We start from the raw sequence: 57,671 nt of genomic DNA, 5'->3' as shown, positions 1-57,671 counted from the left end.
AAGAGAATTGGTTTCAAGCGAACTCTTTGGATATATAGAAGGGGCCTTTACAGGAGCTAAAAGAGGAGGGCATCCTGGAAAGTTTGAACTTGCGGATGGAGGAACCATATTCTTAGATGAGATAGGAGACATGCCTCTTGATGCTCAGGTGAGTCTTTTAAGAGTTCTTGAAGATAAAAAGATAGTTAGAGTAGGAGGACATGATGTCATACCTATAGATGTTAGGGTAATTGCAGCCACTAATAAGGACTTAAAGAAAGAAGTAGAACTTGGAAATTTTAGAAGAGATTTGTTTTACAGAATAAATGTTATGCCTATATATATACCTCCTTTAAGAGAAAGAAGGGAGGATATAAAAATACTTATAGATTACTTCAAAGATAAGTTTTGCAATTTGACAGGAAAAAGCATTAAAGGCATAGGAGAAAGTTTTTATAAAGGCATGATTGCTTACAATTGGCCTGGTAATGTTAGAGAACTTCAAAATGTTATGCAGAGAGTTATAAATATGGCAGAGGATAATTCTACATTGACCAGTAAGGATTTGCCTTCATATATTAATTCCGTAGAAATATCAGAAGGCATAGGAGAAAAAGGAGAATTGCTTACTTTAGATGAAATAGAAAAAAAATATATAACTAAGGCTATACAAAACTGTAGAGGAAATATTGCTGCAGCAGCTAAAATTTTAGGAATAGGAAGAACTACTATGTATAGGAAGATGAAAAAGTATGGTATAAAAGAGATATAAATTAGCTTATGTGTTTCGTTTTAAAACATATGTTTCAAAACGAAACAAAAAAATTGCAAAAAAAAATACATTATGTTCCGAAATGAAACAAGTTAAGGGAGGTCGTATGTTTTCGTAGCTTCCCTTAACTTTTTTTATATTGAAAACGGTATCGGTAAAGCTAATAAAATCAAGGATTATAAAAAATTTAATTTTAACTTATGAAATTGGCACGAAAATTGCTTTATAAGTTTAATATAACTGGTAAAGGAGGTAATTAAAATGACTTATAAGGTTATTCTATTATATATATTATATTGGATAATACTATCAGAGAGTAAAGACTTACAAACTATCATCATAGGAATTTTGCTTTGTGCCAGCACAGCATATATAAGTGCCAGATTTTCCGGAGAATACAGAAGTAAACAAAAGGTTTTTATGGAGAAGGTTAAGTATGCCATTATATATGTGCTTATTTTATTGAAAGAAATAGTGATTGCTAATTTTCAGGTTGCTAAGAAGGTTCTAAGCCCTAGTATGGACATATCTCCTACAGTTGTATCTATTAAAACAAAATTAGAATCAGATTTTTATAAAACAATACTTGCAAATTCTATTACCTTAACTCCAGGAACTATAACAGTTTCTATGGAAAATGATACTTTAACTATCCATTGCTTAGAGAAACATTATATAGAAGGCTTAGTAAATTCAAAATTTGAAGAAATTCTATTGAAAGCAGAGGGATGTAAATGAACAAAATGTTGATATTCTCTAGTTTGTTTTTATCAATAACCATATTTATGTGTATATTTAGGGCTGTTAAAGGATCTACTGCTGCAGATAGATTGGTTGCTATAAATGTCATTGGAACAAAAACTATTATATTAATTCTAATAGTATCTTTCATATTAAAAGAAACTTATTTTGTGGATGTGGCACTGGTATATGCTCTAATAAGCTTTGTTGCCTCTATAGTTATATCTAAGTTTATAGGAAGATGGGGAGGTAAAAAAGTATGAGAATAGTTTTATCTGGTATTTTCCTATTTGGAGGTCTCTTCTTCTTTATGGTAGGAACCATTGGACTTTTAAGGTTTCCTGATATGCTTACAAGAGCACATGCAGCAGCTAAATGCGATACCTTAGGAGCTATGCTATCTTTACTTGGTTTAATAGTATTTAGCGGATTTAATACAATAAGCTTAAAGTTAATGCTTATTTTGCTCTTTATATGGATTACTAATCCTACAGGTACACATTTGATTGCCAAAGCTAGATATGATGAAGAGGTGAATAATTATGAAGATATTTAGCATGATTATGCTTGCATTTTTAATAATTTCTGCTGTATCCGTATCAGTGATTAAAAACTTGTTAGGTGCCATAATTGTTTTTACGGTTTACAGCTTAATCATGGCTATTTTATGGCAGCAGCTTAATGCACCAGATGTAGCCATTACAGAAGCTGCTGTAGGGGCAGGAATCACAACACTTTTGTTTGTACTTACACTAAAAAGAATTAAAGGAGCAAAGAGATGAAAAAGATATTTGCTTTTATAATTACAGTAACATTAAGTTTCATTTTGCTTTTAGGAGTTATGGATTTGCCTACATTTGGAGAAGCAAAAAATCCTGCAAACAATGAGGTGTACGAATATTATGTAGAAAACTCTGTTAAAGATACTGGAGCTACTAACATTGTTTCAGGAATTATATTAGATTATCGTGCTTTTGATACTTTTGTAGAATCCAGTGTTTTATTTACTTCAGCTGTAATTGTAATAATTCTTTTAAAGGAAAAATAGGAGGAACACCATGAAAGATACAATTTTAAGGGAAATAAGTAAGGTAGTTATCCCTTTTATACAGATTTTTGGATGTTATGTTATATTTCATGGACATCTAAGTCCAGGAGGAGGATTTGCTGGAGGTACAATTATTGGAGTTAGCTTTATTCTACTTAGAATTGTCCATGGGAGAGAACAGACTAAAGAAAAATTAAGTTATAAGCTTTTAATGAAAATTCTTTGTTTATCTGTAATTTTATATGGTGTCTTAAAGGGATACAGCTTTATATCTGGAGGAAGCGAACTAAATTTTCCACAGCCACCCTTAGGAACTCCAGGAAAGATATTAAGTGGAGGATTTATATTGCCTCTTAATATATTAGTAGGTGCTATCGTTTCTATAACAATATACTTTTTTTACAGTTTATTTGATGAGGGAGAAATATAGATGGAAGTGTTAATAAAAAATTATTATGAATCAGGTGCCGTTATTCTATTTTGTATAGGTTTTGCCACACTTTTGCTTCATAATAACTTAATTAAAAAGATTATAGGAATGAATATTATGGATACAGCAGTTTTCTTATTCTTCATAGCAAAAGGATATATAGATGGAAGGGAAGCCCCTATAATAATTGGAAAGTTTAAAGGAGTACAGGGGTATATTAATCCTATTCCTACATCTCTAATGCTTACAGGTATTGTAGTAGCTGTTAGCACAACAGCATTTGCATTAGCTCTTACTATAAAGCTAAATGAAAAGTATGGAACTATAGAGTTAGACGAAATTATGAAAATGGAGGAGGAGTAAATATTGATTATTAAAAGTTTTCCGCTTTTAGTTGTCCTGATTTTGTTTGTTACTTCTTTTATCATGCCTATTATAAAGAAGAATAATGTTGTGAAAGCTATAAGTATTATGTCTATGGGACTATGTTTTCTTTTTTCGGCGTCAGTATTAATATATGTTATTGAAAAAGGAAAGTTTTTCTATAAAGTAGGACATTTTAATGCACCTATAGGAATTGAGTTTTATATAGGAAATGTAGAAATAATTATGGGAGTTTTATTTACTTTTATATCTCTAATGGTTATATGGTATTCCATCTACAGCATAGACAAGGAAATTAAAGAAAGCAGAATACCTTTATACTATATGCTTATCAATATTTTAATTGGTTCGTTACTTGGAGTTGTATACACTAATGATTTATTTAACAGTTTTGTATTTGTAGAAGTGGCGACTTTAGCTTCTTGTGGAATTATTGTGATAAAGGACAAAAAAGAAAATATAAAAGCTACTCTAAAATATTTAATTACAAGCTGTCTTGGTTCGGGCCTTGTACTCATGGGGATTGCCTTTCTATATTCCATAACAGGGCACTTAAATATTTCTTATATTCATGAAGTGCTAATAAACAATTATAAAGATTATCCAAACTTAATATTAATAAGTCTTGGGCTTTTTACTGTAGGTCTTGGTGTAAAAAGTTCTATGTTTCCTCTTCATACGTGGCTTCCGGATGCACACTCAAGTGCTCCAACTTCATCTAGTGCTATATTATCATCTTTAGTTTTAAAGGCTTTTGTACTTCTTTTAATCAAGATATTGTATAGAGCTTTTGGAATAGAGATAATAAGCAATTTTCTAATATTGAGCATAATATTAATTCTTGGAAGTATGGGAATGATAATGGGTTCTGTGTTTGCTATATTTCAAAAGAACATAAAAAGAATGATTGCTTACTCTAGTGTAGCTCAAATGGGATATATATTTTTGGGGATAGGACTTGGTACGGAATTTGGAGTTGCAATAGCAATATTTCACATAATAGCCCATGCAGTAACAAAATCAGCTTTGTTTTTAACTGTTGGAGCTATGATTGAAAAAACTGGGCATAAGGAATTAGAACATTTAAAAGGAATAGGAAAAGAAATGCCTGTTACTCTATCATTATTCTTAATAGGGGCATTATCAATGATAGGAATACCTATTCTTCCTGGTTTTATTAGCAAGTGGTATTTAGCTTTAGCAAGTATAAGAGTAGATAAATTACTATTGTTAGGAGTTATATTAGCAAGCAGTCTTCTAAACGCTGTATATTATCTTCCTATTGTAATAAATGGATTTTTCGGAGAAGAAAATTTAAAAGGTAAAGTTTATAAGTCTAAAAGAAAGCCTGTAAAAGAGATACTTCCAGTCATAGTTTTAGTAATGGTAATGGTATATACAGGAATTGTTTCAGGAAGAATTATAGATTTAATTCAACTCGGTATAGTATAGGGGGATACTTATGAACAGCTTAATCTTACTTCCAGTTTTCTTTCCTGCGCTGCTTGCTGTTATCCTGCCCATAGCTAAGTTTAAGGAAAGAGCAAGAAATGTTTATGTGGCCTTAGGAGTTATTCTTAATTTTATATTTACTTTGTGTGCATTTCATTTTGTGGGATACGGCAATATACACATACTAAAATTAAATGAATTTGTAAATGTATATTTTAAAATTGACAAGCTAGGTGTATTGTTTTCTATTCTAGTATCAACATTATGGATATTTACAACATTTTACTCTATGGAATATATGAAACATGAAGGAAAGGAAACTAGATTTTTTTCATTCTTCATTTTAACACTTGGAATTACCCTTGGAATAGGATTTTCAGGTAATCTTTTTACCCTTTATATATTTTATGAGCTTCTTACCTTAGCTACTTTTCCGTTAGTCATTCATAATGGTACCAAAGAAGCTATTGATAGTGGGAAAAAATATCTTATATATTCTTTTGGAGGAGCAACTTTAGTTCTTCTAGGGATGATGATATTGTTTAGTATATCTAAAACCTTAGATTTTAATCCAGGAGGAATTGTAACTGGAATTTATGATACAAAAGTAATGTTAGGGATTTATATTAGTATGTTTATCGGATTTGGAGTGAAGGCTGCTTTAGTTCCATTTCACTCATGGCTTCCTTCAGCTATGGTAGCACCAACACCAGTAAGTTCTCTCTTACATGCAGTAGCTGTGGTAAAGTCAGGTGTCTTTTCACTTATTAGAATGAGCTATTTCATATTTGGAGTGGAAGTTATAAGAAAAACTAAGGCAAGTGTATACATGAGTATACCAATTGTTATAACAATACTTTTAGGATCATTCTTAGCTCTTCACCAAGAAAATTTAAAAAAGAGACTAGCTTACTCTACCATAAGTCAGCTGGGATATATTCTTCTTGGAATTATACTCTTAAATAAGGATGCTTTTGTAGGAGGAATTCTTCATCTTATAAATCATGCAGTTATAAAAATTGTTTTATTCTTTTCAGTAGGAGCAATCATGTATACTACAGGAAAGACTAAGATTAGTGAAATAAAAGGCATAGGCAAAAGAATGCCGGTTACCATGTGGTGCTTTGGAATCTCATCAATATCCCTTATTGGAATTCCTCCAAGTAACGGATTTGTAAGCAAGTGGTTCTTAGCACAAGGGGGGCTTATGGCAGGGAAAATACTATTTCCAGCTATACTCCTTATAAGTGCAGTATTAACAGCATTATATCTTCTTCCTGTAGTTACAGCTGCCTTTTTTAAAAAGGAAGATGATAAAGAGATTATAGTAAAAGAATCTCCTAAAAAGATGCTAATTCCTATTGTTATTATAACTACAATAGTAATAATTTTAGGTTTATTTCCAAATCCGGTGATTTCTTTTATACAGGAAATTGCTGAGGAAGTAATGTAAAGGAGTGTGAGATAATGAATGGAAAATGCCTTTTATGGTTTATTATAATATTTCCTCTTATAGGTTGTTTTATTGGATATATTTTAGGAAGAAGAAATGAAAAATATAGAGATACTTTTAACATTATAATGACAGGAATAACATTTATTGCAGTTATGCTTTTATATAGATATGTGAAAATAGGTGTAGTAGAAGTATCAGTTCCTAATGTTATGGGAACTGGACTTCACTTAAAAATAGATGTTTTTAGATATATTTTTGTATGGCTTGCATCTATGGTATGGTTTTTGACCACAATTTATTCTACACAATATCTTATAAGCTATAAAAACAGAAATAGATATTATCTGTTTTTCATGCTTACTTTATGGAGCACTATTGGAATATTTATATCAGAAAATATTCTAAATCTGTTTACTTTTTTCGAAATTATGTCCCTTACATCTTATGCATTGGTTATTCATGATGAGGACGATTACTCACATGAGGCGGGAGACACTTATATAGTAATGGCGGTTAGTGGAGGGTTAATCCTTCTTATGGGACTCTTCCTATTGTATGATTATACAAAAACTTTGAGTATAACAGAACTTCAAGTTGCATGCCAAAGTTTAGGAAATATAAAATACCTTATATCCACACTTATTATTATAGGTTTTGGAGTTAAGGCTGGTATGGTACCGCTCCATGTCTGGCTTCCAAAGGCTCATCCTGCAGCACCAGCTCCAGCTAGTGCCATATTATCAGGCATACTCCTAAAGACAGGTATATTTGGGATAATAATTACCATGGAAATAATGGGTGGAGATTTTATTATAGCTCTTGTAATACTGGTTTTAGGATTTATAAATATGTTTTTAGGTGGACTTTTAGCTATGTTCCAAAGAAATATAAAGAGAATTCTTGCATACAGCAGTATGAGTCAAATAGGATATATTCTCATAGGAATAGGACTTATGGGAATATTAAAGGAGCATAGAGCAATAGCTGTATATGGAACTTTATATCATATTATAAATCATGCTATATTTAAGGTTTTATTATTTATGTTAGCAGGGACTATTTATATGGTTCTTCATGAACTTAGTATAAATGAAATAGGTGGTTTTGGAAAAAATAAAAAGGTTTTAAAAATACTATTTTTTATAGGTTTATGCGCAATTATAGGAATGCCAGGATTTAATGGATTTGCAAGCAAAAATCTTCTTCATGAGGCTTTATCTGAAGCACATCATATTTATGGAGGAAATATATTTATTTTAGCAGAGGTTATATTCACTTTAAGCAGTGCTTTTACTACTGCATATCTTTTAAAGATTTTTATAGCCGTATTTGTTGAAGAAAGTATAAATGATTTTAGGACTGTTAAAGGAAGAATAACTACTAAGGCAATTATACCTATGATGATTCTTGCAGGGATGGTTTTATATATAGGACTTAAGCCTGATAAGATTATTAATGTAATTTCTGGAACTATGGGAACATTTAATGTTAAGGATGTGCCTAAAGTGCATTTTTATTCCTTCCATAATATAAAGACATCAATTTTGACCATATTCTATGGAGTAATAGTATATATAGGTTTTGTAAGAGGATGTTTAAGGAAAGGCATGGGAAAGGATTGGTTCTACGAAAACATAGCTCTTGGCTGGTTTAACCTTGAAAGAGATTTATATAGACCAGTAATGAGGCAAGTGTTTAATGCAGCTTCAGTAATCTTAAGAATAATAGATGAAAGCATTATAAAGTCTGCGGCATTTATAGGAAATGGATTTAAGGCTTTGGGTAAAGTTGAAGTTGCATATGATAATGCTGTTTTAAAAGTAAAAAATATAAGCAAAGAAAGGTTTGTGACAGATAAAAAAGGAACAGCTCCAATGGATGAATCTTTATTCAATATAAAAGATATGGTTAACATCATTGGAAACATATTTAATAGTATAACCTATTCTATCTTCATTTTTGGAGCTGTACTGGTTGTATCTTTAGTTATCTTAATAAAATAAATATTACTCTAGTATAAAAGGAATACTACTATTAAAAACAAAGGAGGACTGAATATGAATAAATCTGAGATATATGAAGAATTCGAAGAACATTTAATGAAAGATAAAAGGCCTTCTGAATATTTTAATAGTATAGTACAAAAAGAAGTATTTAATGAATATCCTTTTAAAATGCTAAAGGATTTGATAAAAATAGATCAATCTCCAAAGTATCATCCAGAAGGAAGCGTGTGGAATCATACTATGCTTGTAGTGGATAATGCTGCTGAGAGAAAGGAGTTAAGCGAAAATTCAAGAGCGTTTATGTGGGCGGCTCTTTTACATGATATTGGGAAAGGACCTACAACTAAGGTTAGAAAAGGAAGAATAACATCTTATGATCACGATAGAGTTGGTGCAAAAATGACAAGTGAATTTTTGCACCAATTCACTAATGATGAAAATTTTATAAAAAAAGTTACTTCTCTTGTAAGATGGCATATGCAAGCGTTATTTGTTGTTAAAGATTTACCCTTTGGGGATATAGGGAAAATGATATCAGAGGTATCCATAGATGAAATGGCTTTATTATGTTTATGTGATAGGCTTGGAAGAGGAGACATGACAGAGGAGAAAATAGAAGAGGAGAAAAGAAACATAAGCATATTTGTGGAAAAATGTAAAAAATATAATGAAAAGAGGAAATTAATAAAATTATGATATAGATATGCAATATATAAATAATAAAAAGTATAAAGAAAAATTTTTTATTATGGTATAATTAGGATAAGTCGTAGGAAAAATGAGGTGTAATATGAATACAAAGCATAAGATTTTTAAATTAAGTATAAGAAAAAAGCTGGTTATATTAGCTGTAATCCTACTGCTTATTCCTAATTTGTTTTTTAGCATGACAAGCTCTACATATATCTTATTTATGTTTAATTTACTAGGATTATTGATTATGATTATATTTTCTAATAAAATAAGAAAGCCTATTATAATCCTAGCAAGTTATATAAAAGAGATAGAAAAAGGTAATTATATAAGCATTCCTGAAGAAGTGTTAAATAGACAAGATGAGATCGGATTATTAGCAAGTTCTATAGAGAACATGAAGAATCAATTAATTAAAAATTTAAAAAAAATCTATTTGCAAAACAAAGCTTTAGAAGAGGAAATTAGAGAAAGAAAAAGGGATCAGGAAAATATAAACTATTTAAAAAGATATGATGCTCTCACTGGACTTCTTCAGAAGTCAGCATTTATAGAAATTTTAGAAGATGATATAACTAGAGCTAAGAAAGATAACAGCTTTATAGGAGTAATGACTTTAGGATTAGATGACTTTAGATTTATAAATGAAGCAATGGGACATATGGCTGGAGATGAAATTCTTGTTCAAGTATCTAAAAGATTAAAAAAGCAAATAAAAAATCTAAATGCTTTATCTAGAATAACTGGTGACGAATTTGCTATTATAGTAGATAACATATTAAATATAGATCAACTTGTATACATAGCTAATGAGCTTTTGGAGATTTTTTCTGAGCCTTTTATAATACAAGGAAAAGAAATTTTTATGACTGCCAGCATAGGTATAACAGTATATCCTTTAGATGGAATGAATGCAGAAATGTTGATTAAGAATGCCGTATCAGCTCAGAATCATGTTAAAGAAAATGGGAAAAATAACTATCAGATTTATTCTAAAAAAATGAATGAAAATGCATATGAAATGTTGGAGATGATAACATATCTTAAATATGCTATAGAAAATGAGGAGTTCGTACTCTACTATCAGCCTCAGGTTAATATAAAAACAGGGAATATTACAGGGGTGGAAGCTTTAATAAGATGGGAGCATCCTAAATTAGGATTGATATATCCAGACAAATTTATTCCTTTAGCAGAAAAAACGGGTATTATTTTACCTATTAGTGAATGGACCATTAAAAAAGCCTGTGAGCAAAATAAAAAGTGGCATGATGAAGGGTATAAAGATTTAATGGTATCTGTAAATCTATCTGCTGTAGAGTTTAATAAGAAGAATTTATCAAAGACAATAAAGAAAATATTAAAGTCTACAGGGCTTTCACCAAATTATCTAGAAGTTGAGATAACAGAGAGAATGCTTATGGAAAACATAGAGCAAGCTGTTCAAATACTTACGGAGTTAAAGGAAATAGGAGTACAAGTGGCTATAGACGACTTTGGTACAGGCTATTCCTCTTTAGCATATTTAAGGGAGTTCCCTATAGATAGATTAAAAATCGATAGAAGCTTTATAATGGGTATACCATCTGAGGATAATGGTTCTATCGCAAATATAATTATAGAATTGGCCAAGACTTTGAATTTAAAAGTAATTGCAGAAGGTGTAGAGACCGAAAACCATATAAATTTTCTAAGGGAGAAAAATTGTGATGAGGTGCAAGGATATTATTTTAGCAAACCAGTACCTCCAGGAAAGGTTAGCCAATTATTAGCTAAGGAAAGGAAATAGATTAAAAAATAAATAAATGGAGAAATTAAAAGTATTGATTAATTTTCCGTAAAAAGGTGGTTAGACTTATGAATAATCAATACAAAACTCCATTATTTGATGCAATAAAAGATTATCATAGAAAACAAGTAATCCCTTTCGACGTGCCGGGGCATAAACATGGAAGAGGAATACCAGAGCTTGCAGAATTCTTTGGAAATAGGGTTTTGGAAGTAGATGTAAACTCTATGGAGATGTTAGACAACATTGGAAGTCCCAGCGGTGTAATTAAAGAAGCAGAGAAGCTTATGGCAGATGCATATCGCTCAGATCATGCTTTTCTTTTGGTCAATGGAACATCATCTGGTGTTCAAGCTATGGTAATGAGTGTGTGCAATCCTGGAGAAAAAATAATTATGCCAAGAAATGCTCATAAATCTGCAATAAATTCACTTATATTAAGTGGTGCAGTGCCTGTTTATGTGCAGCCGGAGACTGACGAAAAATTAGGAATAGCCATGGGAGTATCAGTGGAAAGTGTAGAGAAGGCAATAGCTAAAAATCCAGATGCAAAGGCAGTTTTTTTGATTAATCCAACATATTATGGAGTTACATCAAATCTTAAAGATATAATAAAAGTAGCTCATAAAAATGGAATGGCTGTTGTGGTAGATGAAGCACATGGAGCACATCTAGGTTTTCATAAAGAACTTCCCTGTGGAGCTATGGAACTTGGAGCAGATATGGCAGCAGTAAGCCTTCATAAGACAGGAGGATCCCTAACTCAAAGCTCTGTTCTACTTTTAAATGAAGGCTTTGTGGATAAAAACCATGTGAGAGCCATGCTAAATTTAACTCAGACCACAAGTGCCTCGTATTTATTAATGACTAGTCTTGATATAGCAAGAAAGATATTAGCTACTAGAGGAGAAGAAATATTTACTAGAATACTAAAGCTTACAAGAATGGCAAGAGAAGAGATAAATAAGATTGAAGGATTATATGCTTTTGGTAAAGAGCTTATAGGAAACGAAGGGGTCTTTGATTTTGATGAAACTAAACTTGGAATCAACGTATCTGGTCTTGGAATGACAGGTTTTAAGGCTTATGATATATTAAGAGATGAATACAATATACAAGTGGAACTTGGAGATGTATTTAATGTACTGGCTATAGTAAGTGTGGGGGATGATGAGGAATCTATTAGAGCTCTTATAGAAGCATTAAAGAGCATGAGTAAAAAGTATAGAGGCTGTAAGATGGAGTTTGCAAATGTGAACTTAGAAAATCCTGAGGTAATAGTATCACCAAGAGATGCCTTTTATGCAAGCAAAAAACTTATAAAACTTGAAGATGCAGAAGGTGAGATAAGCGGAGAATCTATAATGGCATATCCTCCAGGAATACCTATAGTTACTCCTGGTGAAAGAATAAGCAAAGATATGATAGAATATATAAGGTACATAAAATCTCAACACAGTATGCTCACGGATACAGAAGACCCACAGGTAGAGTATATCAAGGTTTTAGGAATATAATAACTTTAATATTAACTTAAACGTATAAACAAAGCTTTACATGGATTATATTAATAATCTATAGACATAAATTAATTATTTCGAATTAGGAGGTTTTTGGTTATGGAATTATGGTACACAGAAGAACTTGTAGAGAATGTTAGATTTTCAGCTAAGGTAAAAGAGCATTTATATTCAGGAAAAAGTCCTTTTCAGAAAATAGACGTTCTTGATACAGAAGAGTTTGGTAAAATGCTTATAATAGACGGCATTGTAATGATAACTGAAAAGGATGAATTTATATATCATGAGATGATCACTCATATTCCTATGGCAGTTAATCCAGAAATTAAAAAGGTTCTTGTTATTGGAGCTGGAGATGGAGGAACTGTAAGAGAGTTAACTAGATATAATACTATAGAAAGAATAGATATGGTTGAAATAGATGAAATGGTTGTTAATGTTTCAAAAGAGTATTTACCATTTACAGCATGTAAATTAGACGATCCAAGAGTAAATTTATATTTTGAAGATGGAATTAAGTTTGTAGAAGGAAAAGAAAATGAATATGATTTAATAATAGTAGACTCAACAGACCCAATTGGACCAGGAGAAGGATTGTTTACAAGAGCATTTTATAAAAACTGTTATAATGCTCTTACTGAAAATGGAATATTAATAAATCAAAATGAGAGTCCATATTATGCAAGTGTTGCAAGGGAAATGAAAAGAGCTCACAGCAAGATTAGAGATATTTTCCCTATAGCTAAGGCTTATCAGTATATTATTCCTACATATCCTGGAGCTCATTATATATTTGGATTTGCTTCAAAGAAGTTAGATCCTATAAAGGACTTTAATGCTGAAAAGTGGAATAGTTTAGGGCTTAAAACAAAATACTATAATACGGAACTGCATGTAGGAGCTTTTGCACTTCCAAACTATGTTAAGGAGATGTTAGAGGAGAATGCAGAGGAATAAGCACGTATCCACTTTTTTAGGCTTTGATAATGAATATGAGGAATCAAAGATAGTTGTTTTTGGAGCACCCTTTGATGGTACAACATCCTTTAGACCAGGTACCAGATTTGCACCAGACGTTATGAGAAGTGAATCCTATGGACTTGAAACATACAGTCCCTACCTTGATAGAGATTTAACAGAAATCAAGGTGTTTGATGCTGGAGATTTACAGTTTGGCTTTGGAAATACAGAAAAAGTGCTAAAGGCTATAAAGGAGTTTACTCAGGATATAGTTGCTGATGGAAAAATTCCTTTTATGATAGGTGGAGAACACCTAGTTTCATACCCAGCAGTAGAAGCAGTATTTGAAAAATACAAAGATTTGCGCATAATTCATTTTGATGCTCATACAGATCTTAGAGATGAGTTTAAAGGTGAAAGATTATCTCATGCTACTGTGCTAAAGAGAATATGGGACTTTATAGGGGATGGAAAGATGTATCACTTTGGAATAAGATCTGGTGACGGAGATGAATTTAGATGGGCTAAAGAACATGTAAAGTTAACTAAATTCAATACAGACGGATTGGATGATGCAATTAGAGAAATAGGCGATAATCCAGTTTATATAACAATCGATTTAGATGTTTTGGATCCTTCTGTATTTCCAGGTACAGGAACTCCAGAAGCTGGCGGTATAAGTTTCCATGAAATGATGGATGCTATACTTAAAATGAAAAACTTAAATGTTGTAGGACTTGATGTAGTAGAGCTTTCACCTCACTACGATCCTTCGGGTGTTTCAAATGCTGTTGCGTGCAAAATAGTAAGAGAATTAGCTTTAGCAGTTTATAAATAGCTGCTAGTAAGCAATAAGATCATTAGATATTAGATGAAAAATAAGAGATAGACTTTTAAGGATATAGATTATTTTCTATCCTTAGAAGTCTATTTTTATAACATAAGAGTTTATTCAGCTGCTTCTGCATCCGCTTTAGTTATATGGACTGTGCCATGTGGATGATGTGGTGGTGCATAAATAGAATATAATTTAAGAGGTTTATTGCCTGTATTGATTACATTGTGCCACATACCAGCAGGTACTAATATTACAGAGTCGTCAGAAACTCTTCTTTCGTAATTTAAGTTATTTTGGGTTTTACCCATTTTAACTATGCCTTCACCTTCTTCAACTCGTAAGAATTGATCAGTGTCAGGATGTATTTCCAAACCTATATCTTCTCCAACATTTATGCTCATTAAGGTAAGCTGTAAGTATTTTCCTGTCCATAAAGCAGTACGGAAAGTAGTGTTTTGTTTTGTAACCTCTTCGATATTAACTACAAATGGTTCTGGTCCATAATCTCTTAGTGAAATATTGTTGGGGTTAGGGTTGGGATTAGGGTTAGACCTGTAATAGTTATACATTGGTACATTGCCATAGTATGGGTAAAACCCATAAGGATTGTACATTGTGTCTAGACTATAATCTCCTCTATTCATAAAATAAGGACATGAATACATTTCATAAGGGTTATACATTTAGATGCTCATTCCTTTCATAGTATTATAATATAATCTATATTTATAAAATACAACAATTAGCATATACTTATTGTTTTTGAAGGAAAAGCCCCGCACCAATAATGGCATTATGCCATGAGCTTTAAAAATGAATTGTATTACTATAGCAGGGCTTAATTTAGATTTTAATAATATCTTTTCTTTCCGGATATTTCATAAACGTCCTGTAGGGCTTCTCCAAAACGTTGATAATGAACAATTTCTCTTGCCCATAGGAACTTAAGTGCCTCTTTAAGACCAGGGTCATCAGTTAAGGCTATAAGATGTTCATAAGTCGCTTTAGCCTTTTGTTCTGCTGCCATATCTTCATGCAAATCTGTTATAGGATCTCCAAGTGCTTGGAAGTAAGCAGAAGTGAAAGGCACTCCGTTAGCATCTACAGGGAATAAAGCGTTATCATGTTGAGCATAGTGTCCGCCTAGGCCTGCTTCCTTTAATTCCTGAGGCGTTGCACCTTTCATTAATTGATAAATCATGGAGGCTATCATTTCTACATGAGCTAATTCCTCGGTTCCTATATCATTAAGTAGCCCCTTAGTTTTTCCTGTTGGCATAGTATAACGCTGATTTAAGTATCTTAATGCGGCTGATAGCTCTGAATCAGGGCCGCCATACTGAGCCATTAGGATTTTAGCCATTCTAAGGTCTTTGCTCGTTACTTTTACAGGGTATTGTAACTTCTTTTCATAAATCCACATGCATATGCTCTCCTTTCTGAGTTATTCTCCTCTTTCCCAAGGCCAAGGATCATCTACCCAAGACCAGGAAGAATCTGCTTTAGAATTTCCGAAGTTTGCAAACATTCTAAATTTATTTTCATATTCTTTCTTTAATTTCATATATTTTTCTTGAATGTCATTGAAATCCTCTATAGCTTTTTTATCTGTTGGGTGATTATCTAAATATAAATTTAAATCTACGAGAGCAAATTCAAACTGTTGAATTTGCCTTAGAAGTTCCGTACGAGAAGAAACATTATCTTTAAATTTTCCATCCATACTAAGTCCTCCTATTAATTATCTTTTATGTGGGAAAGGTACCACAAGGTTAGGGAAGACAGTTCCCTTAGCCAATGCTTCATTTAATGGTAATAATCCTATATAAGGTTGGTCAGGTACATATGCACGAGCCAACATTAAATCTCCCATTTCTGGCATTGGCATTCTAGAAAAAGGCATATACACTGGATCTGGACATGGCATAAAATTTTGATACACGTTATTCACCTCTCTAAGTCTAGCTACATTATCATTATATTATTGAGGAGAAAATGTGTGTAAATTAAATGGTATAAATTTATGTCGTTATATAGAAAATATTAGAATAAAGTAAGGTATGCATTAACTAGGATGGTTGTATATAATATGATATAATATAGTATATAAAAACTTATGTTATGGAGGAATTTACTTGGATAAGATTTTGAATAAAAGGGACGCCATACATTTAGGGAGAAAAGGGCATTTAAAAGTACTGAGTTTTTTACCTATATGCATGAGCATATTGGCATTTATATTAGATACACCTACAAATATTATTCGTGGACTGTATAACATAATTATAGCTCCAGATATACTTTTAACAGATTATATAGCTGTTGGAGGGGTTGGAGCTGCATTTGTAAATTCTGCTATTTTGGCTTTTGTGAATATATACATTTTATACAAATTAAAGTTAAAAGTTAATGGAACTTTAATAGCTACAACATTGACTATTATGGGGTTTTCATTTATAGGTAAAAACGTATTTAATATAATGCCTATATATCTAGGGGGATATTTATATTGTAAATATCAAGAAATAGAGTTTAAGAATGTGGTCTTAGTGGTGATGTTTGGTAGTACTTTAGCACCTTTAGTTAGTGAGATTGCATTTGGGTTACATGTACCAGTTGAAATAGGAATCCCATTAGGAATAATATTTGGGATAATTGCAGGATTTGTTATAACGCCGCTATCTTCACATATGGTTAAGGTACATGACGGATATAATCTATACAATACAGGATTTACAGCAGGGCTTTTAGGATCTGTTATAACATCAATATTAAGAGGATTTGGATTAATCATAGAACCTCAGCAAGTGCTCTCCAGTGATGTTGATGTGCTTTTAAAAGTAATTTTTATTACCACATTTATTCTATTAATAATATTAGGCTATATCATAAACGGAAGGAGTTTTAAAGGATATAAAGAAATATTAACTTATTCAGGTAGATTAGTTACAGATTTTACACAGCTAACGAGTTATGGTATAACATATATTAATATGGGAATAATGGGATTAATATCAGTCACATATGTAATAATATCTGGAGGAATCATGAATGGCCCAGTGGCAGCGGCAATATTAACTGTAGTTGGATTTTCTGCTTTTGGAAAACATCCTAAAAATGCTATACCAATTTTAATTGGGGTTTTTATAGCAGGTTTAACAAAGATATGGCATATAGATTCTACTATGGTAATAATAGCAGGGCTTTTTGGAACAACTTTAGCACCTATAGCAGGCGCATATGGATGGATAGTTGGAATTATTACAGGGTTCATTCACTTATCAGTGGTAATGAATGTAGGAGTACTGCACGGAGGAATTAATTTGTATAATAATGGTTTTTCAGGAGGAATAGTAGCTGCCTTAATTGTGCCTTTAATTGATGCCTTTAAGAAAGGGGACTAAGGGAAATGAAACATGAAATAAAAAAGGTTTCTAAGATAGTAGATGAATTAATTGAGTTTTGTTTTTTACATGCTGTAAATAAAGTGAATATAAGTGTAGAAGATAAAAATGACAGATTTGAAATAGTAGCTCATTCGGATAATATAAATTGTTCTGAAGGAAATGTAGAAAGACTTAAAGAGCTGTTAAGTGTTCAAAGACAAAATGAAATAGAAGAATATTATTGGCAGTTAGCTGGAGAAGATGAGCATAATGGAGAATTTAGCTTAGTGGGAATGATGGTAGATGATGCGGAAGTCAAGTTTAACTGTCCTTCTATAACAATAAGGTTAGTCAGATATAAAAAATAATTAATATATAGTTTAGGCAATAAATAGGTATTGTAAAGCGAATATTTATAAACTATCATAAATAAAAACCATGCATATAAGGGAATGTATTTTCCTATTTATGCATGGTTTTTATTTTTATACAGAGCTTTTAGTGCGAAAGTATATAGGTTTGATGTGAGTTTCTAATAATTTATACGTTGAAATATGTGAGAAAAATTTATAATAAAAAAGGACAAACTGTAACCAAAATAAGGACAAGGCATATTATGATACTAGGACAGCTAGTCCAATAAAAATAAATTAACTTATGAAGATTAGTTGCTAAGTTATTAAAAGCAATATCTTATAGAATATATACAGAAAAGTTTTACTAGCGGGAGGAGGGACAAGGTATGGATGGAACAAACTTTGTATCTCATTTATCAGATTATATAGGGGAAACCGTTACTATATTTACAACTAGCGGAGGAGAATCAGGACAAGGTTTTACAGGTGTTCTTTTATCTGTAAACAATTGCTTTGTAAGATTATTAACTCAAATTGGACCAGCACCAGGATGCCCACTAGGTAATTGCTGCAGTAAACCAAGAAGGTATTACAGCGAAGGTCAGGTAGATCAAACTGGTAGATTTAGTTGTGGATTTAGGAATGTTGGATCGGTAACAGATATTCCTATTAGCAGAATCGCATCTTTTGTTCATAATGCTGTATAAAAGTTAGATTAAAAATTTATAAACTTAAAGGTTTAGAAGTTGGTAAGCTTAGTTCAGAAAAGGTATAAAAGTGAAAAGAAAAAGACAATGGATAATTAACAGCTTAGTGAATAGTTGTTAATTATCCATTTGAAATAAAAATGGTTACTAGCTATTGAAAACTAATATGAGTATATGAGGAGAATACTGTATGGTAATATAGCTAGTCTATAAAATATTATATATTTTTAGGGGGATAGCAATATGGATGGAACAAATTTTGTATCTCATTTATCAAATTATATAGGGGAAACCGTTACTATATTTACAACTAGTGGAGGAGAATCAGGAGAAGGCTTTACAGGTGTTCTTTTAAGTGTAAATAATAATTTTGTACGACTTATAACTCAAATTGGAATTGCACCAGGATGTGCACTAGGAAGCTGCTGTAATGATAAAAAAGATAGATATAGATATGATAATGTGGCAGGAGTAGAAGGAGATAATTTTGATAATGACTTTAATAGGCAATGTCTTGGAGGAGAGGATTTAGAAGACACTGGAAGATTTACCTGCAGAGGAACTACAGTTGGCTCAGTAACAGATATTCCTATAGATAGAATAGCAGCATTTGTTCATAACGCAGTATAAGAAAAATTGCGGCAATTTTAATATTGAATCATTTGTTCAATGCTTTCTATAATGCAAATCCTATGCGTGATGTTCAAATATCTAATCAATGTATCGTAAACTTTAAAGAACGATGACGATATTTATATAAGGTACTATTAAAAAAGGGATATTTATAAAATATCATAAATAAAAACCATGCATATAGTGGAATATATTTCCTCATTTATGCATGGCTTTTGATTTTATACATAACTTTTATTGATTTTCACTCTTAAGCTCTCCATTTGTGATGTTTTTTTACTCAGTGGCTCGTCAGTGGAATATTAGGCTAGTTTAAAACATATATAAATATAGTACTGTATATTAAATTATAATATAAGAGGAGATGAATTTTGTGCTCCGAAACAATGAGAATATATTGGAACATAGAACTATAAAGAAAGTTCTAGCAGAAGATGAATTATGTATTGCACAAGATAATCAGGTTATTATAGATTCAAATTTTGTAATACACTTATCTAGATATATAGGAGAAACCGTAACTATTTTTGTAACAACTGGAGGGAAAGCTGGATTAGGTTTTACAGGAGTAATTTTAAGTGTAAACAACTCATATGTACGTTTGGTTACAAGGATTGGTCCTCCACCTGCTTGTCCTTTAGGAAATTCATGCATATCTGCAAGCGATAAGAAGAATGATATACAGGAGAGGCAATATGGTGATGATAAAGATGATAATTGGAAGATAGTTAATGATACATTAGGCTCTATAACAGACATTCCAATTGACAAAATAGTAGCCTTTACGCACAATACAGTATAAAATCACCTATAGGATTTGCATTTAAGAAAGCTTCACTGCGCAAAGAAGCTTACAATGCAAATCCTATAGGTGATTTTTAAATATCTAATCAATTCACTCTCATAAAATTTTTAAAATATTTTTGTATACACTGTATTAAAAGTGCATATCTACATTTTGGAGGGGATAGGTATGAGAGATTTTAAAATGATACAAAATGAAGTGTTAGACCTAAATTTAAGTGGACAAGCCTTTAAACTATACTGTATTCTAAAGAGCTATTGTTTTGATGATAAAACCAGTTATTTTTCATCACAAAAGACTTAGCATATAGGTTTAATAAAAATTAAATCCTTTGATTGAAAAATATTATTATAATAATAAATCCAGTTATAAAAATAGTATTAATGGTAATAAGAAGAGTTTAAAAAGTACATATGGTAATTGGAAAAATAAAAAGATAGCTCTAATAATTATAGGATTTTTCTTAAACCATGCTATATTTGATTGCAAGTTGTAAACAATAAATATATAATGGTTAAGTTGAGATAATGAAAAACTAAGATTTGGAAGGAAGTTAATATGGGAAAAATTAAGTTTGAAGATTTACAGATATCGGAGCAATTAAAAAAAGCAATTGCAGAAATGGGATTTGAGGAACCATCACCTATACAAGAAAAAGCAATACCTTTTATATTAAATGGAAGAGATATAATAGGGCAAGCTCAAACTGGAACAGGTAAGACAGCAGCTTTTGGTATACCAGCTATAGAGATGGTAAATCCAAAGGACAAGGGTTTGCAGGTTATGGTATTGTGCCCTACAAGAGAATTAGCTATTCAAGCAGCACAAGAATTAAACAATCTTGCTAAATATAAAGAAAGCATAAATGTACTTGCTATATATGGTGGGCAGCCTATAGATCGCCAAATTAAGGCTTTGAAAAGAGGAGTTCAGATAATTATAGGTACTCCAGGGCGTGTAATGGACCATATGAGAAGAAAGACATTAAAGACAGAAAATGTTAAGATGATAGTTTTAGATGAAGCAGACGAAATGCTAGATATGGGCTTTAGAGATGACATAGAAACCATAATACAAGAAATACCTCAAGAAAAGCAAACTGTATTATTTTCAGCTACAATGCCTAAGCCTATACTGGAATTAAGCAAGAGATATCAAAAAAATGCTGAATTTATAAAAGTAGTTCATAAGCAATTAACAGTTCCAAGTATAGAACAAAGGTACTTAGAGGTAAAAGAATCAGCAAAACTTGAAGTGTTATCAAGACTTATTGATATAACAAATCCTAAATTGTCTGTAGTATTCTGTAATACGAAAAAAAGAGTAGATGAGGTAGTAGGCCAACTTCAAGCAAGAGGATACTTTGCTGAAGGACTTCACGGAGATATGAAACAGCAGCAAAGGGATAGGGTTATGAACAAGTTTAGAAACGGAACTATAGAAATTTTGGTTGCAACAGATGTGGCAGCAAGAGGAATTGATGTTGATGATGTGGAAGTTGTATTTAACTATGATTTACCTCAAGATGAAGAATACTATGTTCATAGAATAGGAAGAACAGGAAGAGCTGGAAGATCAGGAATTGCTTATACTTTTGTTTCAGGGAAAGCCATACGAAAGTTAAAGGATATAGAAAGATATACTAAGACAAGAATTAAAAGAGCAGAAGTTCCATCAGCTGATGATGTAGAAGAGGTTAAGATGGGAATATTTATGGAGAAGGTAAAAGAAACTATAGAAGCTGGACACTTAGGAAAGTATATAGACTATATTGAAAAGCTATTAGACGAAGATTACGCATCAATAGATGTAGCTGCTGCATTGTTAAAGATGTCTGCAGGAGAAGAAAGAAAAGAAGAATTAAATCTTGATGATGATTTAGGAGATACTGGTGCAGAAGAAGGAATGGTACGATTATTTATAAATATTGGAAGAAATCATAAGATTCAAGCTAAGGATGTTATAGGGGCTATAGCAGGAGAAACTGGTATCGCAGGAAAATTAATTGGTAAAATTGATATATATGAGAAATTTACTTTTGTAGAGGTGCCAAAAGAATACGCAAGAGAAGTATTAAATATAATGAAAAATAATACAATTAAAGGCAAGAAGATCAATATAGAACCAGCAAATGCAAAATAATAGGTGGGGTTGAATAAAGTGATTGTGGGAACAGCAAAGATATACTTATATGCAAATTGGGTTCATTCCCTAAAGGAAAAAAGAATGGTGATAAAGAGTATAATTGGAAAGGCTAAGCATAGATTTAATATTTCTATTGCAGAGATAGAAAATCAAGATTATCACCAGTCAATTGTAATAGGAATAGCTTGTGTTAGTAATAGTACTAGAATGGCAAATACTGTAATACAAAATGTGATAGAATTTATTGAAGAGAACACAGAAGCTGTTGTTGAAAAAGTAGAAACGGAAATACTTTAGAAATAGATTATAATAAAAGGCAAGTTGTAGGCTATATAAACCTCATGACTTGCCAAATTACTATTTTCTGACTTGTTTTTTAGATATTTTCTACTGTGCCTACAATGAATAGGGTGTTTTCTTGGGATAAATTCAGTTGCTTAGGAACTTTGAGCTTGTTCCCATTTTCGTCATAAATTAAATTTATTATAGGTCTAAGAGGAAAAGCTTTATTTTGTTTTAAAACTATTCCATAGGCTCCAGTATTAAGTTTTACTATACTTCCAGAAGGATAGGCAGCAATATTCTTTATAAACAAATCAACCAGTGACTTATCAAATAGAGTGTTACTCATAGCTACCAGGTACTCTAATGCTTCATATACTTCCAGCTTTTTGTACCCGCTAAAATCAGAAGTAAGGTTATCAAATGTATTACAAATAGATACAAGCTTTACTGTTTCATGAAGCTTGTCATCAGTAAGACCTAAAGGGAAGCCAGTACCATTACAGTATTCATGATGCATTAAGATAATTGCTTTTGATATATAGCTTATATCATCGTATCTATCATTGAAAATTTCATATCCGTCTATAGGGTGTTTTTTTAGCACATCTGTTTCTTCAGGATTCAATATTCCGTTTTTTACCCTATCTATAATATCTTTTGGAGTTAAAAGCTTACCAACATCATGCAGAAGTGAACCAACAGCAAGCTCTTTCAAATGTTCATTACTATATCCAAGATGAATTCCCATTATTACAGATAAGGCACATACATTTATGGAATGTTCAAATAAGCATTCATCTTTAGACTTAATATCACAGATATCTAGTATGACTTCTTTGCGAGAAAGTATGTCATCTATAATGGAATTTGCCAATTCTAAAAATTTACGTGTATTAGGCTTTTGCTTATTTAAAATCTTTTGAACCTCATCTTTTAAAGCCTTTTTAGCGTTAATTCTAATTTCTTCAGATATATAATCTTCTATTTCTATTCCTTCGGAAAGTTCATCGTTTACATATATGGACATAATCCCAAGAGTAGTCAATCGCATCTTGTATCCTGGCTTTAGAAGAGTCCCTTTAGCTAAAAGTAATCTACCAGAAGGATCATAAATAGGTTTTGCTAATAGTTCGTTTCCTTTAATTTGTGTAATTGATATTTTTCGCATAGTGAATTCTCCTCGTCAATAGTAATATAATTTACTACTAAATAACTGTATAATTATCCAATAATTATATAATACCATACAAAGTATGTAATAAAAACATATTTAAGTAATCTAGAAAAGTAATATTAGTAGATATACATTTTAAATTATAGGATTTAAAGCTTCAAAGACAGCTTCTGCCATAAGTTTATGTCCTTTAATATTTACGTGTACTCCATCTATGTATAATTTATTTGGAGTTTCTATACTAATCTCAGATTTTATTCTGTTATAAAAATCTATGTATGGTATGTTTATTTCACTTGAAAAATTAATACACCAATCTCTGTAGTGTAAAAGTTTTTGGTTTATAATTTCATAATTTACTTCAGAAGCCCAGAGAGCTTTAGCCATAGAAGGAATTACTGGAGGTTGTATGCCTATAATCATATTTATATTATTATTCATTCCTTCTTCTATCATAGTCATTATATTGTCTTCTACATTATTTAAATTAGAGTTCATTAAAAAGTCATTTGTTCCTCCCATTATAATGCATATAGCAGGCTTTTGTAAAACTACATCTTCATAAAATCTATACATCATACCAGCAGTGGTATCTCCTAATTTTCCTTTGTTTATAAAATCTATATTATATTTATCTTCACATAGTTGAGTCCATCTATTTGGGTTATCAACCATATATCCATAAGTCAAACTATCTCCAATACATACTATTTTCATTACAAAACCTCCAAGATAAGTGTATAATAGAAATAAATAGTCAAGTGATTATTTAAGTAATTTATTTCTATAGTATATCATATATAAATATTTTTTTGGGAGGTATATGAAATGAAAAATGTAAATGTAAGTATTCAGGTTTTACCGGTGGTTGATGAAGAAAGAATATATCCTGTTGTTGATAAAGTAATAGAATACATAGATTCTTGTGGGGTTAAGTATGAAGTAGGACCTATGGAGACAACTATGGAGGGAGAGCTTGATACGCTTTTAGAAATTGTAAAGAAGGCTCAGGACATATGTATTGAAGAGGGTGCTGCAAGAGTTATTTCAGTAGTAAAGATAGATTATAAGAAAGAGGGAGTTACAATGGATGAGAAAACTTATAAGTACAGATAAAAAGGCTTATTTTCTAATATGATATTATATAAATTTAAGAATTAGTTTAATCGTGTGTATCGATTTAGGAGGTAAGGAATATGAAAGGAACAGTGGTTGCTACATGGCTTAAAACTTGTAGAAAAATTTATGATGATGAAGTAGTAAATATGGCTATGGAGTCAGTGGGATGGAAATCAAGTAAAATATTTTTACCTGGAGAAAATGTTGAAGATGAGGAAATAAGAAAGGTAATTAGGTTTATATCGGATAAAAAGAATGTTGCACTTAATGAGCTTTGGAGAACTATAGGAAAGGATAATATTTTATCTTTCTTTAATGATTTCCCTGCATTCTTTGAACATGAAAATTTGTACTCTTTCTTTAGATCTATGTTTGATGTTCATGTGGAGATGGTTAAAAGACTTCCAGGAGCTAAGCCGCCTATTTTAAATATAAAACCAATATCTAATAGAAAAGCTGTATTTTCATATAATTCTAAAAGGGAGATGTATGATTACTTTTTAGGATTGCTTGATGGAAGTGCAGAGTTTTTTAAGGAAAATATAGAAGTAAAAGAAATTGAAAGATCTATGGGAAGCTTAAAAGTGGAAATTACTTTTGAAAATGATATATTTTTTAAAAGGACATATAAGTTTAATAAGGTTTTATCACTGGGATTTATTAAGGAGATACCAGCCAAGGTTGGAATATATACTTTTTTAGTTTCTGCACTAGCTAATATACCTTTAATAGGTGTAAATAATATACTGAAATTTGTACTAGTGTCTATAGTTCCAGCATTTGTTTCAGCCTTTATTATATATATGCTAGTAAGACCTAAAAAGCTTATTGAAGAAGAAATAAAGAAAATTAATACAAATGATTATACAGAAGAGGGAGAAATTGAAACAGGAGACTTTTTTGAGGATTTGTATAATCTATTAAAGGAGCACAGAAAGATTATTAGAGCAAATTTTGTTGGTTTTAAGGGTGTAACCGATGAAATGAATACTTTTGTTAGAAATATAAATGTCATATCCAATTCTATGGAAAGAACTTCAGAAGATATATCATGTGTTGTGGAACAGGTGGCTAATGGTGCTGTAAGTCAGGCTGAAAATACACAAAATGCTGCATCCATACTAAATGGCAACATAGAAATATTAAAGGAAATCGTAGCCAGCGAAAACAAAAATAAAGAAGAACTTGAATATGCTATAGATAAAATTAATAATAGCTATAAGAATGTGGAAGATACTAGCAGAAACATAGTTGAATGTCTTAAAAAGTTCCAAGAAGTAAAGGATAAGGGAATAGAATTAGAGGAGAAGGCAAATAACATTAATAATATAGTTTCCATAGTATCTCAAATTTCAGAACAGACTAATCTTTTAGCACTAAATGCCTCTATTGAAGCAGCTCGTGCAGGAGAAGCAGGAAGGGGATTTTCTGTAGTTGCAGAGGAAGTAAGAAAGCTTGCAGAAGAAACTAAAGGGGCAGTAGAGGAAATTAACTCTAATTTAGCTCAATTTGTTAGTGAAATCAACATATTAGTGGACAAGATAGGAAGTCAATATGAGGTGCTAGAAGGAGAAACTACTAATCTTCAAAACGTTAGAGATATAAGTCTAGATGCTACTAAATCAATTCAAACTGTAGCAGCATCTATGATTAAAACCATAAACGAACTTGATAAGGAAGCTGATTCAATTGCAGAAATTTATGAGAACATAGAATCATTGTCAGCTATTGCTGAGGAAAATTCAGCGTCTTCAGAAGAAGTAAGTGCCAATGTTTCTAACTACACCAATGAAATTAAGAACCTTATTGAAGGTATATCAGAATTTAAAAAGCTTACTAAGGAATTTAAAGAGGATTTAAGCAAATATAAGATATAACATCTCCCGTGGGATTTGCACTTAGGAAAGCTCTACTGGGCAAAGAGATTAAAAGTCAGTGAAGAAGTGGAGGCGTCTATAGGCGCCTCCACTTTAAACTATTTTATGGTGTAAAATAGTTTAAATTCCTCTCAAGTCAAACTCAGGGATGAAGCTTTCTGAAGCTGTACCTTCTTCTTGAATAAAGGCATTTTTAATTCCTATGGATAGGCAGTATTCTATTAGTGCTTCGTAGTGTTTTTGATTTACGGGTTTGTTTATTTCAGGATAATTTAATACATTATGAGTTGGGGTGTATTGATTCATAATGCTTATATATACGGAATCTTTAAAGGTTCTGTATATATAATCTATTATTTTTTTTGAATCAAAAAGAAGTCCGGGAAGCATTAGATGTCGGATTATTACTCCTCTTTTCATTAAACCATTATGGTCGAATTTGGGTTCTCCTACTTGAGAGACCATAGCTTCTATAGCCTTAGAAGCTATTTTAAAGTAGTTAAGAGCGTTAGAGTATTTTATTGCATATTTATCTTTATAATATTTAAGGTCAGGAAGATATATGTCAACATAACCATTTAAAGCTTTTATAGTTTTCAAGGTTTCATAGCTGTTAGTATTATACACAATGGGAATGTTAAGTCCCTTTGATTTTGAAATTTTTAATGCTTCTATTATTTGAGGTACATAATGAGTAGGAGTTACTAAGTTTATGTTATGGGCACCTCTATGTTGCTGTTCTAAAAAAATTTCGCTAAGGCGTTCAATTGAAATTTCTTTTCCTACTCCGTCACTGCTTATAGCATGATTCTGGCAAAATACACACTTTAGATTACAGTTAGAAAAAAATACTGTTCCAGAGCCTTGTGTTCCTGAGATACAAGGCTCTTCCCAATAGTGAAGAGATACCCTTGCAATTCTTACATTATCAGAAGAGTTACAAAATCCAGTCTTACCATTTAATCTATCTACATTGCAATGCCTATTACATAAGTTACACCTTTCAAGCATAATTTCACACCCTTATTTTTTCTTATGTGGTTCATTAAATTTAAACATAATATATTGTATCATAAAAATTAAACTTATAGCGCCAAAGAAAGGATATACATGACGTATTAAATTAACAAAGCCAAAACGAGATACTAAAATATCAATAAGTAATATAATCACTACAGCTTTTTTATAGGATATATTAAAGACTTGCTGTAGTGTCTTACTTAAGCTGTATATATCAGACACCTCAGTTGAAAACATTTCAAGCCATATAATTGCTAGAAGCATTACTTGAAGTACCACTCCAAATCTATGAGCTATGTAAAGTAAAGGAATATCATATTTATATATATTTGGAACATTTGAAAGCAGCATGAAGTTAATCATCATTCCCAAAGCAGTAAGCCCAATAGAACCTAAAATAAGTCCGCGTTTTAAAGCAGATTCATTTCTAACTTCAGAGCTTAAAGGTACAAGAACTCCGCTGCAAGCTAAGATATTAAAGCCTCCATATAAAAGACAGGATATAAACCAGTTGTTTTTAAATTTAGGAATTGTTTTTATGTAAGATATAGTGGCTATATCTCTAGATAATGTAATAAACAATATGAAAATGGTGGTAATTACAATCAATAAGCAGGGCACTATAAATGAATTTACTTCAATAAGGCCATCTGTATTTCTAAGTAAGGTAAACAAGCCTATACATGCCATTATAATAGTTCCTATAAATCTTGGCATATTAAAGTATTGGTGAAGCAGAGCACCGCTTCCAGCCAAAATTATGGAAGAGCTGCTTATTAAAAATACTCCTGTAATTATTCCGGTAACTTTTCCTAGAATGCCGGGACTTACTAATTTTATTAAATCGTTGTAAGATTTTAGATTATATTTTATGCTAGTATGTATAATATTAAATCCCATAAATATGTAGATTATCATACATATTAAAAGTCCCTTAAAACTCTTATGTCCATATCTTGTAAAAAACAAGGTTATTTCTTGTCCAGAAGCTAAACCTGCACCTACAATGGTGCCAATAAATACTGCACATAGTTGAAAGGTTAAACTCAAATTCCTTTTCAAGATAATACCTCCATTATATTAATAAAACTTTCTTTATAAGTATATAAAGATTAATAAAAATAATGATTATATAAATTAAATTTTTATTTAGTGGGAAAATAAATATGAACTTTAATATGAAGATGGGTGGTAAGAAGATGAAGAAGTGTATGAGCTATATACTGATTTTTACTTTAATCTTTACACTTATAGGATGCACAGAGAAAAAGGCTGAGAATGTTAGAGAAAAGGATAGGTTTGATATCAAGGCCGCCAATGATATAGTAGAATCATATATAAAAAATATTGCATTAGAAAAATACGATAAGGCCAATGAATTATTAAGTGAAAAAGTAAAAACTGACGTAAAGGATATAAAGCCAAATGATTTAAAAATAAAAGGATTTAGAACTGAAGAAATGAGCGAAAATGCAGGGGAAGGAAATTTTAGATTAAACGTGGTAAAGGCAAATATGAATAAGCCAGAGACTCAAATAGTGGAATATAAATTTAAGGTTATAAAGGATGGAATAGACTATAAAATAGAGGAAATTAAAACTACTTTGCTCATGGAAGCTTTTCATAGCTTTGATGAAATAAGATTTAGGAAAAAAAGTGAATTAGATACATTTTTGCTTACAGATATGGAAGGACTTCCTAAGTATGCTTATTCCAAAGATGATAGTGCTCAAATGAAAAGCCAGATAGTTCCAAAAAGTAGTTTTGGACCTATAGTCCTTGATTATACAGGAGATATAGTAGCTATATCAACTATTGGAAACGGCAGATATATAGGACTTTTAACTTTTGATGACTCCATGGAAACTCAAGGCCAAGGCGGCGGTGGAGGAGGTAGTGGTGTAGAAAACCCAAATAGCAGCGGTGCAGGTGGAGAGCAGAGGGATACTCAAAGTAGAAAAATGCCTAAGGAAAAGCCTATAGGAAAGCAAATAGTGTCCTGTGACATTATGGAGAATGCTGTCATTGAAAATATGATATTCTCTAAAGATGAAAAACTTTTAGCAGTTCAATACTCAAAGGATGGAAACAGATCTATTAGGGTGTATAACGTAGGAGATGGAGAACTCATAAAATTTAATTTTGAAGAAGAATATCCATTAAACAAAGTAAACATAGTTTTAAGAGGATTTGAGGAAGAAACTATGAAATATACTATAGTTCCTAAAGACAAGCAAAATGGTATTGAGAAATATGTTGGAAATTGGGAATTAGATCTTAAGGAATTTAAGGCAAAGAAGTCAGAATCATAAACTTGAAGGAAAAAGCCTATGGTGTATAATAGACTATAGGCTTTTTATAAGTGACTATGTTTCAAGAAATAATAGATTTTATGTAGTTATTTATTTTACTAGAAAAGGAGATTACAATGAGAAAAATATGGGGAGATAAAAGATATTATAGTTTAAATTATTTCCTGAGAGAAAAATTTGGAGAAAAAGTTTTTAAGATATCCCTTGATGCAGGTTTTTCATGTCCTAATAGGGATGGAACTATAAGTAAGGGTGGATGTATATATTGCAGTGCAAGAGGATCAGGAGATTTTGCAGGAGATAGAAACTTCTCTATAGATAGGCAATTTGATGATATAAAAGAAATGATGCAAAGTAAATGGAAGAACGGAAAATATATAGCATACTTTCAAGCATATACAAATACATATGCTCCTATAAATGTTTTAAGAGAGAAGTATGAAGAAGCAATAAGAAAAGAAGGTGTTGTTGCTCTTGCAATAGCTACAAGGCCGGATTGTCTCGATGATGGAGTTATAGATTTGATAAAAGAATTTAGTGACAGAATATATACTTGGGTAGAATTGGGGCTTCAAACTGCTAATGAGGATACAGCTAAAATTATAAACAGAGGATACAAGCTTTCTGTTTTTGAAGATGCAGTGAAAAGACTGAGAAGTATAAATGTTGATGTTGTTGTTCATACTATTTTTGGACTTCCAGGAGAAGATAAAGAAGATATGCTAAATACTATAAAATATCTAAGCCATATGGATATACAAGGGGTAAAAATTCATTTACTTCATCTTCTTAAGGGGACCCCTTTAGTTAAACTCTATGAAGAAGGAAAATTAAAGTTTTTAGAAAAAGATGAATATATAGACTTGGTGACGAAGGCAATTACTTTGCTTCCTCAGAATATAGTAATTCACAGATTAACAGGAGATGCTCCGAGAAATTTACTAATCGGTCCTATGTGGAGTTTAAAGAAATGGGAAGTTTTAAATGCTATAGATGATAAATTGAAAAATGAGGACTTATATCAGGGAATGAATTATGATAAAAATGAGGCTTGCACTTTAAAGGTGTAAGCCTCTCTTTTTCATGATATAAATTATGCTCTAAATAGCATCCTTCATTAGTTCATAATATTCATAGATATATTTATCTGCGGCAGTAAGTATTTCATTCTTTTGATAGTGTGAATATTCATCGTAGATACCCACAACTTTCATTCCTGCTGCTTTAGCGCCCATAACTGCAGGAAGTATGTCTTCAAAAACTATACATTCACTAGGAGATACATTAAGTTTTTTTGCAGTGAGCAGATATACATCTGGGAATTGTTTACCCCTTGAAACTTCATCAGTTGTGGTTATTGCATCAAAGTATTCATATATACCATTAGTTTTTAGAGCAGTTTCTAAAAGGAGATGACAATTGCTAGTAGCTAGTCCGATTTTTATATTCATAGATTTTAGCATATCAAGAAATTTTTTTACTCCAGGTTTAAGTGGTACGTTATTTTTATATTCTTCAAACGCCATATTGTTCCACTCATTGCAAATTTCGTCTATGCTCTCTTTTAAGTTGAATGTTTTTTTGAAGTATTCCGCTGTTTCCTCAAAACTGAGGTGAGAAATTTCATCTTTTAGGTTTTCTGGACATTCTATATTGCGCATTTTTAAAAAATCTATATCTATTTTTGTCCATACCCACATTGAATCCACCAATGTTCCATCCATATCAAATATAGCAGCTTTTATATTATTCAGCATATCTAACTCCTTTTCCAATATTATAATTTAATATATATTATTATAATATTATATAATATGAAAGATTATATAGGAAGTAGCACTTCCTATGAAAGTTCCAGCTAGCACGTCCGTAGGATAATGGACTCCTATATATATTCTTGAAATTCCAACACAAGAGGCTAAGAAAATTACTGCTGCAGCTACATTAGGATAGAATAAGGAAGTTGTAACAGCCATAGAAAAAGCAGCTGTAGTATGACCAGATGGAAAAGAATATTCATCTATTCCGATCTTTTTTATATTTAAATTACTAATTTTTATAAATGGTCTGATTCTATTTACAGATTCTTTTATTATTTTAGAAATAAAAGAACTTACTGATAGGGTAAATAAAACTTTTATACCTAATGAATGTACGGTTTTATTAGGATGAACTATAGCTATCAATGTAAATAGTATTGAGAAAATTGTAGAGCCTAGATAAGTTATGGGAGTCATAATAAGGTCTAATGTTTTACATTTCATTGAATTGTTTATAATTTTCAAAATAGCAACATCGTGTTTATGAATTTTTTTTATCAGTGTATGCAAAAGCAACTTCCCCCCTGTTTTTTCATATGCTTTTATTGTAGCATAAAGTCTAAAAATCTCTAAGAAAAATTTTAATTTTATCTTTATTTTTAAAGTCCTCTATAGAGTCCATGCCAATTCTTTTCAGAATATCTTTCATACGGTCACTATCTATGGATACAGATATATCCGAGTTGTCAGCGAACTCATCTAGTAATTTTCTACCTTTTTCATGAGGAAGGATTGCTTTAGGACCTCCCACACATCCTCCAACACAGCCCATTCCTTCAATAAAGTTAGCCTCAATATTGCCTTCTTTAAGCTTAGTTAAAATCTCACGGCATTCCTTTACGCCGTTGCCTTGAATTGCCTTTAAATATTTTGCTTTATTAGGGAATAGGTTCTTAATAGCTTCTGTTACAGCAATAGAAACTCCTCCAGTACGTCCGTAAAGTCTACCTTCTCTTGAAGCATATTCTGTTGCAAAATCTTCTTCAAGTTTTTGTGGATGTATTTCTAAGGTATCGAATATATCCTTTAGTTCTTGATAAGTTAGCACATAATCTATAACCCCTATAAGATCTTCTTCCTTTGCTTCAGACTTTTTGGCTATACAAGGTCCTATAAATACGACTTTGCAATTAGGATTTAATTCTTTTAAAACCTTTCCAGCTGCAATCATAGGGGAAACTGAAGGTGATACATGAGGTAAAAGCTCATGAAATAGTTTTTTTAGCATTCCTATCCACATAGGACAGCAGCAGGAGGTTATCATAAAGTCGTCAACTTTATTTACTAAATGATCAAATTCTATAGCCTCTTTTATGGTTAACATATCTGCAAAAAATGCTACTTCTACCATGTCAGCAAATCCAAGCATTTTAAAAGCCGTTCTTAGTTGATTTATAGTTACATTTTCTCCAAACTGACCAATTATGGAAGGAGCTACTGCGGCTATTACTAGGTTTTCTTTATTTAATAAATCCAATAATGGAATAAACTCAACCTTATCTAAGATGCTTCCTGTAGGACAAGCATCTACACAAAAACCACAGTCTGTACATCTATCAAGGGATATGTAAGTTTTGTTTGTGTTTTTATCAACTAATATAGCATCAAAAGGACAGGATTTCTGACACATGGTTTTACCACTTTCATCTGCGCAATCCATGGAGCATTCCCTAACTTTATGAACTATTTTGTGTCGTATTTCATAATTTGCAATAGCTTTTTTTAAGTTTTGAACAAAATTATCATCATAGTCTACATCAACTCCGCACAAAAAGGAAATGGTTTTGCTTAAATATTCCTTATTAGTATCCTCTTTAGACAGCAGAGATGCTACCATATCTTCAAAAGTATCATCATAGTAAGCTTTAACTAAACTTTTAAATAGTGTACCGTGTTCATTGTTCATATAAAAGTCCCCTTTTCTAAATCAAATTTTATTATCCATGGTTATATTTATTTTTGACAACAAAAAAAGGATATATACTTTATATTTATACATTAGTAAGTTGTAGCCTCTATAAGCTTAGTAAATTCACCTTTATGTCTTCACTATATGAGACGGCATATTAGCCGCCACATAATAGATTCTAGAAAAGCACATACTAAAAATGGTTTTTATATTTAAATAAAGAAGGGAATATTATGATAGATATAAAAATAAGTAAAAAAACAGGGTGGAACTTTGATAACAGTTATGCTCGTTTGCCAGAATCTTTTTTTAGCGTCCTTAATCCAACACCTGTAGCTTCGCCAAAGCTTGTAATACTGAATAAGCCTCTTGCTGTATCTCTTGGATTGAACGTGCAGTTTTTAGAAAGTTATGAAGGTGCAGAAGTATTTAGTGGAAACAAGATTCCAGAAGGTGCTGTGCCTATTGCTCAAGCATATGCAGGACATCAATTTGGATATTTTACTATGCTAGGAGATGGCAGGGCTTTATTGCTTGGGGAACAAATTACTCCAAAAGGAGAACGTTTTGATATTCAACTGAAAGGTTCAGGCAAAACTCCATATTCTCGTGGAGGAGATGGGCGAGCGGTACTTGGACCTATGCTTCGTGAATATATTATCAGTGAGGCAATGTATGCCCTAGGTATTCCAACTACACGGAGTTTAGCGGTGGTAACAACTGGAGAATGGGTAATGCGGGAAGAATTGCTGCCAGGTGCAATTCTAACACGTGTAGCTGCAAGTCATATCAGAGTAGGTACTTTTCAATATGTCTCTAAGTGGGGAAGTATTGAAGAACTTAGAACTCTAGCTGATTACACAATAGAACGACATTTTCCAGAAGTTAAAAATGCCGAGAATCCATATTTGGCACTGCTTCAGGAGGTAGTAAAACGTCAGGCGTTACTGATTGCAAAGTGGCAGTTAGTTGGATTTATCCATGGAGTAATGAATACCGATAACATGGCTATTAGTGGAGAAACTATTGATTATGGCCCTTGTGCTTTTATGGATGCTTATGATCCATCAACAGTATTCAGCTCTATTGACCATTATGGGCGTTATGCTTATGGTAATCAACCACCAATTGCTGCATGGAATCTGGCTCGACTAGCTGAGGCTCTTTTGCCATTACTTCATGAGGATAAGAAGGAGGCTGTGGAATTGGCTGAAGAAGCTGTTTTGGAATTTAATGATCTGTATAATTGTAATTGGCTCTTGGGAATGAGATCTAAACTCGGAATATTTAATGAAGAGAAAGAAGATGAATCACTTATTAATGAGCTTTTAAGTATGATGTATAAGTATAATGCAGACTATACCAATACCTTTAAAGCGCTGAGCTTTGATAAGAAAGAAAATACAGATTTATTTAATAGTGAGGAGTTTTATAAATGGCATAAGAAGTGGCAAGAAAGATTGAAAAGGCAAAAGGGATGTAAAAATGATTTTTACGACTTAATGAGAAAATCAAATCCAGCTGTAATTCCTCGTAATCACCGAGTAGAAGAGGCATTAGATGCTGCTGTAAAAAGGGGAGATTATAGTGTAATGAACAGACTTCTCAAGGCTCTTTCAAACCCTTATGCTTATTCACAAGAACAAGAGGAATATTCAAAGCTTCCTCCACCATCAGACATACCTTACAGAACCTTTTGTGGAACTTGAATATGTTATCTTTGTCATTTTAAGTACAAATACAAAAAATAAAAAAAGCCATATTAAATTTAATACGGCTTTGGTCGGGGTAGCAGGGCTCGAACCCGCGGCCTCATGGTCCCAAACCACGCGCGCTACCATCTGCGCTATACCCCGGCGACAAAATATATTATATAATCTTATCTTTAAAAAGTCAACTACAATTTTAAAATAATTTATTGATTATATAAAAGAGAGATTGATGCGGCAGAAGGGGGCTTATAAGTTACCATGAGGCAAACATTACAAATAATGAATATAATCCATGTTATTATGAATACTATACAAAACTTAGATAATATGCTTTCTATAAAATTTAGTTTGTGCAGCTTCATAACTATAAATAACACTATGCAGGAGATTGTACCAACTAAACTAATACCTAAAAAAATATTTAAGATGATAGTTACAATATTATTAAACATAAACATTCACCCTATTTTAATGTAATAAGATATAATCTAATATAAATAAATTATATACTATAATATTATATTATGGTATATAATTTATTTATAAAAAAATTATACCTTTTTTTCTTTGTTATCCCCAGCTCCTCTAGTGGGAACAAGAGATATAATAAATCCAACTAAAATAGATACTAAAGAAGGAGCTATTACGTTTAAATATACTACATATCGTGTTTTATACAAAATCAGTGCGCTGATGCCAGTTATTAGAGCGCTAGCAATAAAAATATATATGACAAATTTAGCAAAGGAACTTAAGTACTTTTCATATATTTTATGACGAGTAGGTCCGCTTATTACGGCTCTAAATAAATAATATGAAATAAGTATTAATATAATATCTAATACAGCAGTAATTAAAAAATTTCTCATAAGATTTACCTCCTAATCAATATATCATTATTATTTTTGCCTAATTCTCATATTTTTACACCTATGATACTGAATAAATATATAAAAAGCTATGCACCCTAAGTATAGAAAAAAATATATATCTTAAGGAAAAATTCGCTGTAAATAAAAAAGATATGTTCTAAGACAAAATCTTAAAACATATCTTTAGCTTGTATAGTATATTACAAATTATACTGCATCACTTAAGAACATTTCTCCAACTTTATAAACATCCCCTGCACCAATTGTAATCAATAAGTCTCCAGACCTTAATTCTTTCTTTAAAAAGTTATTCATATCACTAAAACTGTGGAAATTTTTGCAGTTAACACCATTTTCTCTAATCTTGCTGCCTAAAATATCTGAACTTACAATGCCTGTATCTTTCTCCCTAGCTGCGTATATATCTGCAAGTAAAAGAGTATCTGCGTTAGAGAAAGAAGTTGCAAACTCATTTAATAAACTTATTGTTCTAGAATAGGTATGAGGCTGGAATACACAGAAAATTCTCTTGTGAGGAAAATTCTTTGCTGCGTTTAAGGTAGCTTTTATTTCTGTTGGATGGTGAGCATAATCATCTATTACTGTAATTCCGTTGGTTGAACCTTTTATTTCAAAGCGCCTGTGAGTCCCATGGAAAGTAAAAAGTCCCTCAACAATAGATTCCTTATCTATATTTAAGCTTAGAGCAACAGCAATGCTTGCTAAGGCGTTAAGCACGTTATGTTCTCCAGGAACGTTCAATTTAAGATTAAATAGTTTATCTTCACCATTGTAAACATCAAATTTAGGACAGCCATTTTCACCGAATATTATATTTTTAGCTCTTATATCACCCTTGGAAAGCCCAAAGCTAAGAACTTTGCAATTAACTTCTTTTGATATAGATAGAGCTTTTTCGTCATCTGCATTAACAACTAAAACTCCATCTTCAGGTATCAGCTGAGCAAACTTTTTAAAAGTATTTTGTATTTCTTCTATATCCTTATAAAAATCTAAATGATCTGCTTCAATATTTAAAATCACACCTATATAAGGATAGAATTTTAAGAAAGATGCTTTATATTCACAAGCTTCTGTAATAAAGTATTCACTGTTTCCAACTCTAACATTTCCGTTAATAGCATCTAAATTTCCTCCAACTAAAATTGTAGGATCTAAATTAGCATTTAAAGTAATATGAGAAAGCATAGAAGTAGTTGTTGTTTTACCATGAGTTCCTGATATAGCTACATTATATTTATGACCCTTCATTACATGACCAAGAAATTCTGCTCTATCCATGATAGGGATGTTTAATTCCTTAGCTTTTAAAAGTTCAGGATTATCTTCGGGAATTGCAGCAGTATAAACTACTAAATCTACATCTTTAATATTATTTTCGTCATGCCCTATGTAGATTTCAGCACCCTTTAATTTTAGATGATCTGTTAAATTTGATTGACTTCTATCAGAACCTGATACTTTATAACCACTATTTAAAAGTATTTCAGCAAGACCACTCATGCTAATTCCACCAATACCTATAAAATGTATCTTCTTGTTTGTATCTTTTAAAAAATCAAATGACAAATTAATCAACTCCTTAAACAGATAAAAAGTAGTCCTACTTAATCATTATATACAACTTTTAAGAAAAACAATACAGTATAATTAAAATAAAATTTTATAAAATAAAATAATTGTCAAAAATAATATCAGAAATATCATACCATTTACTATTGATAACGATATAAGATTATAATAAAATATGAATAATAGTACAATTTTATAAAGAGATAATTCGTATAAAATGGGAGAGAAATATGAATAAGTTTAGTAGAAATCAAAGAATCACAGCTATTACAAAAACATTAATAGAAAATCCAAACAAAGTTATAAATCTAAATACATTTACTAATATGTTTAATGCTGCGAAATCCACTATAAGTGAAGATGTTGTAATAATTAGAGAAACATTAGATAAACTATCTATGGGAAGTATTGAAACTATTTCAGGTGCAGCAGGAGGCATAAAATATAAATACGGAATATCAGATGAAAAAGTAGAAGAATTTGCAAAGAACTTATGTATAATTTTACAAGATAAACAAAGAATAGTACCAGGAGAGTTCTTATATATAAGCGATATAATGTTTAATCCTGAAATAATATCGACTGCTGCAGTTATTTTAGCATCCCAATTCAAAGATTTAGAAGTAGATTATGTAGTAACGGTAGAAACAAAAGGTATACCTTTAGCTTATGAAGTTGCAAAAAAATTAGGAGTTAAGCTTGTTATAGTTAGAAGAGATAATAAAGTTACAGAAGGGCCAACAGTTTCTATAAACTATGTTTCAGGATCAACTAAAAGAATACAAACGATGTCTCTTTCTAAAAGATCTATATGTAAAGAAAGCAAGTGTATTTTTATAGATGATTTTATGAAGGCAGGTGGAACAGCTCTAGGGATAATAAACTTACTAAAAGAGTTTGAAAGCGAGCTTATAGGAATTGGAGTTCTCATAGATGACATAAATACCAGTAAAAAGTTAGTTAATAATTATGTTTCTATAATAAAGTTTGGAGGAATTGATGAAAATAATAATCCTATAGTATATCCAGAAAAGATTCGTAAAAAGTAAAATTTTCTAAAAATTTATCACATAATAGAAGGAAAAATATAAATCATGGAGAATACTATATACAAAGCATCTTTGGAGGTGGAGTTCAATGCAAATTACAGATGTAAGAATTAGAAGGATTTCTGCTGAAGGAAAAATGAAGGCTATCGTATCAGTAACTTTTGATAATGAATTTGTAGTTCATGATATAAAAGTTATTGAAGGACAAAATGGGCTTTTCATAGCTATGCCTAGTAGAAAAACTCCTACAGGAGAATTTAAGGATATAGCACATCCGATTAATACTGATACAAGACAAAAAATACAGGAAGCAATTTTAGATGAATACGAAAAGGTAAAAAATAATAATGAACAAGATGAAGAAGTAGTAATGGAAGAGGAGTAAAAAGGGGTAAATGCCCCTCTTTATTTTTTTGAAAAAATAAAGAGGGGAATAATTATATATATTATCATATAATATAAGATATTATGTAGTTGAAAAATATTTTTATATAAAATATAATGTAATAGGCATAAACATTAAAATGTAGCATATATAACTTAATGCGTTGCTATATACCGTGTAAAGAGGTGTTAAAATTGTATAAAAGTGCTATAATACTTGCCGCAGGGAAAGGTAAAAGGATGAAATCTAAATTACCAAAGGTTTTACATAAGGTTTGCGGTAAGGAAATGGTAAATCAAGTAATAGATACTTTAAAAAAATGTGACATAAATGATATAAACTTAGTAATAGGAAATGGAGCTGAACAAGTAAGGAAGGCTACAGAAGATAGAAATGTTACTTATTCTATACAGGAAGAGCAGCTTGGAACAGGTCATGCTCTTTTGTGTGCCAAGGACTTTTTAAAGGACAAGGATGGAATTGTGGCTGTATTCACGGGAGATGCTCCTTTGATTACAGAGGAAACGGTAAAAAGTTTTTTTAGGTTTCATGAAGAAGGAAAACATAAAGCCACTATACTAACAGCCCTAGTTGAGGATGCAACTGGCTATGGAAGAATAATAAGAAATGAAAAAGGCGAAGTTGTAAAGATAGTAGAGCATAAGGATTGTACTAAAGAAGAACTAAAAGTTAATGAAATAAATTCTGGAATGTACTGCTTTGATATTAAAGAACTCATGGAAAGTTTAGATAAATTAAATAATAATAATTCTCAAGGGGAATATTATCTAACTGATGTTATAGAGATATTAAGGAACAAAAATTTAAAGGTAGGAGCTTTAAGCGTTAATGCTGACGAGATTAAAGGCGTAAACTCAAGAGTTCAGCTTGCAGAAGCAGAAGAAATACTAAGGCATAGAATAAACAAAATACACATGGAAAATGGAGTTACAATAATTGATCCTAAGTCAACATATATAGGGGTAGATGTAGAAATAGGAAGAGACACTATTATATATCCAGGAAACGTCCTTGAAGGAAAGACTGTTATAAAAGAAGGATGTATCCTTTATCCTAATTCAAGAATAAAAGATAGTATTATCGAGGAAGAAGTTAATATTCAAAGTTCTGTCATACTTGAAAGCCATATTGGAAGAGGTACAACTGTTGGACCTTTTGCTTATATACGCCCAGAGAGCAATATTGGACAAAATGCTAGAATTGGAGACTTTGTTGAAATAAAGAAGTCTACTATTGGGGATAATACTAAAGTATCTCATTTAACATATATAGGAGATGCAGAAGTAGGCAGTGGATGCAATTTTGGGTGTGGAACTGTTGTAGTAAATTATGATGGAAAGAGCAAAAACAAAACGATAATAGGTAATAATTCCTTTATTGGATGTAATACTAATTTAGTAGCACCTGTAGAAGTAGAAAGTGATACATATATAGGAGCAGGATCTACTATAACTAAGAAGGTGCCAAATGGAGCGCTTGCAATAGCAAGAGCAAAGCAAATTAATATAGATGGATGGGTAGATAAAAAAGGATTAAGAAAAAAATAAGGAGGTCTACATATGATAACCCATGGTAAAAACATTAAGATATTTACAGGTAATGCACACCCAACTTTGGCTAATGAAATTGCTGATATATTAGGTGTTTATGTTGGTGATTCAAATGTTGGAAAGTTTAGCGATGGAGAAATATCTGTAAATACAAATGAAACAGTAAGAGGAACAGATGTGTTCGTTATTCAACCTACACATGCTCCAGTAAATGACAATTTAATGGAACTTTTAATTATGATAGATGCTTTCAAAAGAGCATCAGCTGGAAGGATAACAGCAGTTATACCTTATTACGGATATGCAAGACAAGACAGAAAAGCAAAGGCTAGAGATCCAATCACTGCTAAGTTAGTAGCAGACCTAATAACAACAGCAGGAGCAGATAGAGTTCTTACTATGGATCTTCATGCAGCACAAATTCAAGGATACTTTAATATTCCAGTTGATAATTTAATTGGAGCACCAATACTTGCTAAATACTTTATAGATAAAGGATTTAAGGATAGAGAAGATGTAGTTGTTGTATCTCCTGACCTTGGAAGTGTTACAAGAGCTAGAAACTTTGCAGATAGATTAAACTGCCCAATAGCTATAATTGATAAGAGAAGACCAAAAGCAAATGTTTCAGAAGTAATGAATGTAATCGGAGACATTAAAGATAAGACTGTTATTCTAATTGATGATATGATTGATACTGCTGGAACTATAACAAATGGTGCAAATGCATTAGTTGAAAGAGGAGCAAAGGACGTTTATGCATGCTGCTCACATGGAGTATTATCAGGACCTGCTTTTGAAAGAATAGAAAGTAGCGCTATTAAAAAATTGGTTACTTTAAATACTATAAATATTCCAAAGGAAAAATTAAGCGATAAATTTGAAGTTTTATCTGTAGCTCCAATATTTGCTGAGGCTATAAAGAGAATATATGAAGATGTATCTATAAGCAAATTATTCACTTAAATTATAACATAATAGTATATATTAAAAAGTTATATATACGATTATAATAACTTTTATTATAGGCATATAAGGACTTTCCTTGTATGCTTTTTTAAATTAGAATTTTAGCATAAAGTTGTCTTTAAATTGTAACTTTTATTTAAATTTATAATTTTAATCGTTTATAGTATATGTAAATATGATAGAGTATAATTAATGTAAATTTAGAGGAAATTAAAATAAAACAGAAGATATTAACTCTAGATAAGAACGGGGGTAAATTTATGGAAGGTCTTTTAGGAAAGATACTTATCGTAGATGACGATGAAAATATATGTGAAGTAATAAGAATGTACTTAGAAAGTTCAGGATATGGTACTGAGGTTTGTTATGATGGAAAGGAAGTACAAGAAGTATTTCTTGAGTATAGACCAGACTTAGTTCTTCTTGATATTATGCTTCCCCATGTTGATGGAATAGATGTATTAAAGTCCATAAGAAAGGATTATGAAACTCCTGTCATTATGCTGACTGCAAAAGGAGAAACCTTTGACAAGGTATTAGCTTTAGAATTAGGAGCAGACGATTATATAGTGAAGCCTTTTGAGCCAAAAGAGTTAATTGCAAGGATTAAGGCTGTTTTAAGAAGGTACAATGTAGAAGCAGAAAGCAAGGAGATTTTAAATTTTCCTAACTTAACTATTGATATAAATTCATACAATGTTATATATAAAAACAAAGAAATAAAGATGCCGCCTAAGGAGTTTGAGCTTCTTTATTATCTTGCAAGCAACAAAAACAAGGTTTTTACAAGAGAACAATTACTTTGTGAGGTATGGGGATACGATTATCCAGGAGATTCAAGAACTGTGGATGTTCATATTAAAAGGTTAAGAGAAAAGCTTCAGGGAGGACCAAATTGGCAAATAGAGACTGTTTGGGGTGTTGGATATAAGTTTGAGGTGAAGTAGATGCGAAAAAAAGGTTTATTTTCAAAGATGGTAGCTACTTATATCCTCATAATATCTATGAGTTTTATAATAATAGCAGCCTTTTTATCCTTTTGGTTTGAAGGTTACTTTTTTGAACAAAGAAAAAGTCAGCTTTTAACTGAAGCTCAAATAGTATCTAATGCTGCTGTACAATATTTGCATGGAAACACTTCTTTGGATAAGACTAATGATATTTTGGAATATGTATCAAATTATGCCAATATAGATATAATCCTGTTTGATAGATATGGATATGCCTATGCTGTATCTAATCAAGAACACAAAGAATTAATAGGACAGCAACTTTTAAGCGAAGATTTAGGAGACTTAAGGGAAGGAAAACTTGTTGAGAAAAATAACATATTAGCAAATGTTTTTAAAGAGCCAGTCCATACTTATGAAGTACCTGTGTTTTATAGAGGAGTGTTTCAGGGAGCAGTAGTCATAAATACATCCATAAATGAAATAAAGGATCTTTTAAAAAGAGTTTATGAAATTATATGGATATCAGCGATTATTGCAATAATAAGTTCAAGCTTTATTATATATTCTTTTTCTGAGAAGATATTGATTAAACCTTTAGCAAAAATAAACGATGCAGCGGATAAGATAGCAAAAGGTGAAGTAAGCAGAAGAGTAAACATACAAACAAATGATGAAATAGGAGAGCTTGCCAGATCTTTTAATTCTATGGCAGATAGTTTAGAGGAAGTAGAAAAAAATAGAAGAGATTTTATATCTAATGTATCTCATGAATTAAGATCTCCTATTACTTCTATAAAGGGATTTATAGGAGGGGTATTAGATGGAATAATACCTAAGGAAAAGGAAAAATATTACTTGTCTATTGCCTATGATGAAATTCAAAGGCTTACTAGACTTATAAATGATTTATTGGATTTATCAGCAATAGAGGCGGGAAAGTTCAGTTTGAATATTAAGCCCCAGGATATAAATGAAATTATAAAACTTTCTATTATAAAATTTGAAACTGCTATAAAGTCTAAAAAAATAAATGTAGATGTATGGTTAGAAGATGAGGAAGTTTATATATTAGCAGACAAAGATAAGATAATACAAGTTATGACTAATCTTATAGACAATGCTATAAAATACGTAGAACCTGGCGGCAATATAGAGATAGGGGCCAGAATTAAGGGACAAAAGGTATTTGTATGGGTGTTTGATGATGGACCTAATATCTCAAAAGAAGATGAAAAGCATATTTGGGATAGATTCTACAAGGGAGATAAATCAAGGACTTCTAAAGTGAGTACAGGACTTGGATTATCTATAGTGAGAAGAATAATTAATCAACACAATGAAGACATATGGCTTGAAAATAAAGAAAATAAAGGGGTTAAATTTATATTCACATTGAAAAAGGCCCATAGATAAAAAGTCCAATAATTTTTAGAGGTGATATGTTTGCAAGATAATCATGAAGTTAAGGAAGTCAATTGGGAGAGCATAAGTGATGAAAAATATGGTGCAATAAAGTTTAGAAAACGTAAAAATAATATTAAAAGTTTTTTTAGAGGCGTTGCGTTCATATTAATTGCTGCAGTATCAGGAGCAGTATCTTCAAGTTATATGATAGAAAAAAAATATTCTCAAAAAGCTAAAGTGGAGGATAAGAGTATAGATGAAGAACTTCAAGAAAACCCTTACAGTGATATAGCTAAAGTAGCTAATATTGTTGGACCTACTGTTGTTGGAATAATTAAAACCTCTCCAAATGATTCACAGAATGTGAATAATAGCAGCGGTTCGGGTATAATATTTCGTTCTAATGGATATATAGTAACCAATTATAATATTATTGATGGAGCAGAGGAGATTAACGTAAAGCTTGCTAGAGGACAAAAATATTTAAAAGCAAAATTCATAGGTTCAGATCCTGACTCTGGCCTAGCAATAATAAAAGTAGAGGCGCAGAATCTGCCCGTAGCTAAGTTTGGAGATTCTTCTAAAATGAGGGTTGGAGATATTGCAATTGCCATAGGAAACCCCTTAGGAGAGGAATTTACTGGTAGTGTAACGGCAGGCGTAATAAGTGCTCTTAATAGAAAAATTCAATATGGGAAATCAACATATAAGGTGCTTCAAACAGATGTTGCTATGAATGAAGGTAACAGTGGAGGAGCCTTATGCAATTTAAAAGGAGAAATTATAGGAATAAATAATTTAAACCTAAAGGATACTCAATTTAAGAATGAAGATGGAATGGGATTTGCAATAGCTTCAAATGAAGTAAAGAATATAATAAATGAGATTATGGAGTATGGAAAGGCTGCAAGGCCTGACTTAGGTATATATGGAAGGGATGCGGTTTCAAATAATAATGATGGAGTAAAGGGGGTATATGTAACCTCAGTTACAAAAGGAAGCGGAGCAGAAAAGGCTGGAATTATGCCTACAGATATTATAGTTGAGATAGAGAAGAAAAAGATAACAAAGTTTGAGGATATGGCTGGAATTTTAGGAAAATACAAAATAGGGGACACTGTAAAGTGTAAAATATGGAGAAATGGTAATAATATAGATATGACTATAGAACTTGCAGATATGGAGAATAAATAAGCTGATAAAATATCTTAAACCCGTGAGATATAATCTCATGGGTTTAAGGCGTTTGTAAAATAACTATTTATAAAAAGCTTTTTTTGATGTATCATATTTTAAGTATGATTAAAATGAAGTGAGATGGAGGTGTTTTTATATGTTTTTAATAGTGGGACTAGGCAATCCAGGAAAAGAGTACGAGAATACGAGACATAATGTAGGATTTGATATTATAGATTTAATATCTGAAAAGTATAATATTGAAATAAATAGGAAAAAATTTAAAGGTGTGTATGGTGATGGTAATATAAATGGGGAAAGAGTTTTTTTGCTAAAGCCAGAAACTTATATGAATTTAAGCGGAGAAAGTGTAAAGGAAATATCTGATTTTTATAAAATACCTAATGAAAACATTATAATTATTTATGATGATATAAGCTTAGATGTTGGCAGACTTAGAATTAGAGAAAAAGGCAGCGCAGGAGGTCATAATGGAATCAAGAGTATTATTGCCAGTTTAGGCAGTGATGTTTTTCCAAGGATAAAGGTAGGAGTAGGACAGCCTATGGAAGAAGATTTAGTTTCTTTTGTATTAGGCAGATTTTCAGATGATGATAGAAAAATTTTAGAAAAGGTATTTGAAGCAGCATCAGCTGCAGTGGAAGTTATAATAAAAAAGGGAACTATGGAGGCTATGAATAAATATAACGGTTTTAAGGTAGAGCAGGATTAGGAGAGGTGCATACAGATGAGATTAAAAGGGCTTATGCAGCCTTTATTTGAAAATGAGCAATTTAAAGATGTAGTAAAGGCTGTGGAGGATAGAAGGTTTCCTATAGAGGTAGTAGGACTTTCTGACTCAGGTATAGGATTTTTTATAAATGGGATATATGAAAATCAGGATAAATCAATTCTCATATTTACTCATAGTGATGTCGAGGCTAAAAACTTATATGAGGATCTATCCTTTTATTTGCCTAATGTATATTACTTTCCTAATAAAGAGGTAGTGTTCTATAACATATATGCAATTTCAGGAGATTTAAGATGGGAAAGGCTGAAAGTAATAAGAGAGATGCTTAGAGAAGATAAAAAAATTATAGTTGCATCTATTGAAAACTTAGTAGCATCTTATATTTCTCCTGAGCTATATAGAAAATATACGATACATATTTCCGTAGGAGATACTGCTGATATGGAAAGTTTAAGTGAAAGGTTGATACAAAGTGGATATGAAAGAGTCAGCATAGTAGAAGGAAAAGGAGAATTTTCAATAAGAGGGGGAATACTTGATATTTATCCTCCTATATCCTCTATTCCGTATAGAATAGAGTTTTTTGGAGATGAAGTAGATTCTATAAGAAGCTTTAATACAGAATCTCAAAGAAGTATAGAGAAGTTTAATAGTATAGAAATATTTCCTGCTAAAGAGATGATTCTAACAAAAGAAAACGTTGATAAAGGATATGAGGAAATAAAAAAAGATTTAGAACTGGCTAAAAAGACCTTAGGAAAGGATAAAGAAGCAAGAGAAAGAATAGAGTTAAGTATTTCTGCTAATTTGGAGCTTTTAAAAGAAAATTGGGGATTTGAAAATATAGACAGCTTTCTACCATATTTTTATGATAAAACCTTTACTTTAACAGATTATATGAAGGATTCCTTGATATTTATAAATGATACTCAAAGATGTGTAGGTAAGTTAGAGAGCATATACTTTGAGTTTCAGGAAAATTATAAGCAGTTTTTAGAAAGAGGAAATGTGCTGTTAGGTCAGTCTAAGTTATTAGTGAGCAAAGATGAAATTATGGAAGAATTAAGAGAATCTAAACTCATAACCTTAGATATGCTGCACAAAGAAAATAAGTATTTTGTGCCGCTGCATAAAGAAGTATTTTCTCAGGTAAGTCTTAGTGGGTATGGTGGAAAGATAGACTTACTTATAGATGATATAAAAGATAAAAAGCTTAAAGGGTATAAAACAGTTATTTTAAGTGGAACTAGACCAAGAGGAGAAAGACTTGCAGAAACCCTAAGAGACAGAGATATTGAGAGCACCTATAAAGATGTTATAGAAAATATTGAATATGGCGAACTGGTAATAACCTTTGGAAATCAAGAAAAGGGATTTGAATATCCAGATTTAAAGCTGTGCGTAATATCCGATAAAGAGATTTTTGGAGCTTCAAAGAGAAAGGTTGCTAGAGTAAATAAAAAAGGTGTAGGAAAGATAAAAAGCTTTACAGAACTAAAACCAGGAGATTATGTAGTTCATACAAACCATGGAATAGGTGTATATAAAGGAATAAAGCAACTAGAGGTTCAAGGACATAAAAAGGATTACTTAGAGCTCAGCTACAATGGAGAAGACAAGTTATATGTGCCTGTAGACCAGTTGGACTTAGTACAAAAGTATATAGGAAGTGAAGGAAAACCTCCTAAAATAAATAAGCTTGGAGGAAGTGAGTGGAATAAAGCTAAGAGCAAGGTTAAAAAGGCAATAAATGAAATAGCAGAAGATTTAGTAAAGCTATATGCTATAAGGTCTACATTGAAAGGACATAAATTTTCTAAAGATACTATATGGCAAAAACAATTTGAAGACGAGTTTCCATATGAGGAAACTCCAGACCAGCTTACAGCTATAGAAGAAATCAAAAGAGATATGGAATCTGAAAAAGTAATGGATAGGTTACTGTGTGGAGATGTAGGATATGGAAAAACAGAAGTAGCAATGAGAGCGGCCTTTAAAGCGGTAATGGATGGTAAGCAGGTAGCTATTCTAGTTCCTACAACTATTTTGGCAGAACAACACTACAATAATTTAATTCAAAGATTTTCAGATTTTCCAATAAAAATAGATATGGTAAGTAGGTTTAGAACTTCTGCTCAAATAAAACAAACATTAAAGGAACTTAAGGCTGGTAATGTGGACATTCTTGTAGGTACTCATAGAATACTTCAAAAGGATGTTCAGTTTAAGGATTTAGGTCTTCTTATTGTAGATGAGGAGCAAAGATTTGGAGTCACTCATAAAGAAAAGATAAAAAATATGAAAAAAAATGTAGATGTGTTAACTTTAACAGCCACACCTATACCAAGAACACTCCACATGTCTCTTACAGGTATAAGAGATATAAGTGTTATAGAAACTCCTCCAGAGCAAAGATATCCTGTACAAACCTATGTGGTAGAATTTAATGAACAGCTCATAGCAGATGCTATTGAAAGAGAAATAGATAGAGGAGGTCAGGTGTATTTTGTATATAATAGGGTAGGATCTATAAAAGAAATGGCCTCATATCTAGGAAAATTAGTGCCAGAGGCAAGGATAGGCATAGCTCATGGACAGATGCCAGAGAAAGAACTTGAGAAGGTTATGATTGACTTCATGAAGAATAAGTATGATATACTTTTATGTACAACTATAATTGAGACAGGTTTAGATATTCAAAATGCAAACACTATGATAATATATGATGCAGACAAGTTTGGATTATCACAGCTTTATCAGCTCCGTGGAAGAGTCGGAAGAAGCAACAGAATTGCATATGCATATTTAACTTATAGAAAAGATAAAGTGCTTTCAGAGGTGGCTGAAAAAAGATTGAAAGCAATAAAAGATTTCACTGAACTTGGCTCAGGATTTAAAATTGCTATGAAGGATCTAGAGATAAGAGGAGCAGGAAACATTATAGGTTCATCTCAACATGGACATATGGCATCTGTAGGATATGATTTATACTGCAGGATGCTTGAAGACACCATAAAGCTTATAAAAGGTGAGATAGACAGAGAGCCTTTTGAAACTACTGTAGATCTTAAAGTGGATGCATATATACCAAATAACTATATAGACGATGAGATGCAAAAGATAGAGATATATAAAAAGATTGCTAGTATAGATTCTAAGGAAGCTATGTTAGATATTCAAGAAGAACTTGAAGATAGATTTTCTGATATACCTAATTCCGTAGATAATCTTATGAATATTGCTTATATTAAGGCTCTTGCCAATAAGCTTGGAATACAGGAGATTAAGGAAAAACCTACTGAGGTTGTTATAAAGTTTGTTAATAGAAACTTTATAAGTGAGGATCTAGTAAGATATATAATAAATAAATACAGCAGGAAAATTATATTTAAGATGGGTGAAGAGCCTGCAATAGGATATCAGCTAAGAGATATAAAGAAGGAAGAACTAATACCTGCTCTAAAAGAATTATTGGAATATCTTCAGGGAGCAGTTGAAACAAAGTAATTTTATGGTACAATAAATTTGTTGTGAAAAAATATGATAAGAGTGGAGGAATAAAATTGAAGAACATAAAGAAAATCATTGCAGCTGCAGCAGTATCAATTTTTGCAGTGTCAGCTGTAGGATGTAATATGATAGAAAAGACACCAGAAGCTATAGCTAAGATGACAGTAGCTAAGGTTGGAAATAAGAAAATAACAAGAGGACAATTGGACTCTCATCCATATCTAGCAGGAACACTAGAGCAGTATAAACAGCAGTATGGTGAAAATTATGCTCAAAATGAAGAAGTTAAAGAAAATTTAAAGCAGGCAAAACTTCAAGTTCTTAATGAAATGACTGCAATTGAAGCTATTATTCAAGAGGCAGAAAAGCTAAAATTAGTTCCAAGTGAAGAGGAATTAAAGAAAGAAGTAGATAAATCTATAGCAGATCTTAAAGAAGCTCAAAACCTTAAGGATGATGCCTCTTATAAGGAATTCTTAAAATCTCAAGGAGTTACAGAAGAGGGGCTTAGAGAAATATTAAGACAAAATGTTATAATTAAGAAACTTCAAGATGAGGTTGGTAAAAATGTAAAAGTTACTGATAAGGAAATGCAAGAAGAATATAACAAGCATAAAGATAAATATCCAAAGGATCCTGAAAAACCTACAAAACTTACCTTAGCTCATATTTTAGTTTCAGATGAAGCACAAGCTAAATCAATTAAAGCACAGCTTGATAAAGGAGCAGATTTTGCAGAGCTTGCTAAAAAGTATGGAACAGATGGAACTAAGGACAAAGGTGGAGACTTAGGTACAGTTCCAGTAGTAGATTCTGGATTTGATGAAGACTTTATGGATGCAGCTATGCAACTTAAAGAAGGTGAAGTATCTGGAGTAGTTAAAACTCAATCTGGATATCATATAATAAAGGTTACTAAGAGAGAAGATCAGCCTGTTAAAACTTTTGAAGAAGCAAAATCAGAAATAAAAACTACACTAGAAGATAAAAAGAAAGATGAGGCTTGGTCTAAGAAGTTAGATGAAATACAAAAAAATGCAGATATAAAAACTTATGAAGATAGATTAATCTAATGTTAAGAAGATGGCGTATTAATAGTCATATATTAATACACCATCTTTTTTTAGTATTAAAATTAAACCTATACAATTGTGTATAAAATTTCATATTTGGACAGATAATATTATTGTGAAAATCATTATTAATAAAATAAACAAACAAGGAGGTAAAAAAATAGATGAAAGCAACTGGTATCGTTAGACGTATAGACGATTTAGGAAGAGTAGTAATACCTAAAGAAATAAGAAGAACTCTAAGAATTAGAGAAGGAGATCCATTAGAAATCTTTACAGATAGAGACGGCGGAGTAATATTAAAGAAATATTCACCTATAGAAGAATTGAGCAACTTTGCAAAAGAATATGCTGAAGCACTACAGGCAACAACAGGTAATATCATACTTATATGTGATAAAGACAACATTATATCTGTAAGTGGAACTTCTAAAAAAGAATATATGGATAAGAAGATAAGCGCAGAACTTGAAAAAGTAATGGAAGATAGAAAAAGTTTACTTCTAGGAGAAGGAAGTAGTAAGACAATACCTCTAATGGATGATGAGGATGCAGAGGGTAAATACTCTGCTCAAGCGATTTCACCTATAATTGCAGAAGGAGATGCAATTGGTGTTGTAATAATAGCATCTAAAGAAGATGATGTTAAGTTTGGAGAAATAGAATTAAAATTAGCTGAAACAGCAGCTTCATTTCTAGGAAAACAGATGGAATAAGGCCTCTTGGCTTTAGGGTAATATATTCTCTAAAGCCTAGAAATCCTTATACATAGCTAAGAATAAAAAAACAATGGTATCATTACTGCCATTGTTTTTTTAGAGTAATAATTAAGAGTAATAATATACCTAAAAGTTAAATATAAATACTTGTACTAGTAAGTATTTTTGGGGGTATTAATTTGAAAAAACAATCATTAGTAAAAGGAACCTTTATTTTAGGTTTTGCAGGTATATTTGCTAGAGCTATAGGGATGTTCTTTAGAATTCCTCTTACAATACTTGTAGGTGATGAAGGATTAGGATATTATCAAATGGCATATCCACTGTATATGCTTTTTATTGCAATTGCATCAGGAGTACCACTGGCTATGTCAAAAATGATATCTGAAAAAAGCGCTAAAGGGAATGACATAGGAATATTTCAGGTATTAAAGGAAGCATTAATATTGATGAGCATACTAGGTTTAGGTACAAGTATAATTATGATTGCATTCTCTAGTAAGCTTTTAAGGCTCTTTAGATGGGATCCTAAGGCTTACTATTCTCTTGTAGCTTTAGGAATAGCACCTTTTTTTATAAGTATTATGAGTGTATTCAGAGGTTTTTTTCAGGGACTTCAGACTATGACCCCTACAGCAATATCTCAAATTCTAGAACAGATTGGAAGAGTTGGGGTTGGAATTGGGCTAGCTATATTACTACTTCCAAAGGGTGTAGAATATGCAGCAGGAGGAGCTACATTAGGAGCGGCAGCAGGAGGAATACTAGGAGGAAGTTATTTAATAGGTACATATATAAAGGCTAAAAGAAGATTTCCTAGAATAAAAGTCAGATCTAATCCAAAAGTTATGGAAGAGCTACTGGTAACTGCAATACCAATATCTTTAGGGGCAGCAGTAGGTACTGTTATGAATGTAATAGATTCCTTCTTAGTTCCACAAAAACTTTTAGAAGCAGGCTTTACATCAAGAGAAGCAGCAGTACTATATGGACAACTTACAGGAAAAGCAGCAGTCTTAGTAAATGTGCCTCTTACTTTATCAGCAGCTTTATGTGCCTCTGTTGTTCCAATAATATCAGAGGCATTTGTGCTAAACAATAGAGCCAAATTAAATCATAATGTAACATCAGCAATTAAAATATCTACAGTGGTGGCATTACCTTCTCTCGCAGGACTATATTTTTTAGCTTCTCCGATATTACATCTTATTTTTAGGGGGCAGGCAGAAGGAGAACTTATTTTAAAATACTCATCTCTATCAATTCCGCTTATAATACTAGCTCAAACTACTACAGTAATATTGCAGACAACTACTTCTAAAAGATTACCTGTAATTAATTTGTTCATAGGCTGTATAGTGAAAATGATAGTAACAAGTATATTAGTTCCTATTCCTAGCATAAATGTTTATGGAGCTATTATAGGGACATTTTCAGCCTATGCAACAGCAGTTGTGTTAAATATAAGGCTTTTAAAGAAAAAACTAGGAGTATATATAGACTTATATAAGGTACTGATAAAACCAGCCTACGCGTCTATTGCTATGATATTTTCTGTTGTCTTTGTTTATGTTAAGGCATATAATTATACAATGAGCAATTCAATTTCTTGTCTAATAGGAATATTTATAGGTATAATAATCTATGGAATGTTAATAATGGCATTTAAAGTGATTGATTATGGCGAAATAAGAAACAAGAAAATTAATAAGGCAATAAAGAAAGGATAAAGTGAGAGAAACTATGATAAAGGTTGTAGGGTTGGGACCTGGTAGCAAGGATGCTGTTACCATGGGAACTTTTGAGGTACTGAAGAATAGTACTAATGTTTATTTCAGAACAGAAATTCATCCTAATGTAGAATACTTAAAAAGTTTAGGGATTAAATTTGAAAGCTATGACTATAAATATGAGAGTCTTGAAAGCTTCGATGAGGTATATGAAGACATAGCAAAGGATTTAATAGAAAAACATAAGAAATATGGAGATATAGTATATGCCGTGCCGGGACATCCGTTAGTGGCAGAAAAGTCTGTAAGCAATCTAATAGAACTTTGCAAAAAAGAAAATATTGAAATAGATATACTTCCAGCTATAAGCTTTATAGATGCCTTAATGGAAAGTTTAAAGATAGATCCCATAAGTGGAATAAAGGTAATAGATGCTTTTGACATGGAAAATCAAATCTTAGATAAGAGGCTTGGAACTATAATAACTCAGGTATATAATAAATTTATAGCGTCAGAAGTAAAATTGAAGCTTCTTGAATATTATAGCGATGATATGGAAATATATTTTGTAAGGGCAGCTGGAGTTAAAGAGCTTGAGAGCATTAGAAAGATACATATATATGAGCTTGATAGGCAGGATGACATTGACCACCTTACATCTATATATGTTCCTAAAAACTTAGAGGGTACTAAGGATTTTCATGATCTACTCAATGTGATGGAGACTTTAAGGGGAGAAGATGGATGTCCGTGGGATAGAGAGCAAGATCATAAGTCTTTAAAGAGATATTTGATTGAAGAATGTTATGAAGTTTTAGAAGCTATAGATGAAGAGGACGAAGATAAATTAATTGAGGAATTAGGAGACGTTTTACTTCAGGTAGTGTTCCATGCTCAAATAGGAAAAGAAGATGGATACTTTAATATTAATGATGTAATAAAGGGAATATGCAATAAGCTTATATATAGGCATCCTCATGTTTTTGGAGAGGCTGAGGTAAGTAATTCAAAAGAAGTTTTAGTAAACTGGGATGACTTAAAAAAGAAAGAAAAGGGACTTGAGACTTACACAGAAGAGCTTAAGCATATACCTAAAAATCTTCCTGCTCTTTTAAGAGCTGAAAAAGTTCAAAAGAAGGCTAGTAAGGTAGGATTCGATTGGAAAGACGTAAAGCCGGCTCTTGATAAAATTATTGAGGAATTAAAAGAGGTTAAAGAGGTATATAATTCCAAGAATAAGGGAAAAATAATAGAAGAAGTAGGAGATTTAATATTTAGTTGCGTAAATGTAGCGAGATTTCTTGACATTGACCCTGAAGATGCATTAAATTATACTATAGATAAATTTATAAGTCGATTTGAATACATAGAAAAAAAAGCAAAAGAAATTGGAACTAAACTTACAGATATGTCTCTAGAAGACATGGATAAGTTATGGGAAATGTCTAAGAAAATATAAGGTGATTTTAATTAAAAGTTCATATAAATAAAAGAGGATTTTTAATTTAAATGAAGAATAAAAATCTAACACTATTTATTAGTTAATTTAAGGAGGTAACAAAAGTGAATAAATCAGAATTAATTGCTAGTATGGCTGAAAAAGGACAATTAACAAAGAAAGATGCAGAAGCTGCATTAAAGGCTTTTATAGAGAGTGTAGAAGAAACATTAAGCAAAGGAGAAAAGGTTCAATTAGTTGGATTCGGAACTTTTGAAGTTCGTGAAAGAGCTGAAAGAAAGGGAAGAAATCCAAGAACTAAAGAAGAAATAACTATACCAGCATCAACAGTTCCAGTATTCAAAGCTGGTAAAGAATTTAAGGATATGGTTAATAAATAATAACTAGAATAAAAAAACTAAAATAAAAACCTGGGTGCAAATCTGGGTTTTTTATTTTATTAACTGTTTATTTTTAATGGAGGTAATTATGAGATTAGATAAATATCTTAAGGTTTCAAGAATAATAAAAAGAAGAACTGTAGCTAAGGAAGCTTGTGAAAGTGGAAGGGTTTTTATAAATGGAAAGGTTGCAAAGCCAAGCACAGATGTAAATGAAAATGACATAATAGAAGTTAAGTTTGCCAAAGGTACGTTAAAGGCAAAGGTAGTAAATATAACACATCATGTTTCAAAGTCTGATGCTAAACTTATGTATGAGATAATCTCTGATGATTCTGAAGAAGCACAGGTGGAATAACATATAAATTAAATAGGATTTTATTATTGGCCTCTCCTTTACAAGTGCATATTCACTATTATGCTAGCATATACATATTTATAAAAGGGGAGGGGTGTTTAATGGAAGTAAAAAAAGAAAATATAGAAAATCAAAAGAGCAGCTTAGTGCTTGAAAATAGAAATAGATTAACGCTTACTGGAGTAGTGGAAGTTATAAATTTTGATGATAAGACTATAACTCTTGACACAAGTCTTGGAACTTTAACCATAAGAGGACAAGAACTTAAAATGCAAAAATTAGATGTTCAAAACGGGGATGTAGCAATAATAGGACGTGTAAATTCCTGCGTATATACAACTACAGAAAGTAAAAAAGATAATGAAAGCATTATAGCAAGGTTGTTTAGGTAGGTTATTATGTTGATACCAATACAAACTCAAATTAACATGATATTATACAGTATATTAGCAGGAATACTTACAGGACTCCTATTTGATATATATAGGATTATTAGAGGATTTGAAAACCCCAATAAGGTATTAACCTTTATAGAGGATATATTATTTTGGATTTTTGCAGCACTGTTAGTTTTTATTTTTTTGCTTTACACTGGATATATGTATGTTGGAATACATTTATATATATATATAGCTCTTGGTTTATACATATATGTAAAATTGATGAGTAACTATTTATTAAAAATACAGTATAGGTTTATGATGTTTTTGGCAAGAACCTTAAGAGTAACGATAAATTTCCTTTTATATCCATTACAGCTTATGCTTTGTAAGATTGCTAAGAAAAATAAATAAAAAATTTCTTGAATAAAGTCTAAAACAAAACTAAAATATAGATATAAACAAAATATAATTTTAGAGGGAATTATATATGGAAAGAAAGTCTAAAATTAAAAAAATAAGTATAGCCCTAGTTCTAGGATATGTATGCTATATATTGGTGAATCAACAGATAACCATAAGAAATAAGAAAGCTCAGTTAGAAAGTTATAAAGTTGAGTTAGATAAAGCAATGAAAGAACATGAAAGATTAGTAGATGAGACCAAAATATCTAAGACTTACAGATATGTGGAGAGACTAGCCAGAGAGAAACTAGGTTTTATTAAGCAAGGAGAGAATGCGGTAATACAAAAAAATGATTAACCATAGCTTATTTATAATTTAATTTATATAAACATATCAAGGAGGAGTTTTATTAACATGACCTTAAAGTTAGGGAGTATCCTAGAGGGTACAGTAGTCAACATAACAAAGTTTGGAGCATTCATAGAAGTGGAGGGGAAAACGGGGCTAGTTCATATATCTGAAGTGTCGGACACGTATGTAAAAGATATAAGAGAATATCTTAAAGAACAGGATAAGGTTAAAGTTAAAGTTATAGCTGTTGACGATAATGGAAGATTAAGTCTATCTATAAAACAAGCTATGGTTAACAAAAAATCATCAAGACCTGTAGAAATAGACTGGGAAAAAGAAAGAAATAAAACAAGCAGCATAAACTTTGAAGACGCTATATCCAAGTTTCTAAAAGATAGTGAAGAAAGATTTCAAGACATAAAAAAGCATCAAAATATAAAGGGAAACAGATATTCTAGAAAAGGTTGATCATAAATGAAAAAGGACTAACTATAGTCCTTTTCTTATTTTCCATTCGTAATCATTTCAAAAAAATATGAATAAATTTAAAAAAGTAGTTGACACATATATATGATTAATATATAATAGTCTATGTCGCTGAGAGATGACGACAAAAAAATAAAATATATGATTTTTATAAATGCTGGAGTGGCGAAATCGGCAGACGCACAGGACTTAAAATCCTGCGGAGCTAACCCTCCGTACCGGTTCAAGTCCGGTCTCCAGCACCAATATCGCGGGGTGGAGCAGCTGGTAGCTCGTCGGGCTCATAACCCGAAGGTCGTAGGTTCGAATCCTATCCCCGCAACCAATAAACATGGCGGAATAGCTCAGCTGGCTAGAGCATTCGGTTCATACCCGAAGTGTCGTAGGTTCAAGTCCTATTTCCGCTACCAAACAAAAAGAACCATAGATTTTTCTATGGTTCTTTTATTTATTGTGAATTTTAGTTTGTTAAGCAGTACAAGCGTCCAAAATAAAAAACTACATTCTGTATGTGAAAAATTGGATTACATCATTAGGGTAGCTACCTGTTTTACGGGTGGTGACTAAGTTTTTAACACGATGATTATCTTATAAATGATGGCTTTAAAAAACAAACTTAAAGAATTAAAAAAATAATTCTTAAATTGCAATATTAAATGCAACACCCCTGTGAAAAAATCATGTAGAATAGGACTGACAATAGTCAAAATCAGCCTTAAGCCCATCTTAATAATAACAGGAGATGGAGTGCATGGGTTTGTCAAG

Annotated in this window: 62 protein-coding genes and 4 tRNA genes (1 of these 66 running past the window's edge); 52 read left to right on the top strand and 14 right to left on the bottom strand. The window is 31.5% G+C overall.

What is annotated here, in order from left to right:
- The 16 genes from CPAL_RS06425 to speB form a co-directional block, all read left to right on the top strand.
- Positions 1-751, top strand: the 3' portion of a protein-coding gene (locus CPAL_RS06425; RefSeq protein ID WP_061858544.1) for a sigma-54-dependent Fis family transcriptional regulator. It extends 1,241 nt beyond the left edge of the window; the window shows 751 of its 1,992 coding nt (coding positions 1,242-1,992); its start codon lies off the left edge, out of view; it ends in the stop codon at positions 749-751.
- A 261-nt stretch (positions 752-1,012) separates the two neighbouring features.
- Positions 1,013-1,489 carry a Na+/H+ antiporter subunit E gene (locus CPAL_RS06420; RefSeq protein ID WP_061858543.1) on the top strand — a complete coding sequence of 159 codons (477 nt, stop codon included), beginning with the start codon at positions 1,013-1,015 and terminating at the stop codon, positions 1,487-1,489.
- Positions 1,486-1,755, top strand: a complete 270-nt coding sequence (locus tag CPAL_RS06415; RefSeq protein WP_061858542.1) for an MrpF/PhaF family protein — start codon at positions 1,486-1,488, stop codon at positions 1,753-1,755. The genes CPAL_RS06420 and CPAL_RS06415 overlap by 4 nt, the downstream gene beginning before the upstream one ends.
- Positions 1,752-2,048, top strand: coding sequence for a monovalent cation/H(+) antiporter subunit G (gene mnhG / locus CPAL_RS06410; RefSeq protein WP_061858541.1), 297 nt, complete (start codon positions 1,752-1,754; stop codon positions 2,046-2,048). The genes CPAL_RS06415 and mnhG overlap by 4 nt, the downstream gene beginning before the upstream one ends.
- Positions 2,035-2,274, top strand: coding sequence for a hydrogenase subunit MbhD domain-containing protein (locus tag CPAL_RS06405; RefSeq protein WP_061858540.1), 240 nt, complete (start codon positions 2,035-2,037; stop codon positions 2,272-2,274). Before mnhG ends, CPAL_RS06405 begins: the two co-directional genes overlap by 14 nt.
- Positions 2,271-2,540, top strand: coding sequence for a hydrogen gas-evolving membrane-bound hydrogenase subunit E (gene mbhE / locus CPAL_RS06400; protein ID WP_061858539.1), 270 nt, complete (start codon positions 2,271-2,273; stop codon positions 2,538-2,540). The genes CPAL_RS06405 and mbhE overlap by 4 nt, the downstream gene beginning before the upstream one ends.
- Before the next feature lie 10 nt (positions 2,541-2,550).
- Entirely contained in the window at positions 2,551-2,970 is a 420-nt protein-coding gene (locus CPAL_RS06395; RefSeq protein WP_061858538.1) for an MnhB domain-containing protein, read from the top strand.
- Positions 2,971-3,333 (top strand): sodium:proton antiporter, encoded by a 363-nt coding sequence (locus tag CPAL_RS06390; RefSeq protein ID WP_061858537.1) that lies wholly within the window; start codon positions 2,971-2,973, stop codon positions 3,331-3,333.
- A 3-nt stretch (positions 3,334-3,336) separates the two neighbouring features.
- Positions 3,337-4,806, top strand: coding sequence for a complex I subunit 5 family protein (locus tag CPAL_RS06385; protein WP_061858536.1), 1,470 nt, complete (start codon positions 3,337-3,339; stop codon positions 4,804-4,806).
- A 10-nt stretch (positions 4,807-4,816) separates the two neighbouring features.
- Positions 4,817-6,259, top strand: a complete 1,443-nt coding sequence (locus CPAL_RS06380) for a complex I subunit 5 family protein (RefSeq protein WP_106024282.1) — start codon at positions 4,817-4,819, stop codon at positions 6,257-6,259.
- Between the two features lie 14 nt (positions 6,260-6,273).
- Positions 6,274-8,265 carry a complex I subunit 5 family protein gene (locus tag CPAL_RS06375; protein ID WP_061858534.1) on the top strand — a complete coding sequence of 664 codons (1,992 nt, stop codon included), beginning with the start codon at positions 6,274-6,276 and terminating at the stop codon, positions 8,263-8,265.
- A 30-nt stretch (positions 8,266-8,295) separates the two neighbouring features.
- A complete protein-coding gene (locus CPAL_RS06370) occupies positions 8,296-8,964 on the top strand; it encodes an HDIG domain-containing metalloprotein (protein WP_420535965.1) in 669 nt (222 codons plus the stop codon).
- 94 nt (positions 8,965-9,058) lie between these two features.
- Entirely contained in the window at positions 9,059-10,750 is a 1,692-nt protein-coding gene (locus CPAL_RS06365; protein WP_061858532.1) for a putative bifunctional diguanylate cyclase/phosphodiesterase, read from the top strand.
- 68 nt (positions 10,751-10,818) lie between these two features.
- Positions 10,819-12,267: an aminotransferase class I/II-fold pyridoxal phosphate-dependent enzyme gene (locus CPAL_RS06360; RefSeq protein ID WP_061858531.1), complete on the top strand. Its 1,449-nt coding sequence runs from the start codon at positions 10,819-10,821 to the stop codon at positions 12,265-12,267.
- 102 nt (positions 12,268-12,369) lie between these two features.
- A complete protein-coding gene (speE, locus tag CPAL_RS06355; protein ID WP_061858530.1) occupies positions 12,370-13,227 on the top strand; it encodes a polyamine aminopropyltransferase in 858 nt (285 codons plus the stop codon).
- A complete protein-coding gene (gene speB / locus CPAL_RS06350) occupies positions 13,214-14,068 on the top strand; it encodes an agmatinase (RefSeq protein WP_061858529.1) in 855 nt (284 codons plus the stop codon). Before speE ends, speB begins: the two co-directional genes overlap by 14 nt.
- 110 nt (positions 14,069-14,178) lie before the next feature.
- Here speB and CPAL_RS06345 read toward each other — a convergent pair whose 3' ends face one another.
- The 4 genes from CPAL_RS06345 to CPAL_RS06330 form a co-directional block, all read right to left on the bottom strand.
- Positions 14,179-14,751 (bottom strand): cupin domain-containing protein, encoded by a 573-nt coding sequence (locus CPAL_RS06345; protein WP_061858528.1) that lies wholly within the window; start codon positions 14,749-14,751, stop codon positions 14,179-14,181.
- 167 nt (positions 14,752-14,918) lie between these two features.
- Positions 14,919-15,491: a manganese catalase family protein gene (locus CPAL_RS06340; RefSeq protein WP_061858527.1), complete on the bottom strand. Its 573-nt coding sequence runs from the start codon at positions 15,489-15,491 to the stop codon at positions 14,919-14,921.
- A 21-nt stretch (positions 15,492-15,512) separates the two neighbouring features.
- A complete protein-coding gene (locus tag CPAL_RS06335; RefSeq protein ID WP_061858526.1) occupies positions 15,513-15,791 on the bottom strand; it encodes a spore coat protein CotJB in 279 nt (92 codons plus the stop codon).
- Between the two features lie 18 nt (positions 15,792-15,809).
- Positions 15,810-16,010: a spore coat associated protein CotJA gene (locus CPAL_RS06330; protein ID WP_061858525.1), complete on the bottom strand. Its 201-nt coding sequence runs from the start codon at positions 16,008-16,010 to the stop codon at positions 15,810-15,812.
- Between the two features lie 193 nt (positions 16,011-16,203).
- On the opposite strand from CPAL_RS06330, the gene CPAL_RS06325 reads away from it, so the two are divergent.
- The 8 genes from CPAL_RS06325 to CPAL_RS06295 all read left to right on the top strand — a co-directional run bounded on the left by CPAL_RS06325 (position 16,204) and on the right by CPAL_RS06295 (position 22,397).
- Complete coding sequence (locus CPAL_RS06325) at positions 16,204-17,472, top strand: DUF1576 domain-containing protein (RefSeq protein WP_242862632.1); 1,269 nt, start codon at positions 16,204-16,206, stop codon at positions 17,470-17,472.
- Positions 17,473-17,477: 5 nt separating this feature from the next.
- The gene (locus CPAL_RS06320; RefSeq protein WP_061858524.1) at positions 17,478-17,822 is read left to right on the top strand and encodes a hypothetical protein; all 345 of its coding nucleotides are present in this window, start codon (positions 17,478-17,480) and stop codon (positions 17,820-17,822) included.
- 374 nt (positions 17,823-18,196) lie between these two features.
- The gene (locus CPAL_RS06315; protein WP_061858523.1) at positions 18,197-18,517 is read left to right on the top strand and encodes a hypothetical protein; all 321 of its coding nucleotides are present in this window, start codon (positions 18,197-18,199) and stop codon (positions 18,515-18,517) included.
- 243 nt (positions 18,518-18,760) lie between these two features.
- Positions 18,761-19,147, top strand: a complete 387-nt coding sequence (locus CPAL_RS06310; RefSeq protein WP_061858522.1) for an LSm family protein — start codon at positions 18,761-18,763, stop codon at positions 19,145-19,147.
- 469 nt (positions 19,148-19,616) lie between these two features.
- On the top strand, positions 19,617-19,952 hold the full coding sequence (locus CPAL_RS06305) for a hypothetical protein (RefSeq protein WP_061858594.1): 336 nt from the start codon (positions 19,617-19,619) through the stop codon (positions 19,950-19,952).
- A 171-nt stretch (positions 19,953-20,123) separates the two neighbouring features.
- Complete coding sequence (locus CPAL_RS14175) at positions 20,124-20,258, top strand: hypothetical protein (RefSeq protein WP_278320562.1); 135 nt, start codon at positions 20,124-20,126, stop codon at positions 20,256-20,258.
- Between the two features lie 255 nt (positions 20,259-20,513).
- Positions 20,514-22,097 carry a DEAD/DEAH box helicase gene (locus CPAL_RS06300; protein ID WP_106024281.1) on the top strand — a complete coding sequence of 528 codons (1,584 nt, stop codon included), beginning with the start codon at positions 20,514-20,516 and terminating at the stop codon, positions 22,095-22,097.
- An 18-nt stretch (positions 22,098-22,115) separates the two neighbouring features.
- Positions 22,116-22,397 (top strand): DUF503 domain-containing protein, encoded by a 282-nt coding sequence (locus CPAL_RS06295; RefSeq protein WP_061858520.1) that lies wholly within the window; start codon positions 22,116-22,118, stop codon positions 22,395-22,397.
- 79 nt (positions 22,398-22,476) lie between these two features.
- Here the strand turns inward: CPAL_RS06295 and CPAL_RS06290 are convergent, their stop codons facing one another.
- Both CPAL_RS06290 and CPAL_RS06285 read right to left on the bottom strand, forming a co-directional pair.
- Positions 22,477-23,553, bottom strand: a complete 1,077-nt coding sequence (locus CPAL_RS06290; protein WP_061858519.1) for an HD-GYP domain-containing protein — start codon at positions 23,551-23,553, stop codon at positions 22,477-22,479.
- Between the two features lie 141 nt (positions 23,554-23,694).
- On the bottom strand, positions 23,695-24,276 hold the full coding sequence (locus CPAL_RS06285; RefSeq protein WP_061858518.1) for a GDSL-type esterase/lipase family protein: 582 nt from the start codon (positions 24,274-24,276) through the stop codon (positions 23,695-23,697).
- 111 nt (positions 24,277-24,387) lie between these two features.
- Here CPAL_RS06285 and CPAL_RS06280 point away from each other — a divergent pair, with 111 nt between their 5' ends.
- Together CPAL_RS06280 and CPAL_RS06275 are read left to right on the top strand one after the other, a co-directional pair.
- A complete protein-coding gene (locus CPAL_RS06280) occupies positions 24,388-24,675 on the top strand; it encodes a thiamine-binding protein (protein WP_106024280.1) in 288 nt (95 codons plus the stop codon).
- Between the two features lie 80 nt (positions 24,676-24,755).
- A complete protein-coding gene (locus CPAL_RS06275; RefSeq protein ID WP_061858516.1) occupies positions 24,756-26,555 on the top strand; it encodes a heme NO-binding domain-containing protein in 1,800 nt (599 codons plus the stop codon).
- 120 nt (positions 26,556-26,675) lie between these two features.
- Here the strand turns inward: CPAL_RS06275 and CPAL_RS06270 are convergent, their stop codons facing one another.
- Positions 26,676-27,566, bottom strand: coding sequence for a radical SAM protein (locus CPAL_RS06270; protein WP_106024279.1), 891 nt, complete (start codon positions 27,564-27,566; stop codon positions 26,676-26,678).
- Between the two features lie 12 nt (positions 27,567-27,578).
- Positions 27,579-28,640: a YkvI family membrane protein gene (locus tag CPAL_RS06265; protein ID WP_061858514.1), complete on the bottom strand. Its 1,062-nt coding sequence runs from the start codon at positions 28,638-28,640 to the stop codon at positions 27,579-27,581.
- A 134-nt stretch (positions 28,641-28,774) separates the two neighbouring features.
- On the opposite strand from CPAL_RS06265, the gene CPAL_RS06260 reads away from it, so the two are divergent.
- The gene (locus tag CPAL_RS06260; protein WP_106024277.1) at positions 28,775-29,887 is read left to right on the top strand and encodes a hypothetical protein; all 1,113 of its coding nucleotides are present in this window, start codon (positions 28,775-28,777) and stop codon (positions 29,885-29,887) included.
- 116 nt (positions 29,888-30,003) lie between these two features.
- Positions 30,004-30,957, top strand: a complete 954-nt coding sequence (gene mnmL / locus CPAL_RS06255) for a tRNA modification radical SAM protein MnmL/YtqA (protein ID WP_061858512.1) — start codon at positions 30,004-30,006, stop codon at positions 30,955-30,957.
- Between the two features lie 30 nt (positions 30,958-30,987).
- Here the strand turns inward: mnmL and CPAL_RS06250 are convergent, their stop codons facing one another.
- Genes CPAL_RS06250 through CPAL_RS06240 form a run of 3 tightly spaced genes read right to left on the bottom strand, consistent with a single transcriptional unit; the run spans position 30,988 to position 33,613 of the window.
- Positions 30,988-31,644 carry an HAD family hydrolase gene (locus CPAL_RS06250; protein ID WP_061858511.1) on the bottom strand — a complete coding sequence of 219 codons (657 nt, stop codon included), beginning with the start codon at positions 31,642-31,644 and terminating at the stop codon, positions 30,988-30,990.
- 48 nt (positions 31,645-31,692) lie between these two features.
- Entirely contained in the window at positions 31,693-32,217 is a 525-nt protein-coding gene (locus CPAL_RS06245; protein WP_242862630.1) for a phosphatase PAP2 family protein, read from the bottom strand.
- A gap of 49 nt (positions 32,218-32,266) precedes the next feature.
- Complete coding sequence (locus CPAL_RS06240) at positions 32,267-33,613, bottom strand: [Fe-Fe] hydrogenase large subunit C-terminal domain-containing protein (protein WP_061858510.1); 1,347 nt, start codon at positions 33,611-33,613, stop codon at positions 32,267-32,269.
- 236 nt (positions 33,614-33,849) lie between these two features.
- Here CPAL_RS06240 and CPAL_RS06235 point away from each other — a divergent pair, with 236 nt between their 5' ends.
- Positions 33,850-35,325 (top strand): protein adenylyltransferase SelO, encoded by a 1,476-nt coding sequence (locus CPAL_RS06235; protein ID WP_106024276.1) that lies wholly within the window; start codon positions 33,850-33,852, stop codon positions 35,323-35,325.
- A 71-nt stretch (positions 35,326-35,396) separates the two neighbouring features.
- Here the strand turns inward: CPAL_RS06235 and CPAL_RS06230 are convergent.
- Positions 35,397-35,472 (bottom strand) — tRNA-Pro (locus tag CPAL_RS06230).
- Between the two features lie 114 nt (positions 35,473-35,586).
- On the opposite strand from CPAL_RS06230, the gene CPAL_RS06225 reads away from it, so the two are divergent.
- Positions 35,587-35,805, top strand: a complete 219-nt coding sequence (locus CPAL_RS06225) for a hypothetical protein (RefSeq protein WP_061858508.1) — start codon at positions 35,587-35,589, stop codon at positions 35,803-35,805.
- 74 nt (positions 35,806-35,879) lie between these two features.
- Here CPAL_RS06225 and CPAL_RS06220 read toward each other — a convergent pair whose 3' ends face one another.
- Both CPAL_RS06220 and murC read right to left on the bottom strand, forming a co-directional pair.
- Positions 35,880-36,197 (bottom strand): hypothetical protein, encoded by a 318-nt coding sequence (locus CPAL_RS06220; protein WP_061858507.1) that lies wholly within the window; start codon positions 36,195-36,197, stop codon positions 35,880-35,882.
- Between the two features lie 210 nt (positions 36,198-36,407).
- A complete protein-coding gene (gene murC / locus CPAL_RS06215) occupies positions 36,408-37,790 on the bottom strand; it encodes a UDP-N-acetylmuramate--L-alanine ligase (RefSeq protein WP_061858506.1) in 1,383 nt (460 codons plus the stop codon).
- Positions 37,791-38,023: 233 nt separating this feature from the next.
- Between murC and purR the strand changes: the two genes are divergently transcribed.
- From purR to CPAL_RS06105, 22 genes are all read left to right on the top strand, one after another.
- Positions 38,024-38,842: a pur operon repressor gene (purR, locus tag CPAL_RS06210; protein ID WP_061858505.1), complete on the top strand. Its 819-nt coding sequence runs from the start codon at positions 38,024-38,026 to the stop codon at positions 38,840-38,842.
- A gap of 88 nt (positions 38,843-38,930) precedes the next feature.
- Positions 38,931-39,227 carry a septation regulator SpoVG gene (gene spoVG / locus CPAL_RS06205; protein ID WP_061858504.1) on the top strand — a complete coding sequence of 99 codons (297 nt, stop codon included), beginning with the start codon at positions 38,931-38,933 and terminating at the stop codon, positions 39,225-39,227.
- A gap of 194 nt (positions 39,228-39,421) precedes the next feature.
- A complete protein-coding gene (glmU, locus tag CPAL_RS06200; RefSeq protein ID WP_061858503.1) occupies positions 39,422-40,795 on the top strand; it encodes a bifunctional UDP-N-acetylglucosamine diphosphorylase/glucosamine-1-phosphate N-acetyltransferase GlmU in 1,374 nt (457 codons plus the stop codon).
- 12 nt (positions 40,796-40,807) lie between these two features.
- Positions 40,808-41,764, top strand: coding sequence for a ribose-phosphate diphosphokinase (locus CPAL_RS06195; RefSeq protein WP_061858502.1), 957 nt, complete (start codon positions 40,808-40,810; stop codon positions 41,762-41,764).
- A 263-nt stretch (positions 41,765-42,027) separates the two neighbouring features.
- On the top strand, positions 42,028-42,714 hold the full coding sequence (locus tag CPAL_RS06190; protein ID WP_061858501.1) for a response regulator transcription factor: 687 nt from the start codon (positions 42,028-42,030) through the stop codon (positions 42,712-42,714).
- Complete coding sequence (locus CPAL_RS06185; protein WP_106024275.1) at positions 42,715-44,133, top strand: sensor histidine kinase; 1,419 nt, start codon at positions 42,715-42,717, stop codon at positions 44,131-44,133.
- A 30-nt stretch (positions 44,134-44,163) separates the two neighbouring features.
- Complete coding sequence (locus CPAL_RS06180; protein WP_061858499.1) at positions 44,164-45,318, top strand: S1C family serine protease; 1,155 nt, start codon at positions 44,164-44,166, stop codon at positions 45,316-45,318.
- A gap of 139 nt (positions 45,319-45,457) precedes the next feature.
- Positions 45,458-46,033: an aminoacyl-tRNA hydrolase gene (gene pth / locus CPAL_RS06175; protein ID WP_061858498.1), complete on the top strand. Its 576-nt coding sequence runs from the start codon at positions 45,458-45,460 to the stop codon at positions 46,031-46,033.
- A 15-nt stretch (positions 46,034-46,048) separates the two neighbouring features.
- Entirely contained in the window at positions 46,049-49,561 is a 3,513-nt protein-coding gene (gene mfd, locus CPAL_RS06170; RefSeq protein ID WP_106024274.1) for a transcription-repair coupling factor, read from the top strand.
- Positions 49,562-49,617: 56 nt separating this feature from the next.
- The gene (locus CPAL_RS06165) at positions 49,618-50,637 is read left to right on the top strand and encodes a peptidylprolyl isomerase (protein WP_106024273.1); all 1,020 of its coding nucleotides are present in this window, start codon (positions 49,618-49,620) and stop codon (positions 50,635-50,637) included.
- A gap of 164 nt (positions 50,638-50,801) precedes the next feature.
- Positions 50,802-51,353, top strand: a complete 552-nt coding sequence (gene spoVT, locus CPAL_RS06160) for a stage V sporulation protein T (protein WP_106024272.1) — start codon at positions 50,802-50,804, stop codon at positions 51,351-51,353.
- Between the two features lie 182 nt (positions 51,354-51,535).
- Positions 51,536-53,086 (top strand): putative polysaccharide biosynthesis protein, encoded by a 1,551-nt coding sequence (locus CPAL_RS06155; protein WP_106024271.1) that lies wholly within the window; start codon positions 51,536-51,538, stop codon positions 53,084-53,086.
- Positions 53,087-53,099: 13 nt separating this feature from the next.
- Complete coding sequence (gene yabN, locus CPAL_RS06150; protein WP_106024283.1) at positions 53,100-54,545, top strand: bifunctional methyltransferase/pyrophosphohydrolase YabN; 1,446 nt, start codon at positions 53,100-53,102, stop codon at positions 54,543-54,545.
- 104 nt (positions 54,546-54,649) lie between these two features.
- Positions 54,650-54,925 carry an HU family DNA-binding protein gene (locus CPAL_RS06145; RefSeq protein ID WP_061858493.1) on the top strand — a complete coding sequence of 92 codons (276 nt, stop codon included), beginning with the start codon at positions 54,650-54,652 and terminating at the stop codon, positions 54,923-54,925.
- A gap of 88 nt (positions 54,926-55,013) precedes the next feature.
- Complete coding sequence (locus tag CPAL_RS06140) at positions 55,014-55,283, top strand: RNA-binding S4 domain-containing protein (RefSeq protein WP_061858492.1); 270 nt, start codon at positions 55,014-55,016, stop codon at positions 55,281-55,283.
- A gap of 101 nt (positions 55,284-55,384) precedes the next feature.
- Positions 55,385-55,675 carry a sporulation protein YabP gene (gene yabP, locus CPAL_RS06135; protein WP_061858491.1) on the top strand — a complete coding sequence of 97 codons (291 nt, stop codon included), beginning with the start codon at positions 55,385-55,387 and terminating at the stop codon, positions 55,673-55,675.
- Between the two features lie 6 nt (positions 55,676-55,681).
- A complete protein-coding gene (yabQ, locus tag CPAL_RS06130; RefSeq protein WP_061858490.1) occupies positions 55,682-56,077 on the top strand; it encodes a spore cortex biosynthesis protein YabQ in 396 nt (131 codons plus the stop codon).
- A gap of 76 nt (positions 56,078-56,153) precedes the next feature.
- Complete coding sequence (locus CPAL_RS06125) at positions 56,154-56,426, top strand: FtsB family cell division protein (RefSeq protein WP_061858489.1); 273 nt, start codon at positions 56,154-56,156, stop codon at positions 56,424-56,426.
- Positions 56,427-56,483: 57 nt separating this feature from the next.
- Positions 56,484-56,888, top strand: coding sequence for a S1 domain-containing RNA-binding protein (locus tag CPAL_RS06120; protein ID WP_061858488.1), 405 nt, complete (start codon positions 56,484-56,486; stop codon positions 56,886-56,888).
- A gap of 174 nt (positions 56,889-57,062) precedes the next feature.
- Positions 57,063-57,151: transfer RNA gene (locus CPAL_RS06115), tRNA-Leu, on the top strand.
- Between the two features lie 4 nt (positions 57,152-57,155).
- A tRNA-Met gene (locus tag CPAL_RS06110) sits at positions 57,156-57,231 on the top strand.
- An 8-nt stretch (positions 57,232-57,239) separates the two neighbouring features.
- Positions 57,240-57,316: transfer RNA gene (locus CPAL_RS06105), tRNA-Met, on the top strand.
- Positions 57,317-57,671 lie beyond the last annotated feature (355 nt).

The organism is Clostridium thermopalmarium DSM 5974, from assembly GCF_002995795.1.
Classification (GTDB): Bacteria; Bacillota; Clostridia; order Clostridiales; family Clostridiaceae; genus Clostridium_H; species Clostridium_H thermopalmarium.
Note: the sequence above shows the minus strand (reverse complement) of the source record. Positions and strands in the feature narration are given on the sequence as shown.

Coding starts and splice junctions, on each gene's coding strand:
- CPAL_RS06420 (WP_061858543.1), top strand. CDS start 1,013: ATGACTTATAAGGTTATTCTATTATATATATTATATTGGATAATACTA.
- CPAL_RS06415 (WP_061858542.1), top strand. CDS start 1,486: ATGAACAAAATGTTGATATTCTCTAGTTTGTTTTTATCAATAACCATA.
- mnhG (WP_061858541.1), top strand. CDS start 1,752: ATGAGAATAGTTTTATCTGGTATTTTCCTATTTGGAGGTCTCTTCTTC.
- CPAL_RS06405 (WP_061858540.1), top strand. CDS start 2,035: ATGAAGATATTTAGCATGATTATGCTTGCATTTTTAATAATTTCTGCT.
- mbhE (WP_061858539.1), top strand. CDS start 2,271: ATGAAAAAGATATTTGCTTTTATAATTACAGTAACATTAAGTTTCATT.
- CPAL_RS06395 (WP_061858538.1), top strand. CDS start 2,551: ATGAAAGATACAATTTTAAGGGAAATAAGTAAGGTAGTTATCCCTTTT.
- CPAL_RS06390 (WP_061858537.1), top strand. CDS start 2,971: ATGGAAGTGTTAATAAAAAATTATTATGAATCAGGTGCCGTTATTCTA.
- CPAL_RS06380 (WP_106024282.1), top strand. CDS start 4,817: ATGAACAGCTTAATCTTACTTCCAGTTTTCTTTCCTGCGCTGCTTGCT.
- CPAL_RS06375 (WP_061858534.1), top strand. CDS start 6,274: ATGAATGGAAAATGCCTTTTATGGTTTATTATAATATTTCCTCTTATA.
- CPAL_RS06365 (WP_061858532.1), top strand. CDS start 9,059: ATGAATACAAAGCATAAGATTTTTAAATTAAGTATAAGAAAAAAGCTG.
- CPAL_RS06360 (WP_061858531.1), top strand. CDS start 10,819: ATGAATAATCAATACAAAACTCCATTATTTGATGCAATAAAAGATTAT.
- speE (WP_061858530.1), top strand. CDS start 12,370: ATGGAATTATGGTACACAGAAGAACTTGTAGAGAATGTTAGATTTTCA.
- speB (WP_061858529.1), top strand. CDS start 13,214: ATGCAGAGGAATAAGCACGTATCCACTTTTTTAGGCTTTGATAATGAA.
- CPAL_RS06345 (WP_061858528.1), bottom strand. CDS start 14,751: ATGTATAACCCTTATGAAATGTATTCATGTCCTTATTTTATGAATAGA.
- CPAL_RS06340 (WP_061858527.1), bottom strand. CDS start 15,491: ATGTGGATTTATGAAAAGAAGTTACAATACCCTGTAAAAGTAACGAGC.
- CPAL_RS06335 (WP_061858526.1), bottom strand. CDS start 15,791: ATGGATGGAAAATTTAAAGATAATGTTTCTTCTCGTACGGAACTTCTA.
- CPAL_RS06320 (WP_061858524.1), top strand. CDS start 17,478: ATGAAACATGAAATAAAAAAGGTTTCTAAGATAGTAGATGAATTAATT.
- CPAL_RS06315 (WP_061858523.1), top strand. CDS start 18,197: ATGGATGGAACAAACTTTGTATCTCATTTATCAGATTATATAGGGGAA.
- CPAL_RS06310 (WP_061858522.1), top strand. CDS start 18,761: ATGGATGGAACAAATTTTGTATCTCATTTATCAAATTATATAGGGGAA.
- CPAL_RS14175 (WP_278320562.1), top strand. CDS start 20,124: ATGAGAGATTTTAAAATGATACAAAATGAAGTGTTAGACCTAAATTTA.
- CPAL_RS06300 (WP_106024281.1), top strand. CDS start 20,514: ATGGGAAAAATTAAGTTTGAAGATTTACAGATATCGGAGCAATTAAAA.
- CPAL_RS06290 (WP_061858519.1), bottom strand. CDS start 23,553: ATGCGAAAAATATCAATTACACAAATTAAAGGAAACGAACTATTAGCA.
- CPAL_RS06285 (WP_061858518.1), bottom strand. CDS start 24,276: ATGAAAATAGTATGTATTGGAGATAGTTTGACTTATGGATATATGGTT.
- CPAL_RS06280 (WP_106024280.1), top strand. CDS start 24,388: ATGAAAAATGTAAATGTAAGTATTCAGGTTTTACCGGTGGTTGATGAA.
- CPAL_RS06275 (WP_061858516.1), top strand. CDS start 24,756: ATGAAAGGAACAGTGGTTGCTACATGGCTTAAAACTTGTAGAAAAATT.
- CPAL_RS06270 (WP_106024279.1), bottom strand. CDS start 27,566: ATGCTTGAAAGGTGTAACTTATGTAATAGGCATTGCAATGTAGATAGA.
- CPAL_RS06260 (WP_106024277.1), top strand. CDS start 28,775: ATGAAGAAGTGTATGAGCTATATACTGATTTTTACTTTAATCTTTACA.
- mnmL (WP_061858512.1), top strand. CDS start 30,004: ATGAGAAAAATATGGGGAGATAAAAGATATTATAGTTTAAATTATTTC.
- CPAL_RS06250 (WP_061858511.1), bottom strand. CDS start 31,644: ATGCTGAATAATATAAAAGCTGCTATATTTGATATGGATGGAACATTG.
- CPAL_RS06240 (WP_061858510.1), bottom strand. CDS start 33,613: ATGAACAATGAACACGGTACACTATTTAAAAGTTTAGTTAAAGCTTAC.
- CPAL_RS06235 (WP_106024276.1), top strand. CDS start 33,850: ATGATAGATATAAAAATAAGTAAAAAAACAGGGTGGAACTTTGATAAC.
- CPAL_RS06225 (WP_061858508.1), top strand. CDS start 35,587: ATGAGGCAAACATTACAAATAATGAATATAATCCATGTTATTATGAAT.
- CPAL_RS06220 (WP_061858507.1), bottom strand. CDS start 36,197: ATGAGAAATTTTTTAATTACTGCTGTATTAGATATTATATTAATACTT.
- purR (WP_061858505.1), top strand. CDS start 38,024: ATGAATAAGTTTAGTAGAAATCAAAGAATCACAGCTATTACAAAAACA.
- spoVG (WP_061858504.1), top strand. CDS start 38,931: ATGCAAATTACAGATGTAAGAATTAGAAGGATTTCTGCTGAAGGAAAA.
- CPAL_RS06195 (WP_061858502.1), top strand. CDS start 40,808: ATGATAACCCATGGTAAAAACATTAAGATATTTACAGGTAATGCACAC.
- CPAL_RS06190 (WP_061858501.1), top strand. CDS start 42,028: ATGGAAGGTCTTTTAGGAAAGATACTTATCGTAGATGACGATGAAAAT.
- CPAL_RS06185 (WP_106024275.1), top strand. CDS start 42,715: ATGCGAAAAAAAGGTTTATTTTCAAAGATGGTAGCTACTTATATCCTC.
- pth (WP_061858498.1), top strand. CDS start 45,458: ATGTTTTTAATAGTGGGACTAGGCAATCCAGGAAAAGAGTACGAGAAT.
- mfd (WP_106024274.1), top strand. CDS start 46,049: ATGAGATTAAAAGGGCTTATGCAGCCTTTATTTGAAAATGAGCAATTT.
- spoVT (WP_106024272.1), top strand. CDS start 50,802: ATGAAAGCAACTGGTATCGTTAGACGTATAGACGATTTAGGAAGAGTA.
- yabN (WP_106024283.1), top strand. CDS start 53,100: ATGATAAAGGTTGTAGGGTTGGGACCTGGTAGCAAGGATGCTGTTACC.
- CPAL_RS06140 (WP_061858492.1), top strand. CDS start 55,014: ATGAGATTAGATAAATATCTTAAGGTTTCAAGAATAATAAAAAGAAGA.
- yabP (WP_061858491.1), top strand. CDS start 55,385: ATGGAAGTAAAAAAAGAAAATATAGAAAATCAAAAGAGCAGCTTAGTG.
- yabQ (WP_061858490.1), top strand. CDS start 55,682: ATGTTGATACCAATACAAACTCAAATTAACATGATATTATACAGTATA.
- CPAL_RS06125 (WP_061858489.1), top strand. CDS start 56,154: ATGGAAAGAAAGTCTAAAATTAAAAAAATAAGTATAGCCCTAGTTCTA.
- CPAL_RS06120 (WP_061858488.1), top strand. CDS start 56,484: ATGACCTTAAAGTTAGGGAGTATCCTAGAGGGTACAGTAGTCAACATA.